Origin of the sequence: Streptomyces sp. Ru73, assembly GCF_002920575.1 — a bacterium.
Taxonomy (GTDB): domain Bacteria; phylum Actinomycetota; class Actinomycetes; order Streptomycetales; family Streptomycetaceae; genus Streptomyces.
In genome coordinates this window covers 1-48,744 of the sequence record NZ_PQSQ01000063.1, presented here as the reverse complement: position 1 = coordinate 48,744, position 48,744 = coordinate 1, and the positions used below count along the sequence as shown (strand labels likewise).

General features: G+C 72.6%; 44 protein-coding genes and 1 riboswitch. Of the genes, 12 read left to right on the top strand and 32 right to left on the bottom strand.

Annotation, left to right across the window (positions count from 1 at the left end):
- Nucleotides 1-107: 107 nt before the first annotated feature.
- Nucleotides 108-542 carry an Rrf2 family transcriptional regulator gene (locus tag C3486_RS24355; protein WP_103834894.1) on the bottom strand — a complete coding sequence of 145 codons (435 nt, stop codon included), beginning with the start codon at nucleotides 540-542 and terminating at the stop codon, nucleotides 108-110.
- A 128-nt stretch (nucleotides 543-670) separates the two neighbouring features.
- Here C3486_RS24355 and C3486_RS24350 point away from each other — a divergent pair, with 128 nt between their 5' ends.
- Complete coding sequence (locus C3486_RS24350) at nucleotides 671-1,426, top strand: SDR family NAD(P)-dependent oxidoreductase (protein WP_103834893.1); 756 nt, start codon at nucleotides 671-673, stop codon at nucleotides 1,424-1,426.
- A 386-nt stretch (nucleotides 1,427-1,812) separates the two neighbouring features.
- Here the strand turns inward: C3486_RS24350 and C3486_RS24345 are convergent, their stop codons facing one another.
- From C3486_RS24345 to C3486_RS24320, 7 genes are all read right to left on the bottom strand, one after another.
- Nucleotides 1,813-2,796 (bottom strand): endo-1,4-beta-xylanase, encoded by a 984-nt coding sequence (locus C3486_RS24345; RefSeq protein ID WP_258052972.1) that lies wholly within the window; start codon nucleotides 2,794-2,796, stop codon nucleotides 1,813-1,815.
- A gap of 170 nt (nucleotides 2,797-2,966) precedes the next feature.
- Nucleotides 2,967-3,875: an alpha/beta hydrolase gene (locus C3486_RS24340; RefSeq protein ID WP_103834891.1), complete on the bottom strand. Its 909-nt coding sequence runs from the start codon at nucleotides 3,873-3,875 to the stop codon at nucleotides 2,967-2,969.
- Between the two features lie 30 nt (nucleotides 3,876-3,905).
- On the bottom strand, nucleotides 3,906-4,994 hold the full coding sequence (locus C3486_RS24335) for a non-reducing end alpha-L-arabinofuranosidase family hydrolase (protein ID WP_103834890.1): 1,089 nt from the start codon (nucleotides 4,992-4,994) through the stop codon (nucleotides 3,906-3,908).
- A gap of 395 nt (nucleotides 4,995-5,389) precedes the next feature.
- Nucleotides 5,390-5,533 carry a hypothetical protein gene (locus tag C3486_RS37430; RefSeq protein ID WP_181138672.1) on the bottom strand — a complete coding sequence of 48 codons (144 nt, stop codon included), beginning with the start codon at nucleotides 5,531-5,533 and terminating at the stop codon, nucleotides 5,390-5,392.
- Nucleotides 5,534-5,598: 65 nt separating this feature from the next.
- A complete protein-coding gene (locus C3486_RS24330; protein ID WP_103834889.1) occupies nucleotides 5,599-7,116 on the bottom strand; it encodes a GMC oxidoreductase in 1,518 nt (505 codons plus the stop codon).
- A 21-nt stretch (nucleotides 7,117-7,137) separates the two neighbouring features.
- Nucleotides 7,138-8,058: a sugar phosphate isomerase/epimerase gene (locus C3486_RS24325; protein WP_103834888.1), complete on the bottom strand. Its 921-nt coding sequence runs from the start codon at nucleotides 8,056-8,058 to the stop codon at nucleotides 7,138-7,140.
- Nucleotides 8,055-9,122 carry a Gfo/Idh/MocA family protein gene (locus C3486_RS24320; protein WP_103834887.1) on the bottom strand — a complete coding sequence of 356 codons (1,068 nt, stop codon included), beginning with the start codon at nucleotides 9,120-9,122 and terminating at the stop codon, nucleotides 8,055-8,057. Before C3486_RS24320 ends, C3486_RS24325 begins: the two co-directional genes overlap by 4 nt.
- Nucleotides 9,123-9,232: 110 nt before the next feature.
- On the opposite strand from C3486_RS24320, the gene C3486_RS24315 reads away from it, so the two are divergent.
- From C3486_RS24315 to C3486_RS24305, 3 genes are all read left to right on the top strand, one after another.
- Complete coding sequence (locus tag C3486_RS24315) at nucleotides 9,233-10,507, top strand: ROK family protein (protein ID WP_103834886.1); 1,275 nt, start codon at nucleotides 9,233-9,235, stop codon at nucleotides 10,505-10,507.
- Between the two features lie 260 nt (nucleotides 10,508-10,767).
- Entirely contained in the window at nucleotides 10,768-12,102 is a 1,335-nt protein-coding gene (locus C3486_RS24310; protein WP_181138671.1) for an MFS transporter, read from the top strand.
- A gap of 79 nt (nucleotides 12,103-12,181) precedes the next feature.
- Nucleotides 12,182-13,483, top strand: a complete 1,302-nt coding sequence (locus tag C3486_RS24305; protein ID WP_103834884.1) for a DUF6379 domain-containing protein — start codon at nucleotides 12,182-12,184, stop codon at nucleotides 13,481-13,483.
- Between the two features lie 224 nt (nucleotides 13,484-13,707).
- Here the strand turns inward: C3486_RS24305 and C3486_RS24300 are convergent, their stop codons facing one another.
- Nucleotides 13,708-15,096 carry a peptidase C39 family protein gene (locus tag C3486_RS24300; protein ID WP_103834883.1) on the bottom strand — a complete coding sequence of 463 codons (1,389 nt, stop codon included), beginning with the start codon at nucleotides 15,094-15,096 and terminating at the stop codon, nucleotides 13,708-13,710.
- Between the two features lie 146 nt (nucleotides 15,097-15,242).
- Here C3486_RS24300 and C3486_RS24295 point away from each other — a divergent pair, with 146 nt between their 5' ends.
- Nucleotides 15,243-15,893 carry a uridine kinase gene (locus tag C3486_RS24295; RefSeq protein WP_103834897.1) on the top strand — a complete coding sequence of 217 codons (651 nt, stop codon included), beginning with the start codon at nucleotides 15,243-15,245 and terminating at the stop codon, nucleotides 15,891-15,893.
- A 468-nt stretch (nucleotides 15,894-16,361) separates the two neighbouring features.
- Complete coding sequence (locus C3486_RS24290; RefSeq protein ID WP_103834882.1) at nucleotides 16,362-18,251, top strand: AAA family ATPase; 1,890 nt, start codon at nucleotides 16,362-16,364, stop codon at nucleotides 18,249-18,251.
- Between the two features lie 89 nt (nucleotides 18,252-18,340).
- On the opposite strand, the gene C3486_RS24285 is transcribed toward C3486_RS24290, so the two are convergent.
- From C3486_RS24285 to ribD, 10 genes are all read right to left on the bottom strand, one after another.
- Nucleotides 18,341-19,462: a hemolysin family protein gene (locus tag C3486_RS24285; protein ID WP_103834881.1), complete on the bottom strand. Its 1,122-nt coding sequence runs from the start codon at nucleotides 19,460-19,462 to the stop codon at nucleotides 18,341-18,343.
- Entirely contained in the window at nucleotides 19,459-20,814 is a 1,356-nt protein-coding gene (locus tag C3486_RS24280; RefSeq protein ID WP_103834880.1) for a hemolysin family protein, read from the bottom strand. The genes C3486_RS24285 and C3486_RS24280 overlap by 4 nt, the downstream gene beginning before the upstream one ends.
- Nucleotides 20,815-21,070: 256 nt before the next feature.
- Nucleotides 21,071-21,520, bottom strand: coding sequence for a PH domain-containing protein (locus tag C3486_RS24275; protein ID WP_103834879.1), 450 nt, complete (start codon nucleotides 21,518-21,520; stop codon nucleotides 21,071-21,073).
- Nucleotides 21,521-21,596: 76 nt separating this feature from the next.
- The gene (hisG, locus tag C3486_RS24270; protein WP_103834878.1) at nucleotides 21,597-22,445 is read right to left on the bottom strand and encodes an ATP phosphoribosyltransferase; all 849 of its coding nucleotides are present in this window, start codon (nucleotides 22,443-22,445) and stop codon (nucleotides 21,597-21,599) included.
- A 53-nt stretch (nucleotides 22,446-22,498) separates the two neighbouring features.
- Complete coding sequence (locus C3486_RS24265) at nucleotides 22,499-22,771, bottom strand: phosphoribosyl-ATP diphosphatase (RefSeq protein WP_030251465.1); 273 nt, start codon at nucleotides 22,769-22,771, stop codon at nucleotides 22,499-22,501.
- A 34-nt stretch (nucleotides 22,772-22,805) separates the two neighbouring features.
- Nucleotides 22,806-23,291 carry a 6,7-dimethyl-8-ribityllumazine synthase gene (gene ribH, locus C3486_RS24260; RefSeq protein ID WP_103834877.1) on the bottom strand — a complete coding sequence of 162 codons (486 nt, stop codon included), beginning with the start codon at nucleotides 23,289-23,291 and terminating at the stop codon, nucleotides 22,806-22,808.
- A gap of 47 nt (nucleotides 23,292-23,338) precedes the next feature.
- On the bottom strand, nucleotides 23,339-24,631 hold the full coding sequence (locus C3486_RS24255) for a bifunctional 3,4-dihydroxy-2-butanone-4-phosphate synthase/GTP cyclohydrolase II (RefSeq protein ID WP_103834876.1): 1,293 nt from the start codon (nucleotides 24,629-24,631) through the stop codon (nucleotides 23,339-23,341).
- Nucleotides 24,628-25,281, bottom strand: a complete 654-nt coding sequence (locus C3486_RS24250; RefSeq protein ID WP_103834875.1) for a nicotinamide mononucleotide transporter family protein — start codon at nucleotides 25,279-25,281, stop codon at nucleotides 24,628-24,630. The genes C3486_RS24255 and C3486_RS24250 overlap by 4 nt, the downstream gene beginning before the upstream one ends.
- A complete protein-coding gene (locus C3486_RS24245; RefSeq protein WP_103834874.1) occupies nucleotides 25,278-25,886 on the bottom strand; it encodes a riboflavin synthase in 609 nt (202 codons plus the stop codon). The genes C3486_RS24250 and C3486_RS24245 overlap by 4 nt, the downstream gene beginning before the upstream one ends.
- 1 nt (nucleotide 25,887) lies before the next feature.
- Nucleotides 25,888-26,964, bottom strand: a complete 1,077-nt coding sequence (gene ribD / locus C3486_RS24240) for a bifunctional diaminohydroxyphosphoribosylaminopyrimidine deaminase/5-amino-6-(5-phosphoribosylamino)uracil reductase RibD (RefSeq protein ID WP_103834896.1) — start codon at nucleotides 26,962-26,964, stop codon at nucleotides 25,888-25,890.
- Between the two features lie 183 nt (nucleotides 26,965-27,147).
- Nucleotides 27,148-27,278: riboswitch (FMN riboswitch) on the bottom strand.
- A 207-nt stretch (nucleotides 27,279-27,485) separates the two neighbouring features.
- Here ribD and C3486_RS24235 point away from each other — a divergent pair.
- On the top strand, nucleotides 27,486-28,298 hold the full coding sequence (locus tag C3486_RS24235) for an SDR family oxidoreductase (RefSeq protein WP_103834873.1): 813 nt from the start codon (nucleotides 27,486-27,488) through the stop codon (nucleotides 28,296-28,298).
- Nucleotides 28,299-28,345: 47 nt separating this feature from the next.
- Here C3486_RS24235 and C3486_RS24230 read toward each other — a convergent pair whose 3' ends face one another.
- Entirely contained in the window at nucleotides 28,346-29,680 is a 1,335-nt protein-coding gene (locus tag C3486_RS24230) for an ROK family transcriptional regulator (protein ID WP_103834872.1), read from the bottom strand.
- 86 nt (nucleotides 29,681-29,766) lie between these two features.
- On the opposite strand from C3486_RS24230, the gene C3486_RS24225 reads away from it, so the two are divergent.
- The gene (locus C3486_RS24225; RefSeq protein ID WP_103834871.1) at nucleotides 29,767-30,984 is read left to right on the top strand and encodes an MFS transporter; all 1,218 of its coding nucleotides are present in this window, start codon (nucleotides 29,767-29,769) and stop codon (nucleotides 30,982-30,984) included.
- A gap of 173 nt (nucleotides 30,985-31,157) precedes the next feature.
- Here C3486_RS24225 and C3486_RS24220 read toward each other — a convergent pair whose 3' ends face one another.
- Nucleotides 31,158-31,634 (bottom strand): thioesterase family protein, encoded by a 477-nt coding sequence (locus tag C3486_RS24220; RefSeq protein WP_258052971.1) that lies wholly within the window; start codon nucleotides 31,632-31,634, stop codon nucleotides 31,158-31,160.
- Nucleotides 31,635-31,879: 245 nt separating this feature from the next.
- Here C3486_RS24220 and C3486_RS24215 point away from each other — a divergent pair, with 245 nt between their 5' ends.
- Nucleotides 31,880-33,280: a uracil-xanthine permease family protein gene (locus C3486_RS24215; RefSeq protein ID WP_103834869.1), complete on the top strand. Its 1,401-nt coding sequence runs from the start codon at nucleotides 31,880-31,882 to the stop codon at nucleotides 33,278-33,280.
- A 319-nt stretch (nucleotides 33,281-33,599) separates the two neighbouring features.
- Here C3486_RS24215 and C3486_RS24210 read toward each other — a convergent pair whose 3' ends face one another.
- The gene (locus tag C3486_RS24210) at nucleotides 33,600-34,292 is read right to left on the bottom strand and encodes a DUF5995 family protein (protein ID WP_258052970.1); all 693 of its coding nucleotides are present in this window, start codon (nucleotides 34,290-34,292) and stop codon (nucleotides 33,600-33,602) included.
- 205 nt (nucleotides 34,293-34,497) lie between these two features.
- Between C3486_RS24210 and C3486_RS24205 the strand changes: the two genes are divergently transcribed.
- The gene (locus C3486_RS24205) at nucleotides 34,498-35,427 is read left to right on the top strand and encodes an LLM class F420-dependent oxidoreductase (protein ID WP_103834868.1); all 930 of its coding nucleotides are present in this window, start codon (nucleotides 34,498-34,500) and stop codon (nucleotides 35,425-35,427) included.
- A 123-nt stretch (nucleotides 35,428-35,550) separates the two neighbouring features.
- Here the strand turns inward: C3486_RS24205 and C3486_RS24200 are convergent, their stop codons facing one another.
- The 5 genes from C3486_RS24200 to C3486_RS24180 all read right to left on the bottom strand — a co-directional run bounded on the left by C3486_RS24200 (nucleotide 35,551) and on the right by C3486_RS24180 (nucleotide 42,362).
- On the bottom strand, nucleotides 35,551-37,242 hold the full coding sequence (locus tag C3486_RS24200; protein ID WP_103834867.1) for an NAD(P)/FAD-dependent oxidoreductase: 1,692 nt from the start codon (nucleotides 37,240-37,242) through the stop codon (nucleotides 35,551-35,553).
- 118 nt (nucleotides 37,243-37,360) lie between these two features.
- The gene (locus C3486_RS24195) at nucleotides 37,361-38,158 is read right to left on the bottom strand and encodes a carbon-nitrogen hydrolase family protein (RefSeq protein WP_103834866.1); all 798 of its coding nucleotides are present in this window, start codon (nucleotides 38,156-38,158) and stop codon (nucleotides 37,361-37,363) included.
- Between the two features lie 318 nt (nucleotides 38,159-38,476).
- On the bottom strand, nucleotides 38,477-38,932 hold the full coding sequence (locus C3486_RS24190; protein WP_103834865.1) for an Lrp/AsnC family transcriptional regulator: 456 nt from the start codon (nucleotides 38,930-38,932) through the stop codon (nucleotides 38,477-38,479).
- 10 nt (nucleotides 38,933-38,942) lie between these two features.
- Entirely contained in the window at nucleotides 38,943-40,424 is a 1,482-nt protein-coding gene (locus tag C3486_RS24185) for an amino acid permease (protein ID WP_103834864.1), read from the bottom strand.
- Between the two features lie 501 nt (nucleotides 40,425-40,925).
- Nucleotides 40,926-42,362 (bottom strand): GuaB1 family IMP dehydrogenase-related protein, encoded by a 1,437-nt coding sequence (locus C3486_RS24180; RefSeq protein ID WP_103834863.1) that lies wholly within the window; start codon nucleotides 42,360-42,362, stop codon nucleotides 40,926-40,928.
- A 286-nt stretch (nucleotides 42,363-42,648) separates the two neighbouring features.
- On the opposite strand from C3486_RS24180, the gene C3486_RS24175 reads away from it, so the two are divergent.
- Entirely contained in the window at nucleotides 42,649-43,662 is a 1,014-nt protein-coding gene (locus tag C3486_RS24175; protein WP_146075050.1) for a hypothetical protein, read from the top strand.
- Between the two features lie 86 nt (nucleotides 43,663-43,748).
- Nucleotides 43,749-44,198, top strand: coding sequence for a GNAT family N-acetyltransferase (locus C3486_RS24170; RefSeq protein ID WP_103834861.1), 450 nt, complete (start codon nucleotides 43,749-43,751; stop codon nucleotides 44,196-44,198).
- A gap of 9 nt (nucleotides 44,199-44,207) precedes the next feature.
- Here the strand turns inward: C3486_RS24170 and C3486_RS24165 are convergent, their stop codons facing one another.
- From C3486_RS24165 to C3486_RS24145, 5 genes are all read right to left on the bottom strand, one after another.
- On the bottom strand, nucleotides 44,208-44,723 hold the full coding sequence (locus C3486_RS24165; protein WP_103834860.1) for a barstar family protein: 516 nt from the start codon (nucleotides 44,721-44,723) through the stop codon (nucleotides 44,208-44,210).
- 90 nt (nucleotides 44,724-44,813) lie between these two features.
- Nucleotides 44,814-45,800, bottom strand: coding sequence for a sugar-binding transcriptional regulator (locus C3486_RS24160; protein WP_103834859.1), 987 nt, complete (start codon nucleotides 45,798-45,800; stop codon nucleotides 44,814-44,816).
- A 206-nt stretch (nucleotides 45,801-46,006) separates the two neighbouring features.
- The gene (rpe, locus tag C3486_RS24155) at nucleotides 46,007-46,690 is read right to left on the bottom strand and encodes a ribulose-phosphate 3-epimerase (RefSeq protein ID WP_103834858.1); all 684 of its coding nucleotides are present in this window, start codon (nucleotides 46,688-46,690) and stop codon (nucleotides 46,007-46,009) included.
- Between the two features lie 42 nt (nucleotides 46,691-46,732).
- Nucleotides 46,733-47,944 (bottom strand): M20 family metallopeptidase, encoded by a 1,212-nt coding sequence (locus C3486_RS24150; RefSeq protein ID WP_103834857.1) that lies wholly within the window; start codon nucleotides 47,942-47,944, stop codon nucleotides 46,733-46,735.
- On the bottom strand, nucleotides 47,941-48,744 hold an 804-nt coding region (locus C3486_RS24145), incomplete at its 5' end, for an MFS transporter (RefSeq protein ID WP_146075049.1). The genes C3486_RS24145 and C3486_RS24150, both read right to left, overlap by 4 nt.

Sequence of the window (48,744 nt, the reverse complement as noted above, 5' to 3'; positions counted from 1 at the left end):
CCGCGTGACCGAAGCCGACGGGAGCCCAAGCCGAGGCACCGACTCAGGGCGGCGGTCGAGTTGGCCTGCCGCCACCGCTCCGGACGGCGCCGGCCCGACGGGAAAGGCTAGCGAGGTGCCGCGAGTACGTCCCGGAGTACGTCCGCGAGCGTGACGCAGGCCAGTTCGCGCCGCAGGGTCTCCTCGATGCCCTCGTAGATGCCCTGCATCGCCGGCTGGATGCCGTAACCCACCACGCATCCCTGGTCCGGAGTGGTGCGGTGCATCGCGAACAGCGGGCCGGATTCCACTGCCTCGTACACGTCGAGCAGGGTGATCGACTCCAGGTCGCGCGCCAGCGACCAGCCCGCGCCCACGCCCCGCCGGGACTCCACGAGGCCGGCCCTGCGCAGCTCGCCGAGCAGCCGTCTGATCACCACGGGGTTGGTGTTCGCGCTGGTCGCGATCTGCTCGGAGGTGGCGACCTCGTGGCCCTGGCGCTGGTAGAGCCCGATCCAGGCCAGCGCGTGAGCGGCAATGGTCAACCTGCTGTTGGCGCTCATGAGTCCTCCTCTCGGCCGCAACTCTTCATGTTACGACGACGCAGTCGTAACAGCGAAGGTTGCGACAGCCCGTCGTAACAATTAACGTTGCGACTGCCGGGAAGGGATCAGTCAACGAGGTGAGAAGAATGAGCAAGCCACTCACGGGCAAGGTCGCCCTGGTCACCGGGGGGTCGCGGGGGCTGGGGGCCGCGACCGTACGACTGCTGGCCGAGCAGGGCGCGGACATCGCCTTCACCTATGTCAGCTCCGAGAAGCAGGCACAGGCCGTCGTCGACGAGGTGCGCGGCAAGGGAGGGAAGGCCGTCGCCTACCGGTCCGACCAGGCGGACACGAGCCGGGCGCCGGCGCTGATCGACGACGTGGTCGCGCACTTCGGCGGCCTGGACATCCTCGTCAACAACGCGGCGATCTCGGTGGAGCAGGGCCGTACGGTGGACGACCCGGACGCCGACACCGCCGCCCTGGACCGGATGCACGCCACCAACTACCTCGGCGTGATCGCCGTCATCCGGGCCGCCGCCCGCGTGCTGCGCGAGGGAGGCCGCATCATCACGGTCAGCTCCGGCCTGGGCTCACGGGTCGGTGCCCCGGGCCTCGCCGACTACGCGGCGACAAAGTCGGGGATCGAGCGGTACACCATGGGAGTCGCCCGGGACCTCGGGCCCCGGAACATCACGGCCAACGTCGTGGAGGCCGGCCTGATGGAGGGCGGCATGGAGGGGCCGGGCCCCGAAATCCTCAAGGCCCTGGTCGGCTCGCTGTCCCTGCAACGCATGGGCCGCCCCGAGGAAATCGCCGCGGCGATCGCCTTCCTGGCGAGCCCCGCCGCGTCGTATGTCACGGGCGCGGTGCTGGACGCCCACGGTGGCTACAACGCCTGAACCGGAACCCCTGCCACGCGCCCTGAAGGACCTCCCCCCTCCGGGGCGCGGTCACAGGCTTGGCCGTCCGGTGACACGCTCAGCGGAACCACCACCAGTACCGCCCGTGTCACCGACGCCGGACCGCGCCGCTTACGGCCGCTGCCTCGGTCATTCCTTATCTCCAACGCACAACGGGGCCGTTTGGCGGTTTGGCGCGGTGGATTTGGCTGCCTGCCTTCAGGGGGTTCCCGTCGGTCTCGGACGTAAAATCCCTCGCCCGGCACGCGGCGTGTGAGCCGGGTGGTGATGTGCACGTGCCGGACCAGGACTTCCACCCCCCTTCGACGTTGTGCATGCGTGGAGCTGCGGGGGCCCGGCGAGGTGACCGCCGGGCCCCGCCGGCTTCAGCTCGCTGCGCTGTTCAGCGCCGCGAGGACCGCGCCGTATGCCTCCTTCTTCTGGTAGTTGCTGTTGAAGGGCAGCGGGGTTTCCTGGGCGCGCCAGGAGTACTTGTCGGTGACGCCCCACACGGTGATGCCGTTGCACCGGGCGATGGCCACGCATGCCTGGGTGACCTGCCGGTACACATTGGCCTGTGCCGCACCGGAGCCGCCGACGTCGAGTTCGGTGATCTGCACGTGGACGCCGAGGTCGGCGAAGCGTTGGAGGTTCTGCCGGTAGGTGCTGAGATCAGAATTCGAGGAGAGGTGGCTCTGGAAGCCGACGCAGTCCAGCGGTACGCCACGGGCGCGGAAGTCCTTGACCATCCGGTAGATGGCGTCGCTCTTGGCGTTGATGCCGTCGGTGCCGTAGTCGTTGTAGCAGAGCTTGGCCTTGGGGTCGGCTGCTTTCGCGGCGCGGAAGGCGTCCTCGATCCAGCCGTTGCCGAGCTGCTGCTGGAGGTTGGACTGGCGGCGGCTGCCGTCCCATTCGAACGCCTCGTTGACCACGTCCCAGGAGTCGATCCTGCCCTTGTAGTGGCCGGCGACCCCCGCTATGTGGTTCCGCATCGCCTGGCGCAGGTTGTCGCCGGTCAGCCCCTGTACCCAGCCGGGCTGCTGGGAATGCCAGACCAGGGCGTGGCCGCGGACGAACTTGCCGTGCTGCTGGGCATAGGCGACGAGCTGGTCGCCTCCGCTGAAGTTGAACTGCCCCCGGCTGGGCTCGGTGGCGTCCCATTTCATCGCGTTCTCGGCGACCACGCTGGAGAACTCCCGGTTGAGGGTGGACTCGTAGTCGGTCTCACCGAGGTGCGGGGCGACCGCGGCGCCGAAGTACCGGCCGTGCTGGGCGGCCGCGCCGCCGAGGGTGTCGGCGGCCTGGGCGGTGGGCGAGAACGCCAGGACGGCCGCTGCCGTCAGGGCGCCGGTCGCCGCGACGGTGAGCACCGGCCGGGCGCGGCGCGGGGTGTGTCGCGGGGTGTGTCGTGAGGCGCGTCGCGATGTGCGGCATCTGGGGGATCTGTCGGTCATTGCGAGTCCCTCTCTTATGGGGGGGTGCAGTTCTTATGGGGGGGCAGTGCAGGACCTGGACTTGTACGGCCGTCGGCCGCCGGCCGTCAGGTCAGAGCGGATTCCCAGCGGGTTCCGTCGCCGGTGGCGTCGGCGGGTAGCCGGTCGCGGGCGGCGGTGTCGCCGTACAGGCGCCAGCGGAACCAGTCCACGAGGGTGTTCCGGGTCCGGTCGAAGGTGGGGAACCCCGGGTTCAGGTACGCGGCGTGGTCCGCGCCGACGTGCGTGAGGAACGCCTTGGGCGCACGCAGTTCCGCGTACGCCCGTCGGGCCAGGGCGTAGTCGCAGGTCGGGTCCCTGTCGCCGTGGATGAACAGCACGCCTGCACGGACCGAGGCGGCGGGGTCGCCCATGTCCACACAGGCGACCGGGACGGCGGCGGCGATGCGGTCGTCGGGCCATGCAGTCACCAGGCCGTGGGTGGTCATGCCGCCCATGGAGTGCCCGGAGACGCCGACGCCGGCCGCGGTGTCGATGCGCCCGGCGAAGGGGCCGCCCGTGGCGTCGTTGAGCGCCAGGGTCCGGGTGATGACCTCGGAGACGTCCTTCGACCATTCGCCTCCGTAGACGGAGCCGAGGTTGGTGTTGTCGGAGAACGAGGGAGCGGGGCAGATGAAGCCGGCGGCGGCTATCGCACGGGTCTGCGAGGCGTAGGAGTCGGAGTTGCCGCCCATGCCGTGGCTCCACTCGGCGACGGGGAACACACCGTCGGCGAGAGGTGCGTCGGGGACGGGGGCGCCGCCGGGAGTGCCGGGGGCGGGGTAGAAGACCTTGGTGAACAGTGAGCGGGCACCTCGGCTCCAGTGGAACTGGCGTACTCCGACGGCGAACTCCCGGGCGGGCGCCGCTGGTTCGGCACTGTGGGCACGGTGCAGTCCGGAGTCGAGCAAGGGGGTGCTCAGGCCGGCTGTCGCGGCCGCTGACAGGCCGAGAAAGGTGCGTCGTCTCAACGACATGCGTGACTCCTCGTGGGGGGTGAGGGGGTCTCAGCAGGCGGAGCCGGTTTGTGTGGCCAGGCCGAGCCGGTAGGGCAACTGCGAGTACTCGCCACTGGAGTTGGGGTCCCTGCCCTGGTAGAGGAGCCGGAGGCGGCACGGCTCGACGGTCATGGTCTGATCGTTGGTGGAGCGGATCAGCTCGCCATGGCTGATGTCCTTCGTCCAGGCGCCGCCCGGGAAGGTGACGTTGGTGGAGCGGGCGAAGGGATTGGCTTCGGTGGCGGCGAGGGGCTGCCACGTGCCGGTCAGGCCCTTGGCGGTGTAGGAGCGGTAGTAGCGGTTGCCGTCGGAACCGATGGCCTCCCACATCAGCAGGTAGGTGTCGGTGCCCTTGACGCGGTAGACCGCGCCCCCTTCGAACAGGGCGAAACGGGAGTCCTGGAGCACGATCCGGGTGTTTCCGAAGCCATTGGGGAAGTTGGCGACGGTGGTCTCGGACCGGTACACGTGGCCGTTGTCGTCCGCGGAGAACAGGTAGCACTTCGCGTCGTCGCAGATCACGTAGAAGTCGAGCCAGTTGCCGTTGCCGATGTTCTGCCGGACGACATCGGGCATGCTGTTCATCAGGTTCTTCGGCGCCGACCAGCTGGTCGGGTCGTTGATGTTCTTGGTGGTGGAGTACGACGGCAGCCCGGTCTGGTAGACGAGGTACCACTCGCCCTTCGGGGCGAAGTAGAAGGCGTGCGGGGCGGCGCGGTAGCCGGGGCCGATGGCGGAGGCGGTCTCCAGGTGGGTCTGCTTCGCGCCGGCGGCCTGAGACCAGTCGTCGAAGCTGGTCTCGGCCAGGCTCCAGTCACCGGAGCCGCGCGCAGCGGTGGTCATGAAGACGTGCCATCTGCCGTTCCTGTCCTGGACCACCGACGGGTCCTTGACGGCGACGGAGTTGCTGCCGTCCGGTTGCGGTGAGATCAGCGGCCCCGTGGAGGACCACCGAAAGCTGTTCGGCAGGCCCTGCTGGAGGGCGCCCGCCGGTGTCGCTCCCTCGGCGGGCACGGCGAAGAACGCCGTGAACAGGGCGATGAGCAGGGCCACATAGGCGCGGCGGCGACGGGGGTGAAGACGATGCGGTAAGAGCATGGGCAACTCCTGGCGACTCGACCGATGGCCCCGCCTCACGAGGTCTGGTGCGCCCGGCTGCACGAGGAGCGGGGCTGCGAGTGGGGTGGAGCCTCACCGGATCAGGAAATGGGGGGTGGTGCGCATGCGGTGGAGCGGGCGGATTCAGTGCCCGCTGTACAGCTCAGGCTGGTCTTGTCCGACGCATGGCCGATATACCGAACAACAGCCGGGCCTCCGGACGTAGGAATGATGAGGCGCTTGACGGTGCTCGGTCAATGCTCTGCCCCGCAAAAGTTTCTGTCCCCGCTGCGCGAAAGTTTCGACACCTGCGATGAGCGGGCGACCGAGAGGGAGCCAGGGCGCACCTGGGCCGCACGGACACCCTCGCGCTCCGTTCGCCGGCGGGACCGCACTCAGCTCTGCGCCGGGGCCGTGCGCTGGCGGACCACGAGTTCCATGGCGATCTCCAGGCCGAACTGCGGAACCCACTCCCCGAGGCCGCGCGCGAAAGCCAACTCGACGACGGCCGCCGCCATGTCGCACGACGGCTGCCGCACCGTCGTCAGCGGCGGATCGGCCCGGACCGCGACCAGCGTGTCGCCGAAGCCGACCCGGGACCGGTTCAGGCGGTGCCGATGCCCGCAGGATCGGTCGGCGTGCTCCGCCCGGCCAGGGAGGCCAGGTGGTCCAGGAGTGCGTGGGCGCCCCGGACGGCGAGAGCCACGGACGTCAGGGTGGGGTTGCAGGCGGTGGCGGTCGGGATGACGTTGTTGCCGGCGATCCACAGTCCGCGGGTGTTCCAGACGCGGCTGTGACTGTCGCAGACGCTGGTGCCGTCGTCGGCGGGGCCCATGCGCGTGGTGCCCTGGTAGTGCAGTGAGCTGCCCGCGGGCAGCAGCAGGGGGCTGTCGTCGAGGGGGATGCCGACAGCGGCTCCCGCTTCGGCCACGGCCTTCTTGGCCTGTTCGATGGTGGCCAGGTCGCGGTCGCTGTAGCGGTAGTGGATGCGCATGGCGGGCAGTCCGTAGGCGTCGGCCTCGGTGTCGGTGAACTCGATGCGGTCGTCGGGGGTGATGTCCTTGGCGCAGAACCAGCCCAGTCCGACGACGGTACCGGGCTCGACGTCGACGTCGCCGGCGAGCGGGACGGGGGAGGCATCGAGTTGCATCACCTGGCCGTGGAAGGGGTGCGCGTCGGTGTACGGCACCCAGCTGACGCCGCTCTGGGGGACGATGGCGCCGTCCTCGTCGCGGGTGCGGCCGGTCACGGCGCGGTGGGCGGCGACGACGTCATCGGGCAGCCGGACCGCGTAGACGATCTGCGGCTGGTCGTTGAGGTAGCGGCCCAGCGCGGGCGGGCGGATGCCGGAGGCGTACAGCAGCTGCGGCGTGCGCAGGGCGTCCGCGGCCACGACGACCGCCCGCGCGGCAACGGTCGTCTCCTCACCTGTGACCATGTCGCGCACGACGACCCCGGCGGCGGTGTCCCCGTCCATGACGACGCGCAGGCCCAGGCACCGGTCGGTGATCTCGACGCGCTCGTCCGCCACCGCCCCGCCCAGCACGACATCGGTGCCGCTCCAGATGTGGGCGCCGTCGGCGCGAGGGGTGACGGCCAGGGGCATGGGGCCCACGCGCCGGTGCGCGGGCCGGCCGGAGTCGATGAGCGCGGACAGTCGGCGGCGTACCTCGTCGGCGAAGGGGGCGTGGTCGAAGGCGTGGGCGTCGACGTGCAGGAGCTGCTCGGCGCGGGTGAGGTGGGCGTCCATCTCGGCGTCGGGGATGAAGCCGACACGTTCGCCGTCGCCGGGGCGGGGGCAGGCACCGGTCCAGTGCGCGCCCATGCCTCCCACGTTGGTCGAGAGGGCGGCGGCGGGCAGTCCGGGCGAGCCGAGCAGCCGGGTGCCGGGGCGGCCCGCCGGGCCGGGGCCCTCGGAGTCCCGCTGGGCGCGGGCCCGTTCGCCGGGGTCGGGGATGTTCTTGACGTGGGTGCCGGGCGGATCGGTCAGGCGCGGGCCGGCGTCGAGCAGCAGGATGCGCGCGGTGGGGTGCCGTTCGTACACCTCACGCACGTAGGTGCTGCCGGTGGGGCCACTGCCGACGACGACGAGGTCGTAGGCGGTTGCCGAAGGGAGGGACATGGAGGGCTCCGGGGTGAGAGGTCAGGCCACTACGAGAGGGCGGAGGGTGCGGTGGGCGATGGTCAGGCCCTGGCAGACCTTCTCCGGGGTGCCGCCCCACAGCGGGTCCTCGTGCTCGACGGAGAGGGTGCCGGTGAATCCGGCCTCGTACAGCCGGTCGACGACGCGGGTCCAGTCGATCTGGCCGCGGCCGGGGACCCGGTAGCGCCACCAGCCGGTGGCCCACGGGTCGCCGTTCTTGACGGTCGTGCCGAAGAACCCGTAGCGGTTGCGGGCGACCGGGTCCAGCTCGATGTCCTTGGCCTGGGCGTGGACGATCCGCTCGGCGTACGGCGTGATGGTGGCCAGCGGGTCGATGCCGAGCCACATCAGGTGCGACGGGTCCCAGTTGAGGTACGGGCCGAGGGAGAACATCCACTCCCACAGCTCAGGAGAGTAGGCGATGTTGCCCGGGTGACCGTCGGGGTGCCAGCCCTCCATCACGCAGTTCTCGATGATCAGCTTCACGTCGCGCTCGCCGGCGTAGGCGACGAGTTCGGGCAGGACGCGTTCGGCCTCGCGCTGGTTCTCGGACACGCTGCGGGCGGGGTCCCGGCCGATGAAGGTACCCACGTACGGCACGCCGAGCGCCTGCGCCGCGTCGATCGCGTACTTGAGGTGGGCACGGATCTCTTCGCGCCGTGCGAGGTCGGGGTGGAGGTTGTTCTCGTAGTACGCCAGAGCCGAGATCTCCAGCCCGGTCTCGCGCAGCAGCCGCCGTACGCGCTCGCGTTCCTTCGCATCGAAGTGCGCGACGTCGATGTGTGACGCTTCGAAGTCGCGGCCGCCGGTGCCGGGCCGGACGGCGACCTCCAGACGCTCGTAGCCGGTCTTGGCGGCCCGGTCGGCGACGAGCTCCAGCGGCCAGGTGGGCAGGCAGGCGGTGAGCATGCCGAGATTCATGAGGGGATCTCCGTCCAGGTGGCATCAGCGGCGGCCGAGTCGAGTACGGCCTGGGTCAGCCGGGCGGCGCGCAGCCCGGCGCCGAAGGTGGGCAGGCCGTCCGGGGCCCGGCCCCGGACGGCGGCGTAGGTGTCGGCGACGAAGTCGGCGAAGCACTCGTGGTAGCCCTGGGGACGTCCGGCGGGCAGCGCGTCGGGCCGGCCGCCGGCGCGAGCGGGGTCGCGGGTCAGCGTGCGGTTGGCGTGCGGGCCGCCGACCCAGAGGCTTTCGGGCCTCTCCTGGTCGAAGACGTAACTGGCGTCCGGACCGTCGAAGGAGAACCACAGCCGGTTCTTCCGTCCGGCGCTGGCCTGGCTGATCACCAGGGAGCCCAGTGCGCCGCCGTCGGTCCGGAAGGAGATCACGCCGCCGTCCTCGGTGGCCGACGGGCGTCCCGCGCGCACGGGGTGGGCGTTGCCGAGCATGGCCTGCACCGCCGTGATGCGCTGCCCCGTGACGAACTCCATGAGGTCGCACCAGTGGATGCCGATGTCTGCGAAGGCCCGGCTTCCGCCGCCCCGGGCGGCATCCACCCGCCAGTCGTCGGCGTCGGGCGAGGCGAGCCAGTCCTGCAGATAGGAGCCGTGCAGCAGCCACGGCCCGCGGGTGCCGGCGCCGATCAGCGACCGCGCCAGCCGTACCGACGCGTAGAAGCGGTAGACGAACGGCACCGTGGCCACGCGCCCCGTGCGCGCCGCGAGGTCGGCCAGGTCGGCCGCCTCCTTCACGGAGACGGCCGGGGGCTTCTCGCAGACCACGTGCTTGCCCGCCTCCAGTGCCTGCCGGGCCATGTCGTGGTGCAGGTGGTTGGGCGTGCAGATATGGACCACGTCCACGTCCGAGGCCAGCACTTCCTCGAAGGCGGCGACTTCCGCGCCGGGCACGGCCGCGGCCAGCTCCTGGGCGCGTCCAGGCGAGCTGCCGACGACCAGGCGTACGCGGCCTCTCGCCGCCGTCACGGCGCGGGCGTGCACGGATCCCATGAACCCCGTGCCCACGACCGCGGCCTGAATCTGCTGCGTCATGGCAGCCTCCGGCTTCTTCCGAACGAACGATCCGGGACACTATTGCACGCGGCATGCAAAAGTCGTCAAGGGTGTGCGCCGCCACGGCAGAAGTGCGGAATGATGGCCGCATGCCACGTCGTCCGCCCACCGCCATCGACCAGTACGAAGCCCTCTCCACCGTCGTGCGCCTGGTGCGCGGGAACCGGGCGCGCACCCGTCCGGAGCTCGGCACAACCGCCCTCCTGGGGCGCACCGTCATCTCCCAGCGGGTGGAGGAGGCCATGAACCTCGGACTGCTCGAGGACGCCGACGTCGGCCCGTCGAGCGGCGGCCGGGCGCCCAGGCGGCTGCGCTTCCGGGCCGAGGAGGGGCTCGTGCTGTCCGCGGTCCTCGGTGCCACCGCACTCGACGTGGCCGTCACGGACCTCGACGCCCGAGTGCTGGAACACCGCCACCGGGAATGGCCGGTCGCCCGCGGGCCCGAGGAGACCCTCGGCTTCCTCGACGACCAATTCGCCGACCTGCTCAAGGAGCGTGCCCCGGGGCGGCTGTGGGCCGTGGCGATCGGCGTGCCCGGCCCCGTGGAGTTCGCCACGGGCCGGCCCTCACAGCCGCCGATCATGCCCGGCTGGGACGGCTTCGACATCCGCGGCCGGCTCCAGGAGCGCCACGGCGTGCCGGTCTGGGTCGACAACGACGCCAACCTCCTCGCCCTCGGCGAGGCCAGGAGCACCGGCCTGGACGACGACCAGCATCTGATCTTCGTGAAGGCCGGCACCGGCATCGGCGCGGGCGTCGTCAGCCAGGGCCGCATCCACCGCGGCAGCAAGGGCGCCGCGGGCGACATCGGGCACGCCCGCGTCCTGGAGGACAACTCCGTGATGTGCCGGTGCGGACGTACCGGCTGCCTGGAGGCGCTCGCGGGCGGCTGGGCACTGGCCCGGGACGCGGTGAGCGCCGTGCACGAGGGCCGCAGCCGCTTCCTGGCCGACGCCCACCGCGCCACCGGAGAGATCACTCCGGCCGACATCGGCCGCGGCGTCGTCGCGGGGGACGCCTGGTGCCTGACCGCCGTGGCGCGGGCCGCCGAGCGCATCGGCAGCCTGATGGCCGCGCTCGTGAACTTCTACAACCCCGACTGCCTGGTCTTCGGCGGAGGTGCGGTCACCGGCGGGGACAGCACCTTCCTGCGCGTCGTCGACCACACGGTACGCAGCCGGGCCCTGCCCCTGGCCTCGGCGGACCTGACCATCCGGGCCTCGGCCGCGGGCGAGACCGCGGGCGTCGCGGGCGGGGCCCACCTCGCCGTCGAGACCCTCCTGTCCGCGGACGCGCTCGCCACCTGGGCGCCCGGCGGAAGGCCCTCCGCGGTGGAGCCGGCCCGCCTTGCCGGCGGGGCGTGAGACGCCGGCGAGCTGCTGCAGTATCCACGGGACGGCCGGGGCTGATACCCCGGCCGTTCGTCATCAGCACTGACTATGCCGTGCAGAGGGAGAACGAGAAACCATTGACTTATGTCTGTGGTGTGCATAAGTTCCGTCGGCAGCGAGCGGACTCGGGACGAGATCCGCCGCGGTCCCGGCAGCCGCCCGCAGTTCCCCCGCCTTCTGTGCGTCGCGGCGGCATGCCCTCTGCCTCCAGAAGGGACTCGACGATGAGTGCCGTGCCTTCTCCCGCCAGCGCCGTGCCCCCCACCTCCACCGCTCTGCTGCCCCCGCCGACCAGGGCCGCCCAGTTCGGCTACGGGCTCGGTGACCTGGCGTCCAACCTGACCTGGACCACGCTGACGGCGTTCCTGCTGTACTACTACACCGACGTCGCCGGGCTGGCTGCCGCCACCGCCGGCACCATCCTGCTGGTCGGCCGGATCGCGGACGCAGTCATCGACCCGGTGGTCGGCCTGGCCGTCGACCGCACGCGCAGCCGCTTCGGCCGCGCCCGCCCATACCTGATCTTCGCAGCGCCCGTCCTCGGCATCGCCCTCGCGCTGGCCTTCTCCTCACCCGGCAGCGGCACCACGGCGGTGGTCTGGGCGGCGGTCACCTTCGTCACCGTCGGCATCAGCCACTCGCTCGTCAACGTCCCCTACGGCGCGATGCTGCCCATGCTCACCGACGACGCCGACACCCGCCTGAAGATGAGCGGCTACCGGTTCGCCGGCGCCTCGCTGGGGCTGATCGCCGTCTCCCTCGCCGTCATGCCGCTCGTCGGCGCTCTCGGCGGCGCCGACCGGGCCCGTGGCTTCACCGGCATGGCTGTCGTCCTCGGCGCGGTCGGCACCCTGCTCTACTGGATCGTCGCCCTGCTGTGCCGCGAACGCCCCGTCGCACCGGTTGCCCGGGAGGCCACCACCTGGCGCGCACTCGCCTCGCTGCGCGGCAACCGTCACTGGCTGGGCGTGAGTGCCGCGTCCCTCATCGCATTCGTCCGCCTGGGCATCATCACCGCCGGCGCCGTCTTCTACGCCCGCGAGGTCCTCGACGACGGCTGGGCGACCAGCTACATCCTCCTCGCGTTCTCCCTGTCGGCCTTGACCGGCTCGCTCGTCACCCCCTGGTTCCTGCGCCGCACCGGCAAGCGCCGCGGCATCAACACCGGCCTGGCCGCCACCGCGGTCCTGTACGTCCTGCTCTTCTTCCTGGACGGACAGCCGATGGTGTTCCTCGCCGTCTTCCTGTTCGCCAACCTCATCGGCGGCTTCGGCTTCGTCGCGGCCCCGGCGCTCGTCTCGGACACGATCGACCACCACGAAACCCTCACCGGCCGCCGCGACGAGGGGCTGCTCTACGCCGGTTACAGCTTCGCCACCAAGGTCGGCACGGCGCTCGGCGGCTCCCTCTTCGCCTGGGCCCTGGCCTGGGGCGGATACCGCGCCGACCACGTCTCAGCGCAGGCGAGCCAGGCCATCGAGTGGGCCTTCATCGGACTTCCCGCCGCACTGTGCCTGGCCCAGGCGGCCTGCATGGCCCTCTACGGCCTGGAAGACCACAAGGACTGACCCCGCAGCCGTTTTCGCACGCGGCCCGAGCGAGCCCGACCCCTGCCTCTCCCCCACCATCCCGTCACGAAGGACGACCATGCTCGAACGCCCGATCATCCAGCAGCGCGGATTCCGCAACACGACCGACGGCACCGGCGTCACGGGCTTCCGGCTTCTGCTGCGCAACCCCAACTACCGAGGCATCGCCGGCAGCCTCGTCGACGGCGCCGACGTGGTCGTCGACGGACACGCCTTCCCGCGCGCAGCGCAGCGCTGGACACTGCAGGGCCGTACGTTCACCCTCGACGAACTGCACGCTTCCACGGACGTACGCTGGCAGCTCGACGAGACCGCCACGCTCTCCGTCGACCACCCGGGCGGCCTGAGCGCGGGCATTCACCGGATCGAGGTCGCGGTCCGTCTGCGCCGGCCCTACATTCCCGAGGTCGCCGGGCCCTCCGTGTTCCGCGCCGCCACCACGGCCACGATCGTGCCCGCCTGCGACGGCACCCCGCACGGGCTGCGCTACGGCGTCTCCCTCTACAGCTACTCGGGCGACCTGTACACGTCGATGACGCTCCAGGACGCCATGGCCGACATCGCCGACCTGGGCGCCACCGGCATCGAGATCCTCGGCGAAGGCAACATCCCCGGCTACCCGCACCCCGACCCGGCCTGGATCGACACCTGGCACCACCTCCTGGACCGCTACGGGCTCACGCCCACGAACTACGGCTCCTGGGTCGACACCGCCATGTGGCGCGACCGCGACCTCACCGCCGAGGAGGGCCGTGCACAGCTCGAACGCGACCTGCGCCTGGCCAAGCTGCTCGGCTTCACCTCCGTCCGCCCCAAGTTCGGCGTCACCACCCCGGAACTCGACCCGCACCCCATCTGGCAGCCGGCCGTGGAGCGGGTGCTCGACCTCGCGGCGGACCTCGACATCGTCATCTGCCCCGAGATCCACAGCCCCACCCCGATCAAGCACCCGGTCACCCAGGCGTACCTCGACTTCATCGACCGGACCGGCAGCGACCACTTCAAGCTCCTCATCGACACCGGCATCTTCCAGACCGCCCCGGTCGACGACGGTCACGAGGGCTTCGAGGGAAAGAAGCGCCCCGCATTCCTGGAACCCCTGGCCGTCTCCACGTCCGACCTCGCCGAAGTGCTGCCGCATGTGCACTTCATCCAGGCGAAGTTCTTCGAGATCGACGACCACCTCACCGACCTGCACATTCCCTGGCACGACATCCTCAGCACCCTGCGCACGGCCGGCTGGCGGGGCTGGCTCTCCAGCGAGTACGAGGGCCGGCGCGAGCCCTACCGAGGCCGCGACCAGGTCCGCCGCCAGCACGCCTTGCTCCGGTCCCTGAACGGGAGCGCCGACCTGGGATGACGTCCGGGAGGGCGGCCGGCCGGTCGAGGCGGGCGACGGAAGCGCCGCTTCAGGTGCTGCGGCTGATCGCACAGGTCGCCGGACTCCTTCAGCGGCAGGGGCGGGTGCTGGGGAGGCGACCGCCGCTGCGGTCGCCTCCCCAGCACCTGACGGCCGAGAGCACCGCCGTCAGGTGGTGGAGGCGACCTTCGGGGACCATCTGCGGCTGGAGCCGGGTTCACCGGCTACGGGCAGATCCCCAGCTCGCGGAGGGCTCGCTTCTGGGGGCCTGTGGGGTGGGCCGGGAAGTAGAGGTAGCAGACGCCGCCGGTGCCGGACTTGACCTTGCCGTTGGCGTCCTTGCGCTTGGTGCGGAGCCAGATGTTCTCCCACTGGCGGCGCTTGTAGACGTGGCGGACGGCGACGTTGGAGGGGGAGGCCGGGTCGTTGGCGATGATGTCGCCGGACTGGGTGAAGCCGATCACCGTCATCAGGTGGCCCGAGGTGCCGTAGCCCGCGCCGTCCAGTTCGGAGGCGATGAAGGACTGGGAGGTGATGACGGGGATGCCGACGTGGATGAGCTTTTCGACGTCGGCGAGGGAGTTCAGCCGGGTGACGACGCCTTCGAGGTCGTGGTACGTCGCCGCGTACGCCGCGTTGAAGGGCCAGTTGCCGCAGCCGTCGTACTGGTAGTCGAAGGTGAAGCGGGCGGCGTGGCAGACCTGGGGGTCGGCGTAGTCGGGGTTGACCCAGGCCAGGTCCTCCGGGCTGGGCCGGCGGCCCCAGTACTCGATGATCATCTGGGAGGAGGTGGGGCTGCACCACGCCTCTCCCCCGTTGTCGTACTCCGGGTACTGGCCCTTGTGGATCTCCTGGGAGTACCGCGGCACGGCCAGCTCCCGGCCGCGTGCGATGCCCGGCTCGGACGCCGGGACCGTGAACCGGTCGGGGATGTCGGAGCCCATCGCGCCTACCCGCCACACCGTGGGCGTGAGGTCCGTCCCCGGCTTGCGGTAGAGCGTGACGCGGAGTTCGTACGAGACCAGGCGGAGGCCGCTCGCCGGGGAGTCCACGGAGAGGGTGTCGGTGTAGACCGTGCTCTTGCTGTCGGTCTGGTCGTCCACGGACGTACGGCGGATGTCCTGGTCGCCCGCGGCCCAGCGGCCCATGACGTACCACGGGGTGCGGGACTTGTCGGAGTACATGCCGCGCAGTTCGACGGCGATCCAGGTGCCGGCGGGGGTGTGCGCGTTCCAGGACGCGATGAGCTCGGTGGCCGGCACCTCGAGCTTGTGGACCGGGGAGGTCCAGGTGGCGTACTCCCAGGTGGAAGTCTTGTTCAGGTGCGGGTCGCGGTAGTCGGTGGTGCCGATCGGGACCGCGATCTGCACGCCGGGGCGCGGTCCCGGCTCGATGCGGGTGCCCTGGCCCGAGCCCGCGAGCCAGTCGGCCACCCCGGTCCAGCCGTGGTAGTCCACGAGCGAGCCGGCGTCGGGGTGCGTCGCGGATCCGGTGCCGTGCGGGCCGGGCGTCCCGGAGCGGCCGGCGGCGAAGGCGGGCAGCGGGACCGCAGCGCCGGCGGCGACGGCGAGGGCGGCGGCGAGCACGGTGCGGCGGGGAGCGTATCTGGTCATGGGCGTCAGGTCCCCCAGTCGGGTGCGGGATGAGCGTCACGGCAGTCGTGGCTCAACTATCACCGCACGGGACACGGTTCGGCCAGCGGTTCGACGCGCGTCGCGCATCGAAATATTGGTGTGGACCAGTGACGTACGCTGGCGTGATGGAACGTCCCGCCGATCACGGCCTGGCCGCGCTCGCCGCGCGTCTGCGCGCCCTGCCCCCCTCCTGCGGTCCGGTGCGCCTGGTGGCGGTGGACGGGCACGCGGGCTCGGGGAAGAGCACGTTCGCGGGGCGGCTGGCGGCGGCGCTGGGGACGGGCGCCTCGGGGGCGGGGACGGGCCACGGCCTGGCGGCCGCGGCGGAAGCGACCGCCCCCGTCATCCACCTGGACGATCTGGCGACGCACGACGAGCTCTTTGCGTGGGACGGGCGGCTGCGGGAACAGGTGATCGAACCGTTCTCCGAAGGGCGGAGCGCGCGGTACGGCGTGTACGACTGGGTGCACCGGCGCTTCGCGCGGGAGCGCACGCTGGCGCCCGCCCCGGTCGTGCTGCTGGAGGGCGTCGGGGCCGGCCGGCGTGCCCTCCGTCCGCACCTGGCGTGCCTGCTGTGGATGGAGCTGCCCGAGGACACCGCCTGGGCACGGGGAAGGCGGCGGGACGGGCCGGGGCTCGCCACCTTCTGGGATGGCTGGATTCCGGCGGAGCGCGCGCATTTCGCGGCCGACCCCTCCCGCCCTCATGCGGATCTCCTGGTTTCCCAGGGGCGGACGGGGTACGAGTGGCACACGAGGCCGGTGGACGCGCGTTGACTCCCCCAATCCTTCACACTCCGTGACCGGCCGGGGCCGGTGCGCCGAGCCGGGCCGACAGGGTCCCGCCGAGTGCCCCAACTCGGCTTGACCTGGGGGCCGTACAGGACTTACGTTCTCAATGTGCGGTTCTGACGGACCGCTCGCAGACGCGAAGCCCCCGGTTGTTCCCCCGTGATCGGGGGCTTCGTTCTGTCCTCATCCCCCGAATCCCGCGCTTCGCGCCGCTTCCCCCTCACCCTGGGTCACCGGCCCCTTCGCGCCGCCGAGTCCCAGCTTCCCCGCTGCGCCCCTCTTCGGCAGCCGTACGCGCCGCAGGTACGATGCCAGTTCGTGCCACCCGAGGACACGCTTCCCACGGGCGCGCGACGGCGTGCACATCCCGTCCACAGCACGCTGCTTCGATCACGCTGCTCCCGGGTAGCCACCTGGCGGGCACCGCGCGGGGGATCTTTTGTGGGGGACAGGATGGATTGTGGCGCGCAGGGCACGGCGGCCCCGGCCGAACTCGCCTGGCTGCGCGCGGTGGACGCGTACACCATGGGCGCGTACGCGCAGGCCGAGGAGGAGTTCCGGGCCGCGGTGCGGATCGACCCTTCGATGGCGGACGCCTGGCTCGGGCTGCACGCGCTGCGCGCCGACACCACCACGGCGCTGCTGCGGATGTACCGGCACCGCGACCGCTTCGGCGAGCAGCGCGCCCGCCACCGCCGCACCCTGAACTCCTGGTACTGGCTGGGCTGGTGGGTGCAGCCGGTGCTGGAGACCGGCCGCGACCTGCTGCTCGCGCACGCCTCGCACTGGCTGGACGGCCGGCATGTCGCGGAGCTGGACCAGGCGCTGGCCGGCTGCCCGCCGGTCGACGCCGATCCGCAGGTACGTTTCCTGCACGCCTGCCGCGCGTACCTGGTCAAGGACTGGGAGCAGCTCGTGCGGCACACCGAGCCGCTGCTCGACGACCCGCTGCTGGGCATCGAGTCGGGGCTGTTCGGCGGCATGGCGCGGGTCCGGCTGGAGATGTACGGACAGGCCGAGCCGCTGCTGTCGGCCGCGCTGATGCGGTGCCGCAGCGAGCAGCCGCAGCGCAAGGAGCTGCGCTACTGGCTGGCGCGGGCGCACGAGGGCACGGGCCGCAGCGCGGCGGCCCTCCCGCTGTATCGCGCCGTTCACCGCGTGGATCCGGCCTTCATGGACACCGCGGCCCGGCTCGCGGCCATCGCCGAGTGCGACGGGCTGGAGGAGGGCGCCGACCTGGCCACCGTGTCGGCCGGGCTCGGGCAGGAGAACGCCGGTGACCTGGATCCGCTGGCGCCGCTGGACCCGGTGGACGGCCGGGAGCTGCTGGCGACGGCCGACCCGGAGGGCCCCGACGACACCGATCTGCTCGGCACGCCGGCCGCCGGCAGTGCGGGCCCTGCCCGCTTCAAGCGCGTGCCGGAGCAGCGCGGCGGCGATCAGCTGCCGCCCGGGCCCGCCGACCCCGTCCTGCTGGAGCAGGCGCTCCAGGAGCTGGAGCGGATGGTCGGCCTGGAGCCGGTGAAGCGGCAGGTGCGGGCGCTGTCGGCACAGCTGCGGATGGCGCGGCTGCGGGCCGGGCAGGGGCTGCCCGTGCAGCCCCCGAAGCGGCACTTCGTCTTCTCGGGCCCCTCGGGCACCGGCAAGACGACCGTGGCCCGGATACTCGGGCGGGTCTTCTACGCGCTGGGGCTGCTCGGCGGCGACCACCTCGTGGAGGCCCAGCGCGCCGACCTGGTGGGCGAGTTCCTCGGCCAGACGGCGGTGAAGGCGAACGAGCTGATCGACTCGGCGCTGGGCGGCGTGCTCTTCGTCGACGAGGCGTACTCGCTCTCCAACTCCGGCTACACCAAGGGCGACGCGTACGGCGACGAGGCGCTGCAGGTGCTGCTGAAGCGCGCGGAGGACAACCGCGACCGGCTCGTGGTGATCCTCGCCGGGTATCCGGAGGGCATGGACCGGCTGCTGGCCGCGAACCCCGGGCTCTCCTCGCGCTTCACCACCCGGGTGGACTTCCCCAGTTACCGGCCGCTGGAGCTGACGGCCATCGGCGAGGTGCTGGCCGCGGACAACGGCGACCGGTGGGACGAGGAGTCGCTGGACGAGCTGCGCAGCATCGCCGGGCACGTCGTGGACCAGGGCTGGATCGACGAGCTGGGCAACGGCCGCTTCCTGCGCACCCTGTACGAGAAGAGCTGTGCGTACCGCGACCTGCGGCTGTCGACGTGGGCGGGCACGCCGTCCCGCGAGGACCTGTCGACGCTGCGGCTGCCGGACCTGATGCAGGCGTACGGCGAGGTGCTGTCGGGCCGCGGCGGCCCGGCACCGGACCTGGGGGCGTGACCCGCACCGGCCCCGGGGGCGTGACCCGCGCATAAAAGGCCGGCGGGGCGGACCCGGCTGCCCGGACCCGCCCCGCTCGGCTGCGGACGTCAGCCCGCCAGCGCCCGCTCCCCCGGCTGCACTTCCTCAGGCCGGGGCTCGCCCGCGCCGCGCGGTCCGCCGATGCGGGCCGGCCCTTCCTGGTCGCGGTGGGCCGGGTCGCGGACCTCGCCGACCAGCTTCTCCAGCACGTCCTCCAGGGCGACCAGGCCGAGCGTGCGGCCCGTGCCGTCGGAGACCGCCGCGAGGTGCGAGGCGGCGCGGCGCATCGCCGTCAGCGCGTCGTCCAGCGGGAGTTCGGCGCGCAGCGTGGTCATCGGGTGCCAGACGTGCTGCGGTACGGCGCGGTCCCGCTCCTCCAGGTCCAGTACGTCCTTCACGTGCAGGTAGCCCATGTACGCGCCGCCCGGCGCGCAGACCGGGAAGCGGGAGTAGCCCGTCTTCACGGTCAGCTCCTCGACCTGCCGGGGCGTGACGGACGGATCGACGGTGACCAGCGCGGCACGGTCGATCAGGACGTCGGTGACCGGGCGGCGGCCCAGCTCCAGGGCGTCGGAGAGGCGTTCCTGCTCGGCCGGCTCCAGCAGCCCGGCCTGGCCCGCGTCGGCCACGAGGTGGGTGAGCTGCTCGGTGGTGAAGACCGCCTCGACCTCGTCCTTGGGCTCCACGCGGAAGAGCCGCAGGATGCCGCGGGCGCAGGCGCCCAGCAGGGCGGTGACCGGCCGGCACATCCGGGCGAAGACGACCAGCCCGGGGCTGAACCACAGGGCGGTCTTCTCCGGTGCCGCCATGGCCAGGTTCTTCGGCACCATCTCGCCGATGACCAGGTGCAGGAAGACCACCAGGGCGAGCGCGATGGCGTAGCCCAGCGGGTGGATCAGCGCCTCGGGGAGGTGGACGGCGTGGAAGAGCGGCTCCAGGAGGCGGGCCACGGTCGGCTCGGCCACCGCGCCGAGCGTCAGCGAGCAGACGGTGATGCCGAACTGTGCGGCGGCCATCATCTGCGGGAGGTTCTCCAGGCCGTACAGCACCCGCTTCGCCCGCTTCGAGCCCTCGGAGGCGAGCGGTTCGATCTGGCTGCGGCGTACGGAGACCAGCGCGAACTCGGCGCCGACGAAGAAGCCGTTGGCGAGTACGAGGAGGGCGGCGAAGAACAGCTGCAGCGCGCTCATCGGGCACCTGCCGTCTCGCCGGCGGCCGCGGGCACGGCGCTCGGCACCGGCCCGGTCCGTATCAGCCGCACCCGGTCGGCGCGGTGGTGGGCGACCAGCCGCACCCGCAGCCGCCAGCCGTCCAGTTCGGCGGTGTCCCCCGGCGCGGGGATCCGGCCGAGTATGTGGGCGACCAGTCCGGCCACGGTCTCGTACGGGCCGTCCGGCGCGGTCAGCCCGATCCTGCGGAGGGTGTCGACCCGGCAGCCGCCGTCGGCGTCCCAGGCGGGGTGGCCGTCCTCGGCGGGTGCGAGCACCAGTTCCGGCAGGTCCGCGTGGTCGTGCTCGTCGCGCACCTCGCCGACCAGCTCTTCGATGATGTCCTCCAGGGTCACCACGCCGGCCGTGCCGCCGTACTCGTCGACGACCACGGCGATCGGCTGTTCGCTGCGCAGCCGCTCCAGCAGGGGCTGCACCGGCAGGCTCTCCGGGACCAGCAGCGGCGCGACCGTTATCCGGCCGACGGGGGTGCGCAGCCGGTCCTCGGCGGGCACGGCGAGCGCGTCCTTGAGGTGGACCATGCCGACGACCTCGTCGATCCGGGTGTGGTAGACGGGGAAGCGGGACAGGCCCGTGGCACGGGTGAGGTTCACCACGTCCTCGGCGGTCGCGGAGGACTGCAGCGCGGAGACCCGTACCCGCGGGGTCATCACGTTCTCCGCGGTCAGCTCGCCGAGCGAGAGGGTCCGCACGAAGAGGTCGGCGGTGTCCTGCTCGATGGCGCCGGCCTGCGCGGAGTGCCGGGCCAGCGAGACCAGTTCGCCGGGGGTGCGGGCCGAGGCCAGCTCGTCGGTGGGCTCGACGCCGAGGGCCCGCACGAGGCGGTTGGCCACGGTGTTGAGCAGCGCGATGACCGGGCGGAAGAAGCGCGAGAAGGCGTTCTGCGGGCCGGCGACGAAGCGGGCGACGGTGAGCGGCTTGGAGACCGCCCAGTTCTTCGGGACCAGTTCGCCGATCACCATCTGGACGGCGGAGGCCAGCAGCATGCCGAGGACGACGGCGATGCCGGGCACGGCGCCGGCGGGCAGTCCGAGCGCGGCGAGCGGCCCGCCGAGCAGCTCGGCGAGGGCGGGCTCGGCGAGCATGCCGACCACCAGGGAGGTGATGGTGATGCCCAGCTGGGTGCCGGAGAGCTGGAAGGAGAGCTCGCGCAGCGCGGTGACGACCGTACGGGCCCGGCGGTCACCGGCCTCGGCGGCCCGCTCGGCCGCCGCCTTCTCCACGGTGACGAGGCCGAACTCCGCGGCCACGAAGAAGCCGTTCGCCAGGATCAGCACGAAGGCCGCGGCGAGCAGCAGCAGGGGGACTGTCATGCCGCCGCCTCCGTGGTGCTCGGGACAGCCGCGGGACGCGGGCGCTGTCCGGGAGGGGCGGCGCAGGTACTACAGGACGATCCGTCCATTGCTGGAAGGAGTCACTCCTCGGGTCGCAGGGTCCCCGCGAGGGGGCGGGGCGCGGGGCGGCCCCGGGCTACAGAGTAATCAGGCCGGGCGCGGCAGCGGGAGAGCCGACGGGCGTGCGGTACGCCGCACGCCACGCTCCGGCCGGATGCGTACGGGGCCGGCCGGCTCAGCGGGTGTGGTCGCCGGTGCCGTGCGTCTCGGCGAGGAGCCGCAGCGTACGGGCGTCCTGGACGGCCTGTTCCTTGGCGATGCCGGGCTGGATGCCCATGGCGGGGAGGCTGGTGCCGTCGGCGAGGTCGAGGTGGACCCAGGCGTCGCCGACCCGCAGGTTCACCCGCAGGACCTCGGCCCAGGCCAGCTCGCGCTTGGTCGTGAGGTTGACGACGGTGACGCCGCGCTCGGTGGCGACGACCTTGGGCCGGGCGAGCAGCAGCAGGACGGCCAGCACCAGCAGGCCGGTGATCACGAAGCTGATCCGCTCGCCGCCGCTGAGGGCCGGCAGCAGGAACGCGATGACCGTGAGGGCCACCAGCTGGGCGATGCCGACGACGTACAGGACGGCACGGGTGCGGGCGGGCCGGAAGGTCACCGGCAGGTCGGGCAGGGGCGCGGACACGTCGTCGTCTTCCGTGGCGGGGGTGGCTGGACGGACCGTACGTACGCCGTGCGGGTACGTACGGCCCGGTGGACGGTCAGAGGCGGCAGGCGTGGATGCCGGTGGTCAGGATCGCGCGGGCACCGAGGTCGTAGAGCTCGTCCATGATGCGCTGGGCGTCCTTGGAGGGGACCATCGAGCGGACCGCGACCCAGCCCTCGTGGTGCAGCGGGGAGACGGTCGGGGACTCCAGGCCCGGGGTGAGCGCGACGGCCTTCTCGACGTGCTCCACGCGGATGTCGTAGTCCATCATCACGTAGCGGCGGGCCACCAGGACGCCCTGCATGCGGCGGAGGAACTGCTGCACCTTCGGGTCGTCGACGGAGGCGTCCTTGCCGCGGATGACGACGGCCTCGGACTTCAGGATCGGCTCGCCGATGATCTCCAGGCCGGCGTTGCGCAGGGTGGTGCCGGTCTCCACGACGTCCGCGATGATCTCGGCGACGCCGAGCTGGATGGCGGTCTCCACCGCGCCGTCGAGGTGCACGACGGAGGCGTCCACGCCGTTGTCGGCGAGGTGCTGCTTGACCAGGCCGGAGAAGGAGGTGGCGACGGTCATGCCGCCGAACTCCTTGACGTCCTTGGCGGTGCCGGGCGTGGTGGCGTACCGGAAGGTGGAGCCGGCGAAGCCGAGCTGCATGATCTCCTCGGCCTCGGCGCCGGAGTCCAGCAGCAGGTCGCGCCCGGTGATGCCGATGTCGAGCTTGCCGGAGCCGACGTAGACCGCGATGTCGCGCGGGCGCAGGAAGAAGAACTCGACCTCGTTCTCCGCGTCGACCAGGACCAGCTCCCTGCGGTCCTTGCGCTGGCGGTAGCCGGCCTCATGGAGCATCGCCGACGCAGGCTCGGACAGTGAACCCTTGTTGGGGACGGCGATGCGCAGCATGAGAGAGATTTCCTTTGCGGGAGGGAGAAAAGGCGGGTGGAGAAACGGGGTGATCAGAGGTGGGCGTAGACGTCGTCAAGGCTGATGCCCTTGGCGACCATCATCACCTGAAGGTGGTAGAGGAGCTGGGAGATCTCCTCGGCGGCGGCGTCGTGCGACTCGTACTCCGCCGCCATCCACACCTCGGCGGCCTCTTCGACGACCTTCTTGCCGATCGCATGGACGCCGGACTGGACCAGTTCGGCGGTGCGGGAAGTGGCGGGGTCGCCGGTGGCGGCCTTCTGCTGGAGCTCGGCGAAGAGCTCCTCGAACGTCTTCTTGGACATGGTGGTACCCACCCTAGCGGTCGCCCGCCCCGGCTCAGCGCCAGGGTTCGGATACGGAACGGAGCGTGGCGGCGGTGGCGACGGCCGCGGTGACCGCCTCGTGGCCCTTGTCCTCGCTGGAGCCCTCGAGGCCCGCACGGTCCAGTGCCTGCTGCTCGTCGTCGCAGGTCAGCACGCCGAAGCCGATGGGCACACCGGTGTCGACGGAGACCTGGGTCAGGCCCTGGGTGACGCCCTGGCAGACGTAGTCGAAGTGCGGGGTGCCGCCGCGGATGACCACGCCGAGCGCGACGATCGCGTCGTATCCGCGGCCGGCCAGCACCTTGGCGACGACCGGCAGCTCGAAGCTGCCCGGCACGCGGAGCAGGGTCGGCTCGTCGATGCCCAGCTCGGTCAGGGCGCGCAGCGCGCCGTTCACCAGTCCGTCCATGACCTGTGTGTGCCACTGGGCCGCGATGACGGCCACCCGCAGGTCGCCACAGTTCTTCACGGACAGTTCGGGTGCGCCCTTGCCGCTCACGTTGCTCCTCGTGCTGCTTGCTGATGTATCAGGGGTACGGGGATGTCTTACTGGCTGTTGCAGGCCGAGGCGCGGTCCGCCGGGTCCAGCCACGGCAGGTCGTGCCCCATCCGGTCCCGCTTGGTGCGCAGGTACCGCAGGTTGTGCTCGCCGGCCTGGACCGGCATCGGCTCCCGGCCCGTGATGTGCAGGCCGTGCCCGGCCAGGGCCGCGGTCTTCTCGGGGTTGTTGGTCATCAGGCGCAGCGAGCGCACGCCCAGGTCGGTGAGGATCTGGGCGCCCGCGGCGTAGTCCCGCGCGTCGGCGGGCAGGCCCAGCTCCAGGTTGGCGTCCAGGGTGTCCCGGCCGCGCTCCTGGAGCTCGTAGGCGCGCAGCTTGGACAGCAGCCCGATGCCCCGGCCCTCGTGGCCGCGCAGGTAGATCACCACGCCGCGGCCCGCCTCGCTGACCCGGCGCAGCGACTCCTGCAGCTGCGGGCCGCAGTCGCAGCGCAGCGAGTGGAAGATGTCGCCGGTCAGGCACTCGGAGTGGACCCGGACCAGGACGTCCTCACCGTCGCCGAGGTCGCCGGCGACCAGCGCGACGTGCTCGACGCCGTCGACGGTGGAGCGGTAGCCGTGCGCGGTGAAGTCGCCGAAGGCGGTGGGCAGCCGGGTCGTGGCCTCGCGCCGGACGGTGGGCTCGGCACTGCGCCGGTACGCGATGAGGTCCTCGATGGAGATGATCGCCAGGCCGTGCTTGCGGGCGAACGGGATCAGCTCGGGCAGCCGCAGCATGGTGCCGTCCTCGCCCGCGATCTCCACGATGGCGGCGGCGGGGCGCAGCCCGGCGAGCCGGGCGAGGTCCACGCCGGCCTCGGTGTGGCCGTTGCGTACCAGGACGCCGCCGGGCTTGGCGCGCAGCGGGAAGATGTGGCCCGGGCGGACGAAGTCGCCGGGCGCGGACTCGCCGGAGGCCAGCAGGCGCAGCGTGGTGGCGCGGTCGGCGGCGGAGATGCCAGTGGTGACGCCGTGCTCGCCGGTGGCGTCGACGGAGACGGTGAAGGCCGTCTGCATGGACTCGGTGTTGTGCTGGACCATCTGCGGGAGTTCCAGCCGGTCCAGCTCGTCGCCCTCCATGGGGGCGCAGATCAGGCCGCGGCACTCGCTCATCATGAAGGCGACGATCTCGGGCGTGGCCATCTCGGCGGCGAGGACGAGGTCGCCCTCGTTCTCACGGCTCTCGTCGTCGACGACCACGACGGGGCGGCCCGCGGCGATGTCGGCGATGGCGCGCTCGACGGGGTCGAGGGTGAGGTCGGTCGCGTCGGGGCCTTCGTACCAGTTCTGCTGTGCGGTCATGCCACCGCTCCTTCCAGGACGGGCTGCGGGCTCGTGCGGGAGCGCAGCCACCAGTCACGCAGGCCCCACAGGACGAGACCGAGGTAGACGACGTAGACCAGGCCGGAGAAGGCCAGGCCGCTGCTGAAGGCCAGCGGGACGCCGACCACGTCGACCAGCAGCCAGGCGAACCAGAACTCCACGAGGCCGCGGGCCTGCGCCACCATCGCGGCGAGCGTGCCGACGAAGATGTAGGCGTCGGGCCAGGGGTTCCAGGAGAGCTGGGGCACCTGGGTGAAGAGGAAGCCGACGGCGAGGGTGCCGACGGCGGTGCCCGCGAGCAGCGTGCCGCGCTCGCGCCAGGTGGCGAAGCGGACCGCGATCGTGCCGTCCTGGGCCTGCTGCCGGCCGCGCTGCCACTGCCGCCAGCCCCACAGGGCGACGCCGATGACCAGCAGCTGCTTGCCGACCCCGCCGCTGAGCTGGGCCGAGGCGTACGCGGCGACGAGGATGACGCCGGAGAGGAACTGGGCGGGCCAGGTCCATATGGAGCGCCGCCAGCCGAGGGCCAGGGCGATCAGGCCGACGGTGTTGCCGATCATGTCGGACCAGATGACGTGCTGCCCGAAGGCGGCGAACGCCTCACCGTTCAGCCAGGTCAGTGCGGTCATCGCGCGCCTCCGTCGGTGTCCTTGCCGAGCAGCCGCTCGACGTACTTGGCGAGGACGTCGACCTCCAGGTTGACCGGGTCGCCGACCTTCTTGATGCCGAGGGTGGTGAGGTCGAGGGTGGTGGGGATGAGGCTGATGGTGAAGTAGTCGTCCCCGGCCTCGACGACGGTGAGCGAGACGCCGTCGACGGCGATGGAGCCCTTCTCGACGACGTACCGGGCAAGTCCGTCCGGCAGGGCGACCTTCACGATCTCCCAGTGCTCGCCGGGGGAGCGCTCGGCGATGGTGCCGGTGCCGTCGACGTGGCCCTGGACGAGGTGGCCGCCGAGCCGCCCGCCGAGCGCCATCGGGCGCTCCAGGTTGACGCGGGAGCCCTTCTCCAGCGCGCCGAGGCTGGACCGCTTCAGCGTCTCGGCCATGACGTCGGCGGTGAACTCGCCGTCCGCGGTCTCCACGACGGTCAGACAGACGCCGTTGACGGCGATGGAATCGCCGTGCTTGGCGTCCTCCGTGACGACGGGGCCGCGCAGCCGGAAGCGGGAGGCGTCGCCGAGGTCCTCGACGGCGACGACCTCACCCAGTTCTTCGACGATTCCGGTGAACACTTCAGTTCTCCTCGTGGAGGGCGGGCGTGGCGGTGATGCGCAGGTCGGGGCCGAGCCGTTCGGTGTCGGTCACGTCGAGGCGCAACGCCTTGGTGATGGTGGAGATTCCGGCGTCGCCCAGCGCGGCCGGGCCGGCGCCGAGCAGCGCGGGGGCGAGGTAGCCGACGACCTTGTCGACGGCGCGGGCCGCGACGAAGGACCCGGCCAGGGTCGGGCCGCCCTCCAGGAGGACGGACCGCACGCCGCGGTCGTACAGCGCGCCGAGCAGCGCGGTGACGTCCAGGCCCCGGCCGCCGGCCGCGCGGGGCAGCCGGACGAGGGGCGCGAGCCCGTCGAGGTGGGCGGCGTCGGCGTCCTCGGCGACCGCGATCAGGGTCGGGGCCGTGCCGTCCAAAATCCGGGCGCCGGGCTTCACGGCCGTCGCGGCGGAGTCGACGACGACCCGAAGCGGCTGGGTGACCTCGGTGTCCGGCAGCCGGACGGCGAGCTGCGGGTCGTCGGCGCGTGCCGTGCCGGAGCCGACGATGACCGCGTCGGCCTCGGCGCGCAGCCGGTGCACGTCGGCGCGGGACTGCGCGGAGGTGATCCAGCGGCTGGTGCCGTCGGCGGCGGCGATCCGGCCGTCCAGGGTGGCGGCGTACTTCCACAGCACGAAGGGGCGGCGGCGCAGTACGGAGGTCAGCCAGGCCTCGTTCCCGGCGGCGGCCTCGTCGACCAGCAGCCCGCCCTCGACGTCGACGCCGGCCGCGCGGAGCGTGACGGCGCCGCCGGTCGCGGCCGGGTTGGGGTCCGGTACGGCGTAGACGACGCGGGCGATGCCGGCGTCGATGAGCGCCTGGGAGCAGGGGCCGGTACGCCCTGTGTGGTTGCAGGGCTCCAGGGTGACCAGCGCGGTGCCGCCGCGGGCTCGCTCGCCGGCCGCGCGCAGGGCGTGGATCTCGGCGTGCGGGCCGCCGGCCCGCTGGTGCCAGCCCTCGCCCGCGACGGCGCCGTGCGCGTCGAGGACGACGCAGCCGACCACGGGGTTGGGACTGGTGTGCCCGAGGCCGCGCGCAGCGAGCTCGATGGCTCGGCGCATTGCCGTGATCTCGGCGGGGGCTGTGGCGGCCACCGGGTCCTCCTGCCTCTTCAGGCACGGACTCCGGGGCTGTCGCGAGCGACAGAAGCGGTACGGAACAGCACGGTCGCCGGGGCCGGAAGGAGAAATCCCGACCGTCGTGGACGGGACCGCCGGCGGCGGCGTACTGATGCTGCTCGCCCGCCGCGCACTGCCTCCCATCCGGACTTTAACCGTCGGTGCAGGAATTTCACCTGCTCAACCGGCCGCTGGCTGCGGACGGGTCGCGGACTGTAACCGCCGGTTCGGACTTTCACCGACCCCGGAGTGCGCTGCGTATGTCAGTACCCCTCCAGTCTGCCACGTCTGATCGTCTGCCATGCGGGCGCAGCCCTGTGGGCTGACTCACACTGCGTGGCGGTCCGGGTACGCACCGGACGGCCGGAGTTCCCCGCGCGTTCCGGGGGAGTTCTTACGGATGACAGGCCGCGTCCGGCGCGGTCGGATGGCAGGAGAGGCGTTTTCTCCGGGAGGAGCGGGCGATGACGACGTTTCTGGTGACCGGCGGCACGGGGACCCTGGGGCGGGTCGTGGTGGACCGGCTGCTGGCCGACGGGCACACCGTGCGGGTGCTCAGCCGCCGGCCGCACACCCGCACGGAACACCCCAGGCTGCGCTCGTACGCCGTCGACCTGCGGAACGGGGTCGGCCTGGCGGACGCGACGGCCGGGGCCGAGGTGATCGTGCACTGCGCCTCGACGCCGTCCGGGGGCGACCTGGATTCGGCAGGACAGTTGGTGGACGCGGCGCGGACGGCGGGCGTACGGCATCTGGTGTATATCTCCATCGTCGGCGTGGACCGGGTGCCCCTGCGCTACTACCGCACCAAGCGGGAGGTCGAGCGGCTGCTGGCGGAGTCGGACGTGCCGTGGACGGTGCTGCGCACGACCCAGTTCCACGACCTGGTGCTGCGGATGGTGAAGGCCGGCGCGCGGTCGCCCGTGCTGCCGGCCCCGGCGGGCGTGCGCATCCAGCCCGTCGACGTCCGCGAGGTGGGCGCGCGGCTGGTGGAGCTGGCGTACGGGGAGCCGGCCGGGCAGGTCCCGGAGATGGGCGGCCCCGAGGTGCTGGGGGCCCGCGAGCTGATCGGCCTCACCCTGCGCGCGGGCGAGCGCCGCCGCGCCGTGCTGCCGATGATGCTGCCGGGCGCGACGTACCGGGCGCTGCGCGCGGGCGGGAACCTCACCCCGGACCACGCGGTCGGCAAGATCCGCTACGCGGATTTCCTGGCCGAGCGCGGCGGGCACGTACCGGGGCTGCGGGTGGTGGGGTCCGGGGACAACGCGGGCGGGTGAGGGGCCGGGCTGCCGCAGGCGTCCGGCTGCCGGGACCGGGCGCCCCCTCAGAGAGCCGCGCGCTCGGGGCCGAAGAGGTCGTCCTGCGCGGCGTCCTTGGCGGCGAGCACGGCGCCGCGGAGCACGGCCCGGCCGCCGACCGTGCCGGCGCGCACCTCGGTGTGCAGCGGTGACATCGCGGCGGCCCGGTCGGCCACCCGCGTGGCGAGCGCCGCGCCGCCGGCCCGGCCGATCTCGCCGCCGAGCACGACGCAGCCGGGGTCGAGCACGGCGGTCACCGCGGCCACGCCCACGGCGATCCGCTGCGCCAGCGCGTCGAGGAAGTCCGCCGCTGCGGAGGATCCGGCGGCTACCGCGGCGCGCACGATGCGTTCGGCGGCGGGGGCGTCCGCGTCCGGGCCGGTGTCGGCGGCGGTGCCGCCCGGCGCGGCGGCGGGCCCGTACTCCCGTGTAAGCCCGTACTCCCCCGTAGGGCCGCGCTCCCCCGTGAGCCCGTGCTCCCCCGCGAGCGCCGCGATCGCGCCGGAGGCGGCCAGCGAGTGGAAGCCGCCGTCGCAGCCGGTGGCGCTGGGCAGGGCCGGTGTGCCGGGCACGGGCAGGAAGCCGATCTCGCCGGTGCCGCCGGAGGCACCGCGGCGCAGCCGGCCGTCCAGGACGACCGCTGCGCCCACCCCGTGCCCGAGCCAGAGCAGGACGAAGGTGTCGCGGTCCCGGGCCGCGCCGTCCCGCCGTTCGGCGATGGCGGCGAGGTTCACCTCGTTCTCCAGGAGCAGCGGTGCGTCGAGCCGGCCGCGCAGCCCGGCGACCAGCGCGCCGTGCCAGGACGGCAGCGTTCCGGTGCCGGTCAGGCGGCCCGTCGCGGGGTCGACGAGGCCGGGCGCGCCGACCGCGACGGTGTGCGGCCGGACGCCGCCGGCCCGCTCCAGCGCCCGGTCCAGCGCGGCGTACGCGCCGGCCACGGCCTCCTCGGGTGCGGCGTCCTCGGCGACCGGCACGGACTCCTCGGCGCGGACGGCCCCGAGCAGATCGGCGACCGCGACGGTGACGCCGTGCGTGCGGACGTCGATGCCGGCGAGGTGGGCCCGGCCCGCGACGATGCCGTAGAGCCGGGCGTTGGGGCCGCGGCGGTCGGCGCCCGCCTCGCCGACGACCGCGATGAGCCCGGCGGCGCGCAGCCGCTCGACGAGGTCGGCCACCGTGGGCCGGGACAGCCCCGTCCGCTCCTTGAGCTGATGCGCCGTCAGCGGCCCGTCGGCTTCGAGGAGCTGGAGCGCGAGACGGTCGTTGATGGCCCGTGCGGTGCGCGGCGACGCGGTACGGGACCGGGCCCGTGGCGCGGCGTGCGGCGCCGTGCGGCCGGGGCGCGCGGTGGTGTCAGGCATGGCGGAATCCTTCCAGACCGTCCGGGCCGAACATCCCGCGAAATAATCGGCGGTTAATAGGCAGGGACCCTGATAGTTTTACCGCCATGCCCGTCAACGGTGGTTCCGGCACGGCACTCCCCGCGCCCCAACTGCGCCGCGCGCGCTGGTCGGTGGCGCTGGTCTTCCTCGTACACGGCGCGGTGACCGGCAACTTCGCCACCCGCGTCCCGTGGATCCAGGAGCACACCGGGGCCACTGCCGGGCAGCTCGGCCTCGCGCTCGCCTTCCCGGCGATCGGTGCGTCCCTGGCGATGCCGCTGGCCGGCCGCGTGAGCCACCGCTTCGGCTCCCGTACGGCGCTGCGCGGCCTTCTGGCGCTGTGGACGCTGTCCCTCGTCCTGCCCGCACTCGCGCCGAACCTCTATGCGCTGTGCGGCGCCCTGCTCGTCTACGGGGCCAGCGCCGGTATGTCGGACGTGGCGATGAACGCCCTGGGCGTCGAGGTCGAGCAGCGCCTCGACAAGCCGATCATGTCCGGGCTGCACGGCATGTGGAGCGTGGGCGCACTGCTGGGCTCGGCCGCCGGCACGTTCGCCGCGCACGCCGGCTCCGACGCCCGGCTGCACCTCGCCCTCGCGGCCGGCGCGCTGACCGTCCTGGGCGCGGTCTTCTGCCAGGGCGTACTGGACCTGCGCAGCACCCCGAACGAGCACCCGCCGCCGCGGTTCGCGCTGCCGCCGAAGTCCGCGCTGGTCATCGGGGCCGTCGGATTCTGCGCGGTGTTCGCCGAGGGGGCCAGCCTGGACTGGTCGGCGGTGTACCTGCGGGACGTGCTGGGCACGTCGGCGGGGCTCGCGGCCGGCTCCACGACCGCGTTCGCGTGCACGATGGCGGCGGCCCGGCTGGCGGGCGACCACGTGGTGGCCCGCTTCGGCCCCGTGCGCACGGTCCGGGCGGGCGGCGTGCTCGCCACGGCGGGCGGGCTGCTGATCGTCACGGCGCAGCACCCGGCGATGGCGGTGGCGGGCTTCGCGCTGATCGGTCTGGGCATCGCGGTGGTCGTGCCGCTGGCGTTCGCCGCGGCGGGCCGCAGCGGCCCGGCGCCGAGCCAGGCCATCGCGGGCGTCGCGACGATCACGTACACCTCGGGCCTGATCGCGCCCTCCGCGATCGGCTCGATCGCCCAGGCCACCTCGCTGACCGTCTCGTTCGCGCTGGTCACGACGCTGGCGCTGGGCCTGGTACTGGGCGCCGGGGTACTCCGCGTACCGGAACGCCGCGCGTCGGTCAGCTCGGCCACGTTCGACCTGAAGGGGTCATGACGGACGGCTCGTGACGGACGCTGGGTGACGGGCGGCGGGTGGCGCTCCGCTCCGGGGCCCGCAGCCGGCGCGCGCCGCTCCTGGGGCCGCGGTCGGCGGCGCGCCGCACCCGGGACTGCGGTCGGCGGCGCGCCGCTCTTTCGGGACCGTGGCCGCGCCCGCGTGAGCTCGGCTCAGCTCGCGTCCGGCAGGGCCTCCGGGCGGGCCAGCTTGCGGGCTATCGCGCGGGCCTCGTCGGTCCACGGCGTGGGACGGAGGGTCTGCGCGTCGACGCGCACGAGGACGCGGTGCCCCTGCGCGTACGTGGTCGCGCCGTCCGCCGAGCAGACCCGGAAGCCGTAGGTGAGGCTCGTGCGGCCCAGCTTCTCGACCCACAGGTGGGCGGCGTACGTGCCGGGGCGGGTGATCGGCGCCTCGTAGGAGACGCGCATCTCCTTGATCACGTTGGCCATGTCGCCGGCGGACGCCCAGTCGCCCGCGAAGCCGAAGCCGTGGCCGTGCCAGTAAGCGCCCCAGGCGCGCTCGACGAGCAGCGGGAACCGCGAGTTGTGCAGCATGCCGAGCGCGTCGAGGTCGTCGAAGTGGACCGTGACGGGGACCAGCTCGCCGTACGGAAGGGTCTCGGCGGTATACGGAACGGCGTCGCTCACGGTCGTACTCCTGGTGCTGCGGTGCGGCCGGGCGCGGCCGCACATGCTCGGAACTGATGCGTTCAAAAGTTGAACCATCTCATCGTAAGCATGCGCTTAGACTGCTCCCGCCCGGGGCCGAGTGACCGAGACCATGCGCGGCCGATCCGGGCCGTAACCGGAGGAAGCGGACCTGGCCCCCACTAACATTGGCCGGTCACCGCCGGTCGGTGGCCTCACGACGACTTGACGAGAACGGAGCTTCCATGGGCCTCGGCGTGCGCTGGACCCTCCACGGAGACGGGCGCACCCCCGCGCCGGGAGCCGTGGTCAGACCCGACGAGCGGCTGTCCTGGCCGCGCACAGCGGGCCTCGGCGCGCAGCACGTGGTGGCGATGTTCGGTGCGAGTTTCGTCGCGCCGGTCCTCATGGGTCTGGACCCGAACCTCGCCATCATGATGTCCGGCGTCGCGACCATGATCTTCCTGCTCGCGACCCGTGGCCGGGTGCCCTCCTATCTCGGGTGCAGCCTCTCCTTCGTGGGCGTGGCAGCCGTCATCCGGGCCCAGGGCGGTTCGAGCGCCACGGTCACCGGCGCGGTCCTCGTGGTCGGCGCGGTGCTCTTCGCCGTCGGGCTCGCGGTGCAGCGGTTCGGTGCGCGGATCATCCACGCGGCGATGCCGCCGGTCGTCACCGGCGCGGTCGTCATGCTGATCGGCTTCAACCTCGCCCCCGTGACCGCGAGCACCTACTGGCCGCAGGACCAGTGGGTGGCGCTGCTGACCATGCTGTTCACCGGGCTCGCCGTGGTCTGTCTGCGCGGCTTCTGGTCGCGCATCGCGATCTTCCTCGGGCTGGTCTTCGGGTACCTCATCTCCTGGGTCTTCGACCTGGTCTTCGGGATGATCCACTCCCAGAACGGCGCCGGGAAGGTCACCGACCACTGGCGGCTGGACTTCTCGGCCGTGGCCAAGGCCGACTGGGTGGGCCTGCCGTCCTTCCACGGGCCGAGCTTCCAGTGGTCCGCCGTCCTGGTCGCGCTGCCGGTCGTGATCGCGCTGGTCGCGGAGAACGCCGGGCACGTCAAGGCGGTCGGCGAGATGACCGGCGACCCGCTGGACGACAAGCTGGGCACCGCGATCTCCGCCGACGGCGCCGCGTCCGTGCTCTCCACCGCGCTCGGCGGGCCGCCCAACACCACGTACTCCGAGAACATCGGCGTCATGGCGGCCACCCGCGTCTACTCCACCGCCGCCTACTGGGCCGCCGCCTGCTTCGCCCTCCTCTTCGGGCTCTGCCCCAAGTTCGGCGCCGTGGTCGCGGCGATCCCGGGCGGGGTGCTCGGCGGCATCACGGTCATCCTGTACGGCATGATCGGCCTGCTCGGCGCGCAGATCTGGGTGCACAACAAGGTCGACCTGCGCAATCCGCTGAACCTGGTCCCCGTGGCCGCGGGCATCATCATCGGCGTCGGCGGCGTCAGCCTGAAGATCTCCGACAACTTCGAACTGGGCGGCATCGCGCTCGGCACGATCGTCGTCCTCTCCGGCTACCACGTCCTCCGGGCCCTGGCCCCGGCCCACCTGAAGACCCAGGAACCGCTGCTGGACGAGGGCACGTCGGCGTACGACGAGGAGAGGGACGGGGACACGGCGCCGGGGGCGTAACAGGGGCCGCGCACAGGGGCTCGGACCCGGGCTTCTGCGCCGCCTGTGGGCGGCACATGGCGCCGGGCACATGGTGACGGGGCGGCGGCCTACGGCGCCGGGCGCGTGGTGACGGGGTGGCCTGCGCGCATACAGGTGCAGCCCTGGGGAGCCCCCACCGGGGAGTTACCCAGCCGGACGGTCCGCGAAGCGCGTCGGCCCGCGACCGGTCTCGGCCCCGCAGCCGAACTCAGCTCCGCGGCCGCCCTCAGCCCCGCGGCCGGCCTCGGCTCCGCAGCCGGCCTCGGCCCCGTCGCCGGTCTCGGCCGTGCAGGCCGCGTCAGCCGCGCAGTGGTGTCAGCAGCATCTGGCCGACCAGGCCGACGCCCGCGTCGAGCCGCTCCGCGAACTCCTCCGCCACCTCCGGCAGGCCGCGCAGGCTCCACAGCGCCCGGGCCGCCGCCCACGCGCCGCCCCTGGCCGCCTCCAGGCTCCAGGAGCCGGCCAGGTGGGTCAGCGGATCGGCGATGTCCAGCACGTCGGGCCCCGGCATCAGCCGCTCCCGCACCCGCTCCTCCAGGCCGGTCAGCACCCGCCCCACCCGGTCGAAGTCGGCCTCCAGCGCGGTCGGTTCGCACCCCAGCGCCCCGCAGGTGTCCACCAGGGCGAGCGCCAGGTCGTGGCCGATGTGCGCGTTGATGCCGGCCAGCGCGAACTGCAGCGGCTTGACGCCGGGATGGCGGCGCAGCTGGAACAGCGGGCGCCAGCAGGCCGGCGGCCGCAGCCCGGCCGTGACGGCGTCCACCGCGCCGAGGTAGCGCAGCGCGAACCGCACGTCCAGCTCGGCCGCCGCCCCCGCGTCCCGGAAGCCGCCGGCCCCGATCTGCCGTCCGACCTCCTCGGTGACCTGCAGGTACACCCGGTTGAACACCCCTACGCCGTCGGCCGGCGGCAGCGTCGCGTCCAGCGCGCGCATCCGCGCCACGACCCGCGCCACACCCGCCGTCGCGCCCGTCGGCTGCATCGTCGTCATACGGATCAGCGTGGCAGCGGCGGGCCCTCGGCAGGGACGGCGCGGTGCGGAGTGACCGGATCGGGCTAAAGGCATGGCCGGACCCTCACCGGCGGTGTGCGCCGGTACCGCGCGCCATCGCGCCCCCTGCGAGCGGAACTCCCCCGCGCCCGGCGGACGTTGATCGCACATGACCGCCGGTGAACCGGATGCGAAGGAGCACGGTATGACTGTCCGACTCGGACTGGGCCTTCCCCAGATGCGCCAGTACGACCTCGGCCGCGACGTGCCGGACGTGGCGCGCGCCGCCGAGCAGATCGGGTACGAGAGCCTCTGGGTCTTCGAGCGCGTGCTGTTCCCCGAGCCCGCGACGCAAGGGCTGTACGGCATACCGGGTCTCCCCTGGCCCGATCAGTACCGCTCGGTGGCCGATCCGCTGGTGACGCTGACGCTGGCCGCCGCGGTCACGGAGCGGGCCCGGCTGGGCACGAGCGTGCTGGTCGCCCCGTTGCACGTGCCCTTCCAGCTGGCCCGCGGCCTCGCCTCGCTGGACGCGGCGAGCGGCGGCCGGGTGGTGGCCGGGCTGGGCACGGGCTGGTCCCTCGACGAGTACGCGGCGGCCGCGGTGGCCCCGTTCGAGCGGCGCGGCAAGGTGCTGGACGAGCTGCTGGACGTGTGCCGGGCCGTCTGGGGCCCGGACCCGGTGGCGTACGAGGGCGAGCTGACGACGATCCCCCCGTCCGTGGTCGGCCCGAAGCCCGCCCGGCCGATACCGGTACTGCTGCCCGCCACCAGCCCGCGGGCGCTGCGCCGGCTGGTGGACCGGGCGGACGGCTGGATGCCGGTGGCGATGGGCGCGGAGAAGCTGGCCGAGCAGTGGCGGCGGGTACGGGAGCTGGCCGCGGAGCGCGGTCGCGAGGCCCCGTTCGACAACGTCCTGCGGGTGAACACCCAGCTCACGCCGAAGGCGTACGAGGGCCAGGACCGCGCGCCCTTCCAGGGGGACGTCGCGCAGATCATCGAGGACTTGGTGGCCCATGCCGAGGTGGGCGTCGGGGAGATCCTGCTCGACCTGCAGGGCCGGGCCCGGGACGCGGAGGAGCTGAAGAACCTGGCGGCGGAGGTGTACGAAGCGGCGCGCGCGGCCGGGATATGAGCGCAGGGGGAGCCGCGCCGCGGCGGCTCCCCCTGTCCCCTCCGTCCCCGAGTCCGGTAGCCGGGCCCCCGACCGCACCGCACCCGGCCGTGCGGTCGTCGGCTCCGGATGGCCGTCGGACGGTCAGTCCTCCGGCAGTTCGACCGGGGCGATCTCGTCGTAGAGGTCGCCCGGGCCCGGGTTGGTGGCGTCGGTGCTGCCGCCGAAGTGGTGCATCACGCCCCACACGGCGTTCAGCGCGGTCTGCACGGCGCCCTCGGCCCAGCCGGCGGTCCAGGAGATGTCGTCGCCGGCCAGGAAGATGCCGCGCTTGTCCTCGGGAAGGAGGTCCTGCATGAAGTGCGTGAACAGGCGGCGCTGGTAGCGGTAATGGCCCGGCAGGTTGGCCTTGAACGCGCCCATGAAGTAAGGCTCGTTCTCCCAGGACACGGTCACCGGGTTGCCGATGATGTGCTTGCGGATGTCGACCTTCGGATAGATCTCCGAGAGCGACTTGAGCATGACCTCCATGCGCTCGTTGGCGTCCAGCGGCAGCCACTTCAGGCTGTCGTCGCACCAGGTGTACGAGAGGCAGATGACGGCCGGCTGGTCCGGGCCGTTGTCCAGGAGGTAGGTGCCGCGGGTCATCCGGTCCGTCAGCGTCATCGACATGACGTCCCGGCCCGTCTCCTCGTCCTTGTCCAGCCAGAACGGCCGGTCGACCGGCACGAACAGCTTGGAGGACTCCATGTAGTGAGTGCGCTCCACCGCCGTCCAGTGGTCGATGGGGAACAGTGCGTCGTCGCACTCGATCTTTGACAACAGCATCCAGGACTGCGCAGTGAAGACGGCCGCCTGGTAAGTGCGGATGTCGCCGGAGGCGTCGGTGACGGTGATCCGGTTGCCGGCGGTGCGGTTCAGCCGGGTGACGGCCGGGCGCGGGGTGCCGTCGTGCAGCGAGGAGAGGGACGTGCCCTGGGCCCAGTGCACGATCTTCTCGGGCTCGCGCTCCCACAGGCGCAGCGGGAGCTGCTGGCTGCCGCCGACGATCCCGCGGTGGTGGTCGTCGGCCTCGGTGTAGACGACGCGCAGGATCTCCAGGATGGAGTTGGGGAAGTCGGTGTCCCAGCCGCCGGTGCCGAAGCCGACCTGGCCGAAGATCTCCCGGTGCCGGAAGGACTTGAAGGCGCTGGAGTCGCAGAGGAAGCCGTAGAAGGTCTGGTTGTCCAGCTTCTCGACGAGCTTGCCCCAGATCTCGCGGATGCGCGGGACGTCGCGCTCACGGAGGGCCTGGTTCATGTCGGAGAAGTCGGCGCCCTCCTCCAGGCAGGCGTTCCATGCCTCGGCGACCTGGCGGTAGACGTCGGGCAGGTCGTCGAGGGTCTCGGCGTAGTGGGACTCGCCCTTGAGGTCGACGACGGTGGAGGGGGTCTCGGGCGCGAGCGGGTTCGGGAAGGGCTTGGTGTGCAGCCCGACCAGGTCGATGTAGTGCTGCAGCGCGGTGGAGGACGGGGGGAAGCGCATGGCGCCCATCTCCGCGGTGAGCGAGGGGTCGCAGCCCTCGAAGCCGACGGTGCGCAGCCGCCCGCCGATCTGGTCCGCCTCGTACACGACGGGCTTGAGGCCCATCTTCATCAGCTCGTAGGCGGTCACGATGCCGGAGAGGCCGCCGCCGATGATCGCGACCTCGGTGCCGTGCTCGGTCGCGGGTATCTGGCCCAGTCCCGCCGGGTGGGCGAGGAAGTCGTCGTACGCGAAGGGGAAGTCCGGGCCGAACATGGTGATCGGCGGCTGCGCGTCGGTGTGCTGGACGGCGGTGGGCACCGTGGACGTCATGGGGCGAGACTCCTTGCAGAACCGTGCAGAAAGGGAGGAAGGGGGCGGGCGGAGCCCAGGAGGGAGTGGCCGGCGGCGCGGCCGGTGCGGCTGCGGCGCGCGGCGGGACGTGCCGGGGTCAGCTCAGCGAGCCGTACAGCTCCGGGCGGCGGTCCGTGAGGTAGGTGTTGGCCGCGCGGGAGGCCGCGAGGAAGGCCGGGTCGACGTCGCCGGTCACCGTCTCCTCGCCGCGTCCGGCGCGGGCCCGTACGACCCCGTCGGGCCCGGCCAGTGTGGAGAGTCCGACGAACTCGAACTCGCCCTCGGGGCCGGTGCGGTTGACGTACGCGATCCAGAGCTGGCTCTCGAAGGCGCGTACCGGGATGAGCGACTCGGCGACGAACTGGTAGGGGTGCATCTGCGCCGTGGGCACCACCAGGAAGTCGGTGCCGGCCAGCGCGTGCGCCCGGACGTTCTCCGGGAACTCCACGTCGTAGCAGATCAGCAGGCCGATCCGGACCCCGTCCAGCTCGGCCTGGACGACGGGCCGGTCGCCGGGGGTGAACATCTCCTGCTCGAAGCAGCCGAAGAGGTGCGTCTTGCGGTAGTTCGCCAGCCGGGTGCCGTCGGGGCCGATGAGCTGCGCGGAGTTGTAGACCGTCGCGCCGTCCCGCTCCGGGTAGCCGTAGACGACGGCGATGCCGTGCTCGGCGGCGATCCGGGCGATCTCGTCGGCGCTCTCGCCGTCGGCGGGCTCGGCGAGCTCGTGCACGCCGGAGCCGATGGCGTAGCCGGTGAGGTACATCTCGGGGCAGGCCAGCAGCCGGGCGCCGGCCGCGGCCGCGTCCTCGGCGGCCCGGGCGAGGGCCTTGAGGTTGTACGCCACGTCGCCGGGCCGTCCCGAACTCTGGAGCAGGGCGGTGCGCAGCGGTGACATGGGACCCCTCGGAAGGTGCGTACGGGCGGCTGAGAGGCTGCGGGCAGATGACCGTCGGAGGACATCTGCCGGAAGCCGACAAGAACGGTACGGTCCGCGGAGCAAGTGGTACAAGGCTGCACCATTGCGCTCCGCGTACCGATTCGTTGCGCCTTCGGAGCCGCTCGCGGCGATTCGTTGCGCGGCACCGCGCCGCGCCGGACCGCCGAGCCGCCGGAGGGGCCAGAGGAACGAGAGGGGCGAGGGCGCGAGGGCCGAGCCGCCCAGCGGGACCGGGCCGCCCGCCCCCCTGAGGCCCCCAGACCCGAGGGGCGACGGTCAGACGGGCGAGCCCGAGGAGAAGCGCCGCAGCAGCGGCGAGAGCACGAGGACGGACTTGGTCCGCTCGACGAAGTGCTCGCCCGCGATCCGTTCGAGCACCCGCTCGAAGTGCCGCATGTCGGCGGCGAAGACCTGGACGAGGGCGTCCGCCTCACCGGTCACGGTGGAGGCGGACGCCACTTCGGGATAGCGCGCGAGGCCGCGGTGAATGGCCTCGGGCGAGGTGTTGCGACGGCAGTACAGCTCGACGAAGCCCTCGGTCTCCCAGCCGAGCGCCGCCGGGTCCACCCGTACGGTGAAGCCGGTGATGGCGCCCTGTTCGCGCAGCCGGTCCACCCGGCGTTTGACGGCCGGGGCCGAGAGCCCGACCTCCTGTCCGATGTCGGCGTAGGAGCGGCGGGCGTCCTCCGCCAGCGCGTGGACGATGCGTTCGTCGAGGTCGTTCAGTCGCACGGGGGGTGGTTCACTTCTGGTCGGTGGCCAATCGGGAGCGGCGCATGCCGTAAGCGAAGTAGAACACGAGACCGGCCACCATCCAGACTCCGAACACCACCCAGGTGACCACGTCGAGGCTGCCCATCATCCAGAGGCACAGCACGAAGCCGATGGCGGGGAAGAGCGGCGACAGCGGGGTGCGGAAGGACCGCGGCATGTCGGGCCGGGTCTTGCGGAGCACGATGACCGCGACGTTGACCAGCGCGAACGCGAAGAGCGTGCCGATGCTGGTGGCGTCCGCCAGCTGGCCGAGCGGCACGGCGGCGGCCAGGATGCCGCAGAAGAGCGAGACGATGACGGTGTTGGCGCGGGGCGCGCCGGTCTTCGGGTGGACCTTGGAGAAGACCTTGGGCACCAGGCCGTCGCGGGACATCGCGAAGAGGATGCGGGTCTGGCCGTAGAGCACGGTCAGCACGACGGAGGCGATGGCGACGACCGCGCCGAGGGCGAGCAGCACGGCCCAGAAGCCCTGGCCGGTGACGTCCTTCATGATCCCGGCGAGCGCGGCCTCGGTGCCGGCGAACTTCTTCCAGGGCAGCGCGCCCACGGCGACCGCGGCGACCAGGCAGTACAGCGCGGTGACGATGACCAGCGAGAGCATGATCGCGCGGGGCAGGTCGCGCTGCGGGTTCTTGGCCTCCTCGCCGGCCGTGGAGGCGGCGTCGAAGCCGATGTAGGAGAAGAAGAGGGTGGCACCGGCGGCGCTGACGCCCGCCATGCCCAGCGGCATGAAGGGGGCGTAGTTCCCGGCGCGGATGCCCTGGAAGGCGACGCCGCAGAAGAGCAGCAGCGCGGCGATCTTCACCGCGACCATGATCGTGTTGGCGCGGGCGCTCTCCTTGGCGCCGCCCAGCAGGAAGACCATGGCGAGCAGCACGACCAGCAGCGCCGGCAGGTTGAAGATGCCGCCGTCACCGGGCGGCGCGGCGATCACGTCGGGGATCGTGAAGCCGAGCGTGCCGGACAGCAGCTCGTTGAGGTACTGCCCCCAGCCGACCGCGACCGCGGCGACCGAGACGCCGTACTCCAGGATCAGGCACCAGCCGCAGACCCAGGCGACCAGCTCGCCGAGCGTGGCGTACGCGTAGGAGTACGAGGACCCCGAGACCGGGATGGTGCCGGCCAGCTCGGCGTAGGACAGCGCCGAGAAGAGCGCGGTGATGCCGGCGATCACGAAGGAGATGATCACGGCGGGGCCGGCGTCCGGGACGGCCTCGCCGAGCACGACGAAGATGCCGGTGCCGAGCGTCGCGCCGATGCTGATCATGGTCAGCTGCCACATGCCCAGGGAGCGGCGGAGGGAGCCGCCCTCGCCCTGGCCGCCCTCGGCCACCAGGCGCTCGACGGGCTTGCGCCGCATCAGGGTGCCGAGCGGCCCGGGGCGGGACGGAGGCTGCTGCGGCTGGGGGTCGCTGCCCTCTGCGGGAGGGGCTGCGCCGTGGTCCAACACTGGGGTGGCTCCTTAATCGCTGCCGGTCAGGCGGCGGTGACCGAGGCGGTGTGCACACGGGCAGCACGAAGCAACCCGCACGGGGGAACCGCGAGCGGACGGTCCCCGCCACTCCACGTAACTTGCCTGACCTTAAGGCCCTCGCGCGACCTGCCGTAATGCGGGTTCCTTGCGCATACGCGCACGATCCTTGCGCACGAAACGCTACGGCGGCCATTTGTTGCGCGCCGACGGCGTGTTGAAGCCATGGATTCGAAGGCGTCCGATACGTCCCCCCGGCCCGCGCGCACCCGGAAGTAAGCGATCTCACGCCGCGCGGAGCCCCGGAAGGGTGATGCCTCACCCGCACGCGGGGCCACCGCCTCACCCGCGCCCGGCCCGGCAGCGTGTCCGTGCCCCGGCCCGGCGGCGCGTCCGCGTACGACGACGGGCCCGGTCCCGCGCGGGGTGCGCGCGGGACCGGGCCCGTAGGTGGCACCGGAGACGGCTCCGGAGGGCCGGCTACCAGCTGTTGTGGAGCGGCTTGCCCTCGGCGTAGCCGGCGGCGCTCTGCACGCCGACGACGGCCTTCTCGGCGAACTCGGCGAGGTTCGAGGCGCCCGCGTAGGTGCAGGAGGAGCGCACGCCCGCGATGATCGAGTCGATCACGTCCTCGACGCCCGGCCGGGCCGGGTCGATGAACATCCGCGAGGTCGAGATGCCCTCCTCGAACAGGCCCTTGCGTGCCCGGTCGTACGCCGACTCCTCGCTGGTGCGGTTGCGCACCGCGCGGGCCGAGGCCATGCCGAAGCTCTCCTTGTAGAGCCGGCCGTCGGCGGTCTGCTGGAGGTCGCCGGGCGACTCGTACGTACCGGCGAACCAGGAGCCGATCATGACGTTGGAGGCACCGGCCGCCAGCGCCATCGCGACGTCACGCGGGTGCCGCACGCCGCCGTCCGCCCAGACGTGCTTGCCGTACTTCTTCGCCTCGGCGGCGCACTCCAGCACGGCGGAGAACTGCGGGCGGCCCACGCCGGTCATCATGCGGGTGGTGCACATCGCGCCCGGACCGACGCCGACCTTGATGATGTCAGCGCCGGCCTCGATGAGGTCGCGCACGCCGTCGGCCGCGACGATGTTGCCCGCCACGATCGGGACCTGCGGGTCCAACGCCCGGACCGCCTTGATCGCGCTGATCATGGACTCCTGGTGGCCGTGCGCGGTGTCCACCACGAGGGTGTCCACGCCGGCCGCCAGCAGCGCCTTGGCCTTGCCCGCCACGTCGCCGTTGATGCCGACGGCGGCAGCGATGCGCAGCTTGCCGTCCGCGTCGGTGGCGGGGGTGTAGAGGGTCGCGCGGAGCGCGCCCTTGCGGGTGAGGATGCCGACCAGCTGGCCGTCCTTGCCGACCACGGGGGCGAGCTTGCGGTTGGCGGCGTCGAGCTCGTTGAACGCGTCACGGGGGTCGATGTCCGCGTCCAGGACCAGCGGGTCCTTGGACATGACCTCGGCGACCTGGGTGAAGCGGTCCACGCCGGCCAGGTCGTGCTCGGTGACGATGCCGATGGGGCGGCCGCCCTCGACGACGACGCCCGCGCCGTGCGCCCGCTTGGGCAGCAGGGACAGCGCGTCGGCGACGGTCGCGATCGGCGAGAGCACGATCGGGGTGTCGAAGATCAGGTGGCGCCGCTTGACCCAGCTGACGACGTCGGTGACGACGTCGATCGGGATGTCCTGCGGGATGACGACGAGGCCGCCGCGGCGGGCCACCGTCTCGGCCATCCGGCGGCCGGCGATCGCGGTCATGTTGGCCACGACCAGTGGGATGGTGGTGCCCGTGCCGTCCGGCGAAGCGAGGTCCACGGCCTGGCGGGAGCCCACAGCGGAGCGGTTCGGGACCATGAACACGTCGTCGTACGTCAGGTCGTACGGCGGCTTCGTATCGTTCAGAAATCGCATGCTAACTCTCTCACCTGCGGTGTTGCTTCGGTAGCGGGCGGGGAGTCAGCACCGGTCCGGCGGCGGGTACGGCTGTGCCGGCAGCGGATCAGGCATCAAGCTCCTAGACCATCATCGCTGATCGGGTGCCGGAATGACGAGCTCTGGCCGTGGTTCGGTGAGGTTCTGTGGCATTACCCGACCCGCGCGACCGCCGTCTGTGGCTTCACCCGAAATTGTGGAGGTGAAGGTAAACCCTGTGCATAAGGAGCGCTCGCGTGAGGTCACGCGCCCTTACCGTGCCGTGATGATCAGAAAATCACTTCTCGCGTCGGGCATCGCCGGCGTGTCCCTCGCGACCGTGGCGGCCACCGTTGCCGTCGCCGACGACGGCCACCGGCCGGCCGCTCCGGCCGCGGCGCCCGCCTCGGCCGCCGCCTCCGCCTGGCAGAAGGTCGGCGACGGCATGACCGGCGGGGTCAGCGGGCTGGCCGTCGCGCGGGCCGGCCACGACCGCGTCGACACGGTCGTGGCGCGGGACAACAAGGAGGCGGGCCAGGTCCGGCTCTCCGCCGTCCGGCTGTCGGCCGGCCACGCGCCCGTCGTGCGGGACCTGAAGTGGACCGGGAGCGAGGTGCCCAAGGACCTGGAGTCGCTGGACGCGGTGCCCGGGCGGCCCGGCGAGTACACCACGCTGAGCAGCGGCGACGGCGGGAAGTTCCGCCCGACGGTGTACGGCGTGAAGGTGAGCGGCGGTACGGCGGCCGTCCGCTGGTCGGCGCCGCTGCCGGAAACGGAGCACTACAAGGGCGACGGCACGCAGAACTACGAGGCGTTCGCCGTGCACCGGGACCGGGCCACCGGGCGGGACATCGCGGTCTGGGCCACCCGCGGCAGCAACGGCACCGCCTCGCAGGTGCGCGCGGCCGTCCTGCACCCGTCCGCGTCCTCGGCGGAGAAGGTGTTCTCGCACGTCAGCGACCCGGTGGCGTTCCGTGCGCCGTGGCCGGCCCAGGACGAGGTACGGCACATCAGCGACCTGAAGGTCGCGGCGGACGGGACCGTGGTGCTGTCCTCGGCGCAGGACCCGAACAAGAACTCCGGGCCGTTCAGCTCCGCGGTGTACGAGGCCGGCCGGCTGACGGTGGACAAGGGCCGCCCGGAGGTGAAGCTGACCGCGCCGAAGGAGGTCCGCCGGTACACGACGGCCGACAACCGCAAGATCGAGGCGGTCGCGCTGCTGCCCGGCGGCCGGGCGCTGTGGGGCACGGACGACGAGGACTTCGGCGGCTCGCTGCTGCTGGACCGCCTCGACGGGTGAACCGCCCGGACGGCTGAACCGCCGGCGCACCGGCCGCGGCCCGCGGCGTTACGCGCCCGAAACGGCGCCCCGGCACAATCCCCGCCATGAAGATCGAACAGGTGGCCTGGGAGGACCCGGACGCCGCCGTGCTGCGGGCCCGGCAGCGGACGGAGATCGCCGAGATCTACGGGACCCCGGACAGCGAGCCCGGGGTCCCGCCGTCGGCGGCGGACATCACCGCGTTCTTCGTCGCGTACGAGGACGACGGCATCCCGGTGGGCTGCGGCGGCCTCCGCGACCTCGGCGACGGCTTCGGCGAGATCAAGCGGATGTACGTAGTCCCCGACCGGCGCGGATCGGGCGCCGCGGCGGAGATCCTCCGCACCCTGGAACAGTGGGCCCGGGCCCGAGGCTGGCACGCCCTCCGCCTGGAAACCGGCGACCGCCAGCCCGCCGCCGTGCGCTTCTACACCCGCGCGGGGTACGCCCGCATACCCAACTTCGGCGCGTACGCGGGCCTCGCGACGTCCTGGTGCTTCGAGCGGGTGCTGTAGCGGGGCGGATCAGCGGCGGGTCGTTGCCGGGCCGCCGGCGTCTCGGGTGAGGAGGACTGCGAGGCCGGTGTCCGTGTCGCGCCAGCGGGCCACCGCGTCGGCGAGGACCGACTCCGCCGCGCGCCACTCGTCCGGTTCGGCGGCGGCGTAGCCCTGCCAGGCGCGTACGACGAGCAGCCGGCCGCCGTGCACGGGCCACCAGGAGAGGTCGCCGAGGCAGTCGGCGAGCGCGTCCCAGTTGCGGCCGAACCAGGACGGCAGCCGCAGCGCCGTCTCGGCGCGCGTCATGAACTCCGCCTTGTCGGTGACCCCTTCGAGGTCGAGGACGGTGCCCTGCCAGCCGGCGGCCAGCGCGGCGTCCAGCGCATGCTGCACGGGCCGGCCCGCCGGCCAGGACAGCACGCCCGGCAGCGTCCGCCCGTGGAGCACGGCGGCCAGCGGCTTGGGCACGGCGTCCTGGTCAGCGCCGGTGCCGCCGCGCGGCCCTGCGCTCGCCTGGCCGGGTACTCCGGGGGTTTCTGGCATGCCGCGATGCTGTCACAGCCCCGGCCGCCGCGCCGGGCGAACGGCCGCCGTCCGGCCCAAGCCGTACGGCGGCCGTCGCCCCGCGGAGGGTCAGGAACCGTCCGGGTCAGCCCGGTCCAGCGCCGGGCGCGGGCCCGGGGCCGCCTCCAGGAGCAGGTGGTCGGCCGCTGCGGTGTCCGTCACCAGGCTCGTGACCAGCCCGGACTTCAGGACGGCACCGATCGCGGCGGCCTTGCGGTGGCCGCCCGCGATGGCGACCACCTCGGGGATGCGGCGCAGCCGGTCGGCCTCGACCGTGATGCAGCGCTCCCCCAGGTCGCGGCCGATCCGCCGCCCCTCGGCGTCGAAGAGGTGGGCCGACATCTCCGCGGTGGCGCCGAGCGAGGCGTAGTGCTCGCGCTCGCGCTCCGAGAGCATGTCGTACACCGTCGAGATGCCGGGCGCCCAGGAGCCGATGGACACGCAGGCGACGGTGACCTTGTCAAAGTAATCGAACGCCCGCGCGATACCCGTCTGGCCCCGCAGCGCCGCCGCCGTGGCCGAATCCGGCAGCAGCATCGGCGCGTAAATGGGGTGCGCCTCGCCGCCGGAGACGTCGGCGGCCCGGCGGACCGCCTCGACCGAACCGCTGTCGGCGGTGCCCGCGTCGTACACGCCGGTCAGCTGGACCACCGTGCACGGCGGCAGCCGGTGCAGCGCCGACGCCATGTGGATCGTCGAGCGGCCCCAGGCGATGCCGAGCACGTCGCCCTCAGTGACCAGCTCGCCGAGCAGGTCGGCGGCGACGTCACCGAGGTTCTCTGGATCCGGCGCGTCGTCGGAGTCGGCGGCCGACTCCACCACGACGGCGTGCCGCAGGCCGTACCGGGCCCGCAGCGCGTCCGAGCGCTCGGCGTCCAGCTCGGCCGGCACCCGGATCTCGATGCGTACGAGGTCGCGCTCCAGCGCCGTCTCCAGCACTCGCGCCACCTTGAAGCGGCTGACGCCGAACTCCTCGGCGATCTGAATCTTGGACTTGCCCTCGAGATAGAACCGGCGGGCCATGGCCGCAGCCTGCACCAGCTCGGCGGGGCCCATCCCGGTATGTGGGCGGCTGGCAACCACGAAAATCTCCCCTACTGCGCACCTGATCGACTCTGCGCTCATCCTTCCAGAAACCCGAGGTCGCCGTGGGCCGTGACCGCTCGGCCCGCGATGAACGCTGCGTGGCCACGAGGTCAACCCCCGTCGCCGGCAGTCGCCGCCCCGGGTGGGGGCCGCGCCTGCCGCGCGGCCCGGCCGCGTCAGTGCGCGCAGCCCCAGCCTGCCGCCGCGGTGGCGGCGTCGGCCTTCTCCCGCAGCTCACGGACCGCCTTCGCCGGGTCCTCGGCGCCGTACACCGCCGAGCCCGCGACGAACACGTCGGCACCCGCCTCGGCACAGCGCTCGATCGTCGAGGCGGACACCCCGCCGTCCACCTGCAGCCACAGTTCCAGACCGTGCTTGGCGATCAGGGCACGGGTGCGGCGGATCTTCGGAAGCATGATGTCGAGGAACGCCTGCCCCCCGAATCCCGGTTCAACCGTCATGATCAGCAACATGTCGAGCTCGGGGAGCAGGTCCTCGTACGGCTCGATGGGCGTGGCGGGCTTCAGCGCCATCGAGGCGCGGGCGCCCTTGGCCCGGATCTCCCGCGCGAGGCGGACCGGCGCGGCCGCCGCCTCGGCGTGGAAGGTGACCGAGCCGGCCCCCGCCTCGACGTACTGCGGCGCCCAGCGGTCCGGGTCCTCGATCATCAGGTGGCAGTCGAGCGGGGTGTCGGTCGCCTTCCGCAGCGACTCCACCACGGGGACGCCGAGCGTCAGATTGGGCACGAAGTGGTTGTCCATGACGTCGACATGGAGCCAGTCAGCGCCCTCGACGGCCTTCGCCTCCTCGGCGAGCCGGGCGAAGTCGGCGGACAGAATGCTGGGGTTGATCAAGGCCATGCCACCTAGTATGTCGTCCCCGCGGCCACAACCATAAGCGGGTCAAGGACGCGGACCCGTACGGTCCTCCGCCGCACGCTTCCGGGCGGCGGCACGGCGGGCCACGGCGGCCAGCAGCCGCTCCCGGTGCCCGGCGTCGGCGGCCAGCGCGACGCCCGTCCAGGCCATGGCGACGGCGCCGTCCAGCACCGCCTTGTCGGCGCCCTCGGAGACGCCGGCAGCGGCGAACTCGGGCGTGTGATGGCGGGCCCCGCCCGTGTCGTAGCCGATCATCGGGTGGATGGTGGGCAGCAGGTGCGAGACGTTGCCCATGTCGGTGGAGCCGGTGCGCTGCGGCGCGCGCCCGACGGTACGGCCCAGCGCCTCGGCGGCGCCCGCGTACAGCTCGGCGACGGTGGGGTCCTGCCGCAGGTCGGCGAAGTCGTGCCCGTGCGGCTCCAGGCGCAGCTCGGTACCGGTGGCCAGCGCGCCCGCCTCGAAGCAGGCGCGCACCCGGTCCTGGAGCGTGCGCAGCGACTCCATCGTGGGCGAGCGCACCTCGTAGCGCGCGGCGGTCCTGGCGGGGATGACATTGGCGGCCTGGCCGCCGTCGGTGATGATGCCGTGCACCACGCTCTCCGGGGGCAGCTGCTGGCGGAGCAGGCCGAGCGCGGTCTGGGCGACGGTGAGCGCGTCCAGGGCGTTCCGGCCCTCCCAGGGGGCGGCCGAGGCGTGTGCGGGGCGGCCGGTGTACGCGATGTCCCAGGAGCCGATGGCGAGCGAGCCGTTGCCGACGGTGTCGGCGTCGTTGGCGTGCACCATCATCGCCACGGCCACCTCGTCGAAGAGGCCGTGCTCGATCATGTCCACCTTGCCGCCGCCGTCCTCCTCGGCCGGGGTGCCGAGCAGCTTGACGGTGATGCCGAGGTCGTCGGCGACCGCGCCGAGCGCCAGGGCCGCGCCGAGCGCCGCCGTGCCGTTGACGTTGTGGCCGCAGGCGTGGCCCATGCCGGGCAGCGCGTCGTACTCGGCGCACACGCCGATGACCAGGTCACCGCTGCCGCGTACGCCGGTGAACGCGGTGGGCAGCCCGGCGACGCCGCGCTCGACGGTGAATCCGGCCCGCTCGGCGGCCTCGGTGAGCGCTGCGGCGGAGCGGCGCTCCTCGTAGGAGAGCTCGGGTTCGGCGTGCAGCCGGTGGCTGAGGGCGAGCAGTTCCTCGCGCCAGGACTCGGCGGCGGCGCGTGCGGTGCGGTGGTGGGCGGTGAGCTTCACCGGTGTGCTCCTTCGGGGACGGTGGCGGACGGGGCGGGGGCCGGGGCGCGGCGCAGCCCCAGGACGGCGAGCGCGGCGGCCAGTCCGGCGGCGGCGCAGAGCGCCCAGCCGGTGGTGTAGCCGCCGAGGGCGACCCGGCCGCCGTGGGTGGCGTGTGCGGCGAGCGCGGCGCCGAGGAGGGCCGACCCGACGGCGGATCCGAGGGAGAGCACGAGTTCGTTGACGCCGGCCGCGGTGGCGGTCTCCTCGGGCGCGACCGCCTCGACGGTGAGGGTGCGGGTGACGGACTCGAAGAGCCCCAGCGCTGAGCCGATGAAGAGCGAGGCGATCAGGTAGTGGACCAGGCTGGTGTGCAGGACGGCCAGGAGCCCGAAGCCGATGACGGTGGTGATGCCGGACGCGGCGACGGTGGGCCGCTCCCCCAGCCGGCGCAGCAGGACGGGGCTGAGCGCCGAGGCGGCCACGCTGGCGAGCGTCATCGGGAGCAGCGCCCAGCCGATGGCGGTGGCGTTCAGCCCGATGCCGTAGCCGACGGCGTCCGGCCGGGCGCCGAGGAAGGTCGCGTTGAAGGCGATCGAGCCGATGGTGGCCGCGGAGACGCCGAAGGTCACCACGCTCAGCACCGCCACCCGCCGGTTGCGGAACATCCGTACGTCCACGAGCGGCCGGGCCACCCGCAGTTCCAGCGCCCACCAGCCGGCCAGCGCGGCCACCCCGACGAATCCGCAGGCCAGGGTCGTGGCCGAGGTCCAGCCCCAGGCGGCTCCCTGCGCGAGCGCGACCACCACGCCGACCAGCCC

Bases quoted from the DNA above. Each gene is read 5' to 3' on its own strand.
- C3486_RS24265 (WP_030251465.1), bottom strand. From the start codon at position 22,771: ATGTCCAAGAAGACGTTCGAGGAGCTCTTCGCCGAGCTCCAGCAGAAG.
- C3486_RS24165 (WP_103834860.1), bottom strand. From the start codon at position 44,723: ATGCCAGAAACCCCCGGAGTACCCGGCCAGGCGAGCGCAGGGCCGCGC.
- C3486_RS24225 (WP_103834871.1), top strand. From the start codon at position 29,767: ATGCCCGTCAACGGTGGTTCCGGCACGGCACTCCCCGCGCCCCAACTG.
- C3486_RS24255 (WP_103834876.1), bottom strand. From the start codon at position 24,631: ATGACCGCACAGCAGAACTGGTACGAAGGCCCCGACGCGACCGACCTC.
- C3486_RS24320 (WP_103834887.1), bottom strand. From the start codon at position 9,122: ATGACGCAGCAGATTCAGGCCGCGGTCGTGGGCACGGGGTTCATGGGA.
- C3486_RS24210 (WP_258052970.1), bottom strand. From the start codon at position 34,292: ATGACGACGATGCAGCCGACGGGCGCGACGGCGGGTGTGGCGCGGGTC.
- C3486_RS24295 (WP_103834897.1), top strand. From the start codon at position 15,243: ATGGAACGTCCCGCCGATCACGGCCTGGCCGCGCTCGCCGCGCGTCTG.
- C3486_RS24200 (WP_103834867.1), bottom strand. From the start codon at position 37,242: ATGACGTCCACGGTGCCCACCGCCGTCCAGCACACCGACGCGCAGCCG.
- C3486_RS24160 (WP_103834859.1), bottom strand. From the start codon at position 45,800: ATGGGCCCCGCCGAGCTGGTGCAGGCTGCGGCCATGGCCCGCCGGTTC.
- C3486_RS24315 (WP_103834886.1), top strand. From the start codon at position 9,233: ATGCCACGTCGTCCGCCCACCGCCATCGACCAGTACGAAGCCCTCTCC.
- C3486_RS24305 (WP_103834884.1), top strand. From the start codon at position 12,182: ATGCTCGAACGCCCGATCATCCAGCAGCGCGGATTCCGCAACACGACC.
- C3486_RS24195 (WP_103834866.1), bottom strand. From the start codon at position 38,158: ATGTCACCGCTGCGCACCGCCCTGCTCCAGAGTTCGGGACGGCCCGGC.
- C3486_RS24180 (WP_103834863.1), bottom strand. From the start codon at position 42,362: ATGCGATTTCTGAACGATACGAAGCCGCCGTACGACCTGACGTACGAC.
- C3486_RS24280 (WP_103834880.1), bottom strand. From the start codon at position 20,814: ATGACAGTCCCCCTGCTGCTGCTCGCCGCGGCCTTCGTGCTGATCCTG.
- C3486_RS24330 (WP_103834889.1), bottom strand. From the start codon at position 7,116: ATGTCCCTCCCTTCGGCAACCGCCTACGACCTCGTCGTCGTCGGCAGT.
- C3486_RS24300 (WP_103834883.1), bottom strand. From the start codon at position 15,096: ATGACCAGATACGCTCCCCGCCGCACCGTGCTCGCCGCCGCCCTCGCC.
- C3486_RS24340 (WP_103834891.1), bottom strand. From the start codon at position 3,875: ATGTCGTTGAGACGACGCACCTTTCTCGGCCTGTCAGCGGCCGCGACA.
- C3486_RS24290 (WP_103834882.1), top strand. From the start codon at position 16,362: ATGGATTGTGGCGCGCAGGGCACGGCGGCCCCGGCCGAACTCGCCTGG.
- C3486_RS24350 (WP_103834893.1), top strand. From the start codon at position 671: ATGAGCAAGCCACTCACGGGCAAGGTCGCCCTGGTCACCGGGGGGTCG.
- rpe (WP_103834858.1), bottom strand. From the start codon at position 46,690: ATGGCCTTGATCAACCCCAGCATTCTGTCCGCCGACTTCGCCCGGCTC.
- ribD (WP_103834896.1), bottom strand. From the start codon at position 26,964: ATGCGCCGAGCCATCGAGCTCGCTGCGCGCGGCCTCGGGCACACCAGT.
- C3486_RS24285 (WP_103834881.1), bottom strand. From the start codon at position 19,462: ATGAGCGCGCTGCAGCTGTTCTTCGCCGCCCTCCTCGTACTCGCCAAC.
- C3486_RS24230 (WP_103834872.1), bottom strand. From the start codon at position 29,680: ATGCCTGACACCACCGCGCGCCCCGGCCGCACGGCGCCGCACGCCGCG.
- C3486_RS24235 (WP_103834873.1), top strand. From the start codon at position 27,486: ATGACGACGTTTCTGGTGACCGGCGGCACGGGGACCCTGGGGCGGGTC.
- C3486_RS24215 (WP_103834869.1), top strand. From the start codon at position 31,880: ATGGGCCTCGGCGTGCGCTGGACCCTCCACGGAGACGGGCGCACCCCC.
- C3486_RS24325 (WP_103834888.1), bottom strand. From the start codon at position 8,058: ATGAATCTCGGCATGCTCACCGCCTGCCTGCCCACCTGGCCGCTGGAG.
- hisG (WP_103834878.1), bottom strand. From the start codon at position 22,445: ATGCTGCGCATCGCCGTCCCCAACAAGGGTTCACTGTCCGAGCCTGCG.
- C3486_RS24355 (WP_103834894.1), bottom strand. From the start codon at position 542: ATGAGCGCCAACAGCAGGTTGACCATTGCCGCTCACGCGCTGGCCTGG.
- C3486_RS24170 (WP_103834861.1), top strand. From the start codon at position 43,749: ATGAAGATCGAACAGGTGGCCTGGGAGGACCCGGACGCCGCCGTGCTG.
- C3486_RS24205 (WP_103834868.1), top strand. From the start codon at position 34,498: ATGACTGTCCGACTCGGACTGGGCCTTCCCCAGATGCGCCAGTACGAC.
- C3486_RS24250 (WP_103834875.1), bottom strand. From the start codon at position 25,281: ATGACCGCACTGACCTGGCTGAACGGTGAGGCGTTCGCCGCCTTCGGG.
- C3486_RS24335 (WP_103834890.1), bottom strand. From the start codon at position 4,994: ATGCTCTTACCGCATCGTCTTCACCCCCGTCGCCGCCGCGCCTATGTG.
- C3486_RS24175 (WP_146075050.1), top strand. From the start codon at position 42,649: ATGATCAGAAAATCACTTCTCGCGTCGGGCATCGCCGGCGTGTCCCTC.